The organism is Labrys okinawensis, from assembly GCF_047345005.1.
Classification (GTDB): Bacteria; Pseudomonadota; Alphaproteobacteria; order Rhizobiales; family Labraceae; genus Labrys; species Labrys okinawensis.
The window spans coordinates 112614-169256 of the sequence record NZ_CP178864.1; the positions used below are offsets into that span (position 1 = coordinate 112614).

At 60.4% G+C, this 56643-nt stretch carries 45 protein-coding genes and 10 pseudogenes; 31 read left to right on the plus strand and 24 right to left on the minus strand.

From position 1 onward, the window contains the following. Nucleotides 1-22 precede the first annotated feature (22 nt). Both ACMDCR_RS00560 and ACMDCR_RS00565 read right to left on the minus strand, forming a co-directional pair. Nucleotides 23-291: pseudogene (locus ACMDCR_RS00560) on the minus strand (plasmid pRiA4b ORF-3 family protein); the annotation flags it as partial. Nucleotides 292-293: 2 nt separating this feature from the next. Continuing rightward, nucleotides 294-527: pseudogene (locus ACMDCR_RS00565) on the minus strand (transposase domain-containing protein); the annotation flags it as partial. A 309-nt stretch (nucleotides 528-836) separates the two neighbouring features. Here ACMDCR_RS00565 and ACMDCR_RS00570 point away from each other — a divergent pair. The 4 genes and pseudogenes from ACMDCR_RS00570 to ACMDCR_RS00585 all read left to right on the plus strand — a co-directional run bounded on the left by ACMDCR_RS00570 (nucleotide 837) and on the right by ACMDCR_RS00585 (nucleotide 4664). Next, nucleotides 837-1016: a hypothetical protein gene (locus ACMDCR_RS00570; RefSeq protein ID WP_057220201.1), complete on the plus strand. Its 180-nt coding sequence runs from the start codon at nucleotides 837-839 to the stop codon at nucleotides 1014-1016. After that, on the plus strand, nucleotides 1003-3072 hold the full coding sequence (locus ACMDCR_RS00575; RefSeq protein WP_413990681.1) for a recombinase family protein: 2070 nt from the start codon (nucleotides 1003-1005) through the stop codon (nucleotides 3070-3072). Before ACMDCR_RS00570 ends, ACMDCR_RS00575 begins: the two co-directional genes overlap by 14 nt. A 28-nt stretch (nucleotides 3073-3100) precedes the next feature. Further along, a pseudogene (locus ACMDCR_RS00580) lies at nucleotides 3101-3312 on the plus strand (transposase domain-containing protein); the annotation flags it as partial. A gap of 104 nt (nucleotides 3313-3416) precedes the next feature. Beyond that, nucleotides 3417-4664: a reverse transcriptase domain-containing protein gene (locus tag ACMDCR_RS00585; RefSeq protein ID WP_413990682.1), complete on the plus strand. Its 1248-nt coding sequence runs from the start codon at nucleotides 3417-3419 to the stop codon at nucleotides 4662-4664. Here the strand turns inward: ACMDCR_RS00585 and ACMDCR_RS00590 are convergent. Further along, a protein-coding gene (locus tag ACMDCR_RS00590; protein WP_413990683.1) for an IS630 family transposase occupies nucleotides 4659-5719 on the minus strand; the annotation gives its coding sequence in 2 pieces (ribosomal slippage) (nucleotides 4659-5227 and nucleotides 5227-5719; 1062 coding nt in all). The genes ACMDCR_RS00585 and ACMDCR_RS00590 overlap by 6 nt on opposite strands. A 170-nt stretch (nucleotides 5720-5889) precedes the next feature. Between ACMDCR_RS00590 and ACMDCR_RS00595 the strand changes: the two are divergent. Then, nucleotides 5890-6354: pseudogene (locus ACMDCR_RS00595) on the plus strand (recombinase family protein); the annotation flags it as partial. Nucleotides 6355-6593: 239 nt separating this feature from the next. Continuing rightward, nucleotides 6594-7657, plus strand: a pseudogene (locus tag ACMDCR_RS00600) (IS630 family transposase). 248 nt (nucleotides 7658-7905) lie between these two features. Here ACMDCR_RS00600 and ACMDCR_RS00605 read toward each other — a convergent pair. Both ACMDCR_RS00605 and ACMDCR_RS00610 read right to left on the minus strand, forming a co-directional pair. Further along, a pseudogene (locus ACMDCR_RS00605) lies at nucleotides 7906-8151 on the minus strand (IS630 family transposase); the annotation flags it as partial. A gap of 90 nt (nucleotides 8152-8241) precedes the next feature. Further along, entirely contained in the window at nucleotides 8242-8721 is a 480-nt protein-coding gene (locus ACMDCR_RS00610; protein ID WP_413990684.1) for an Lrp/AsnC family transcriptional regulator, read from the minus strand. Nucleotides 8722-8934: 213 nt separating this feature from the next. Here ACMDCR_RS00610 and ACMDCR_RS00615 point away from each other — a divergent pair, with 213 nt between their 5' ends. From ACMDCR_RS00615 to sucD, 6 genes are all read left to right on the plus strand, one after another. Beyond that, entirely contained in the window at nucleotides 8935-10338 is a 1404-nt protein-coding gene (locus ACMDCR_RS00615; protein ID WP_413993789.1) for an aspartate aminotransferase family protein, read from the plus strand. Between the two features lie 154 nt (nucleotides 10339-10492). Next, complete coding sequence (locus ACMDCR_RS00620; protein ID WP_413990685.1) at nucleotides 10493-11902, plus strand: aldehyde dehydrogenase family protein; 1410 nt, start codon at nucleotides 10493-10495, stop codon at nucleotides 11900-11902. A gap of 112 nt (nucleotides 11903-12014) precedes the next feature. Continuing rightward, nucleotides 12015-13316, plus strand: a complete 1302-nt coding sequence (locus ACMDCR_RS00625; protein ID WP_413990686.1) for an aspartate ammonia-lyase — start codon at nucleotides 12015-12017, stop codon at nucleotides 13314-13316. Nucleotides 13317-13511: 195 nt separating this feature from the next. Next, nucleotides 13512-14453, plus strand: a complete 942-nt coding sequence (locus ACMDCR_RS00630) for an HpcH/HpaI aldolase/citrate lyase family protein (protein ID WP_413990687.1) — start codon at nucleotides 13512-13514, stop codon at nucleotides 14451-14453. Between the two features lie 12 nt (nucleotides 14454-14465). Further along, nucleotides 14466-15650, plus strand: coding sequence for a malate--CoA ligase subunit beta (locus tag ACMDCR_RS00635; protein WP_413990688.1), 1185 nt, complete (start codon nucleotides 14466-14468; stop codon nucleotides 15648-15650). 12 nt (nucleotides 15651-15662) lie between these two features. Further along, nucleotides 15663-16541, plus strand: a complete 879-nt coding sequence (gene sucD / locus ACMDCR_RS00640; RefSeq protein ID WP_413990689.1) for a succinate--CoA ligase subunit alpha — start codon at nucleotides 15663-15665, stop codon at nucleotides 16539-16541. 67 nt (nucleotides 16542-16608) lie between these two features. On the opposite strand, the gene ACMDCR_RS00645 is transcribed toward sucD, so the two are convergent. Continuing rightward, nucleotides 16609-16770, minus strand: coding sequence for a hypothetical protein (locus ACMDCR_RS00645; RefSeq protein ID WP_413990690.1), 162 nt, complete (start codon nucleotides 16768-16770; stop codon nucleotides 16609-16611). Between the two features lie 99 nt (nucleotides 16771-16869). Between ACMDCR_RS00645 and panB the strand changes: the two are divergent. From panB to ACMDCR_RS00690, 9 genes and pseudogenes are all read left to right on the plus strand, one after another. Further along, a pseudogene (panB, locus tag ACMDCR_RS00650) lies at nucleotides 16870-17714 on the plus strand (3-methyl-2-oxobutanoate hydroxymethyltransferase). A gap of 347 nt (nucleotides 17715-18061) precedes the next feature. Further along, nucleotides 18062-19033: a helix-turn-helix transcriptional regulator gene (locus ACMDCR_RS00655; protein ID WP_413990691.1), complete on the plus strand. Its 972-nt coding sequence runs from the start codon at nucleotides 18062-18064 to the stop codon at nucleotides 19031-19033. A 1-nt stretch (nucleotide 19034) separates the two neighbouring features. After that, complete coding sequence (locus tag ACMDCR_RS00660) at nucleotides 19035-19601, plus strand: UPF0262 family protein (protein WP_413990692.1); 567 nt, start codon at nucleotides 19035-19037, stop codon at nucleotides 19599-19601. Between the two features lie 87 nt (nucleotides 19602-19688). Further along, nucleotides 19689-21329 carry an MFS transporter gene (locus tag ACMDCR_RS00665; RefSeq protein ID WP_413990693.1) on the plus strand — a complete coding sequence of 547 codons (1641 nt, stop codon included), beginning with the start codon at nucleotides 19689-19691 and terminating at the stop codon, nucleotides 21327-21329. A gap of 208 nt (nucleotides 21330-21537) precedes the next feature. Continuing rightward, nucleotides 21538-22275, plus strand: a complete 738-nt coding sequence (locus tag ACMDCR_RS00670) for a LuxR family transcriptional regulator (protein ID WP_413990694.1) — start codon at nucleotides 21538-21540, stop codon at nucleotides 22273-22275. Between the two features lie 75 nt (nucleotides 22276-22350). Continuing rightward, nucleotides 22351-23016: an acyl-homoserine-lactone synthase gene (locus ACMDCR_RS00675; RefSeq protein WP_413990695.1), complete on the plus strand. Its 666-nt coding sequence runs from the start codon at nucleotides 22351-22353 to the stop codon at nucleotides 23014-23016. Between the two features lie 78 nt (nucleotides 23017-23094). Beyond that, nucleotides 23095-23424 carry a hypothetical protein gene (locus tag ACMDCR_RS00680; RefSeq protein WP_413990696.1) on the plus strand — a complete coding sequence of 110 codons (330 nt, stop codon included), beginning with the start codon at nucleotides 23095-23097 and terminating at the stop codon, nucleotides 23422-23424. A gap of 711 nt (nucleotides 23425-24135) precedes the next feature. Next, complete coding sequence (locus ACMDCR_RS00685; protein ID WP_413990697.1) at nucleotides 24136-24420, plus strand: helix-turn-helix transcriptional regulator; 285 nt, start codon at nucleotides 24136-24138, stop codon at nucleotides 24418-24420. Next, a complete protein-coding gene (locus tag ACMDCR_RS00690) occupies nucleotides 24410-25738 on the plus strand; it encodes a type II toxin-antitoxin system HipA family toxin (RefSeq protein ID WP_413993790.1) in 1329 nt (442 codons plus the stop codon). Before ACMDCR_RS00685 ends, ACMDCR_RS00690 begins: the two co-directional genes overlap by 11 nt. 118 nt (nucleotides 25739-25856) lie before the next feature. Here ACMDCR_RS00690 and ACMDCR_RS00695 read toward each other — a convergent pair whose 3' ends face one another. Genes ACMDCR_RS00695 through traA form a run of 3 tightly spaced genes read right to left on the minus strand, consistent with a single transcriptional unit; the run spans nucleotide 25857 to nucleotide 33252 of the window. After that, nucleotides 25857-28325, minus strand: coding sequence for a zeta toxin family protein (locus ACMDCR_RS00695; RefSeq protein WP_413990698.1), 2469 nt, complete (start codon nucleotides 28323-28325; stop codon nucleotides 25857-25859). Between the two features lie 2 nt (nucleotides 28326-28327). Beyond that, on the minus strand, nucleotides 28328-28597 hold the full coding sequence (locus ACMDCR_RS00700; protein WP_413990699.1) for a hypothetical protein: 270 nt from the start codon (nucleotides 28595-28597) through the stop codon (nucleotides 28328-28330). Nucleotides 28598-28635: 38 nt separating this feature from the next. After that, a complete protein-coding gene (gene traA, locus ACMDCR_RS00705) occupies nucleotides 28636-33252 on the minus strand; it encodes a Ti-type conjugative transfer relaxase TraA (RefSeq protein WP_413990700.1) in 4617 nt (1538 codons plus the stop codon). Between the two features lie 222 nt (nucleotides 33253-33474). Here traA and ACMDCR_RS00710 point away from each other — a divergent pair, with 222 nt between their 5' ends. The 4 genes from ACMDCR_RS00710 to ACMDCR_RS00725 all read left to right on the plus strand — a co-directional run bounded on the left by ACMDCR_RS00710 (nucleotide 33475) and on the right by ACMDCR_RS00725 (nucleotide 36366). Then, on the plus strand, nucleotides 33475-33762 hold the full coding sequence (locus tag ACMDCR_RS00710; protein WP_413990701.1) for a TraC family protein: 288 nt from the start codon (nucleotides 33475-33477) through the stop codon (nucleotides 33760-33762). After that, nucleotides 33752-33991, plus strand: a complete 240-nt coding sequence (locus tag ACMDCR_RS00715; protein WP_413990702.1) for a conjugal transfer protein TraD — start codon at nucleotides 33752-33754, stop codon at nucleotides 33989-33991. Before ACMDCR_RS00710 ends, ACMDCR_RS00715 begins: the two co-directional genes overlap by 11 nt. Then, a complete protein-coding gene (gene traG, locus ACMDCR_RS00720; RefSeq protein ID WP_413990703.1) occupies nucleotides 33982-35895 on the plus strand; it encodes a Ti-type conjugative transfer system protein TraG in 1914 nt (637 codons plus the stop codon). The genes ACMDCR_RS00715 and traG overlap by 10 nt, the downstream gene beginning before the upstream one ends. Before the next feature lie 243 nt (nucleotides 35896-36138). Beyond that, nucleotides 36139-36366 (plus strand): hypothetical protein, encoded by a 228-nt coding sequence (locus tag ACMDCR_RS00725; protein WP_413990704.1) that lies wholly within the window; start codon nucleotides 36139-36141, stop codon nucleotides 36364-36366. Between the two features lie 17 nt (nucleotides 36367-36383). Here ACMDCR_RS00725 and ACMDCR_RS00730 read toward each other — a convergent pair whose 3' ends face one another. The 4 genes from ACMDCR_RS00730 to ACMDCR_RS00745 all read right to left on the minus strand — a co-directional run bounded on the left by ACMDCR_RS00730 (nucleotide 36384) and on the right by ACMDCR_RS00745 (nucleotide 38240). Further along, nucleotides 36384-36764, minus strand: coding sequence for a hypothetical protein (locus ACMDCR_RS00730; RefSeq protein ID WP_413990705.1), 381 nt, complete (start codon nucleotides 36762-36764; stop codon nucleotides 36384-36386). Nucleotides 36765-36973: 209 nt separating this feature from the next. Continuing rightward, the gene (locus ACMDCR_RS00735) at nucleotides 36974-37132 is read right to left on the minus strand and encodes a hypothetical protein (protein ID WP_413990706.1); all 159 of its coding nucleotides are present in this window, start codon (nucleotides 37130-37132) and stop codon (nucleotides 36974-36976) included. Nucleotides 37133-37509: 377 nt separating this feature from the next. Next, nucleotides 37510-37845, minus strand: a complete 336-nt coding sequence (locus ACMDCR_RS00740; protein ID WP_069460878.1) for a hypothetical protein — start codon at nucleotides 37843-37845, stop codon at nucleotides 37510-37512. A 71-nt stretch (nucleotides 37846-37916) separates the two neighbouring features. Beyond that, a complete protein-coding gene (locus ACMDCR_RS00745; protein ID WP_413990707.1) occupies nucleotides 37917-38240 on the minus strand; it encodes a DUF736 domain-containing protein in 324 nt (107 codons plus the stop codon). Nucleotides 38241-38883: 643 nt separating this feature from the next. Between ACMDCR_RS00745 and ACMDCR_RS00750 the strand changes: the two genes are divergently transcribed. The 4 genes from ACMDCR_RS00750 (at nucleotide 38884) to ACMDCR_RS00765 (ending at nucleotide 40641) form a co-directional block, all read left to right on the plus strand. Then, complete coding sequence (locus tag ACMDCR_RS00750; protein WP_278026051.1) at nucleotides 38884-39147, plus strand: WGR domain-containing protein; 264 nt, start codon at nucleotides 38884-38886, stop codon at nucleotides 39145-39147. Between the two features lie 80 nt (nucleotides 39148-39227). Next, a complete protein-coding gene (locus tag ACMDCR_RS00755) occupies nucleotides 39228-39506 on the plus strand; it encodes an HU family DNA-binding protein (protein WP_069460881.1) in 279 nt (92 codons plus the stop codon). Between the two features lie 146 nt (nucleotides 39507-39652). Then, nucleotides 39653-40138, plus strand: coding sequence for an antitoxin Xre/MbcA/ParS toxin-binding domain-containing protein (locus ACMDCR_RS00760; RefSeq protein ID WP_413990708.1), 486 nt, complete (start codon nucleotides 39653-39655; stop codon nucleotides 40136-40138). Beyond that, a complete protein-coding gene (locus ACMDCR_RS00765; protein ID WP_413990709.1) occupies nucleotides 40135-40641 on the plus strand; it encodes an RES family NAD+ phosphorylase in 507 nt (168 codons plus the stop codon). The genes ACMDCR_RS00760 and ACMDCR_RS00765 overlap by 4 nt, the downstream gene beginning before the upstream one ends. Before the next feature lie 189 nt (nucleotides 40642-40830). On the opposite strand, the gene ACMDCR_RS00770 is transcribed toward ACMDCR_RS00765, so the two are convergent. After that, the gene (locus ACMDCR_RS00770) at nucleotides 40831-41415 is read right to left on the minus strand and encodes a plasmid pRiA4b ORF-3 family protein (protein WP_413993791.1); all 585 of its coding nucleotides are present in this window, start codon (nucleotides 41413-41415) and stop codon (nucleotides 40831-40833) included. Here ACMDCR_RS00770 and ACMDCR_RS00775 point away from each other — a divergent pair. Next, entirely contained in the window at nucleotides 41353-41523 is a 171-nt protein-coding gene (locus ACMDCR_RS00775; protein WP_413993826.1) for a hypothetical protein, read from the plus strand. The genes ACMDCR_RS00770 and ACMDCR_RS00775 overlap by 63 nt on opposite strands. Before the next feature lie 44 nt (nucleotides 41524-41567). On the opposite strand, the gene ACMDCR_RS00780 is transcribed toward ACMDCR_RS00775, so the two are convergent. The 4 genes and pseudogenes from ACMDCR_RS00780 to ACMDCR_RS00795 all read right to left on the minus strand — a co-directional run bounded on the left by ACMDCR_RS00780 (nucleotide 41568) and on the right by ACMDCR_RS00795 (nucleotide 49886). Then, complete coding sequence (locus ACMDCR_RS00780; RefSeq protein ID WP_413990710.1) at nucleotides 41568-42509, minus strand: DUF2493 domain-containing protein; 942 nt, start codon at nucleotides 42507-42509, stop codon at nucleotides 41568-41570. Between the two features lie 381 nt (nucleotides 42510-42890). Then, on the minus strand, nucleotides 42891-43952 hold the full coding sequence (locus tag ACMDCR_RS00785) for a toprim domain-containing protein (RefSeq protein WP_413993792.1): 1062 nt from the start codon (nucleotides 43950-43952) through the stop codon (nucleotides 42891-42893). A 5-nt stretch (nucleotides 43953-43957) separates the two neighbouring features. Further along, nucleotides 43958-48370, minus strand: coding sequence for a strawberry notch-like NTP hydrolase domain-containing protein (locus tag ACMDCR_RS00790; RefSeq protein ID WP_413990711.1), 4413 nt, complete (start codon nucleotides 48368-48370; stop codon nucleotides 43958-43960). Nucleotides 48371-48675: 305 nt separating this feature from the next. Next, a pseudogene (locus tag ACMDCR_RS00795) lies at nucleotides 48676-49886 on the minus strand (IS256 family transposase). Between the two features lie 219 nt (nucleotides 49887-50105). Here ACMDCR_RS00795 and ACMDCR_RS00800 point away from each other — a divergent pair. Further along, nucleotides 50106-51296, plus strand: coding sequence for a DUF1173 domain-containing protein (locus ACMDCR_RS00800; protein ID WP_413990712.1), 1191 nt, complete (start codon nucleotides 50106-50108; stop codon nucleotides 51294-51296). A gap of 8 nt (nucleotides 51297-51304) precedes the next feature. Here the strand turns inward: ACMDCR_RS00800 and ACMDCR_RS00805 are convergent, their stop codons facing one another. From ACMDCR_RS00805 to ACMDCR_RS00830, 6 genes and pseudogenes are all read right to left on the minus strand, one after another. Then, nucleotides 51305-51709 (minus strand): type II toxin-antitoxin system VapC family toxin, encoded by a 405-nt coding sequence (locus ACMDCR_RS00805; RefSeq protein WP_413990713.1) that lies wholly within the window; start codon nucleotides 51707-51709, stop codon nucleotides 51305-51307. Next, nucleotides 51709-51954, minus strand: coding sequence for a type II toxin-antitoxin system VapB family antitoxin (locus ACMDCR_RS00810; RefSeq protein ID WP_278026059.1), 246 nt, complete (start codon nucleotides 51952-51954; stop codon nucleotides 51709-51711). Before ACMDCR_RS00810 ends, ACMDCR_RS00805 begins: the two co-directional genes overlap by 1 nt. A gap of 153 nt (nucleotides 51955-52107) precedes the next feature. Continuing rightward, nucleotides 52108-52551, minus strand: coding sequence for a DUF3846 domain-containing protein (locus tag ACMDCR_RS00815; protein ID WP_413990714.1), 444 nt, complete (start codon nucleotides 52549-52551; stop codon nucleotides 52108-52110). Nucleotides 52552-52723: 172 nt separating this feature from the next. Next, nucleotides 52724-53101: pseudogene (locus tag ACMDCR_RS00820) on the minus strand (DUF932 domain-containing protein); the annotation flags it as partial. A gap of 74 nt (nucleotides 53102-53175) precedes the next feature. Beyond that, a complete protein-coding gene (locus ACMDCR_RS00825; RefSeq protein ID WP_413990715.1) occupies nucleotides 53176-55035 on the minus strand; it encodes a reverse transcriptase domain-containing protein in 1860 nt (619 codons plus the stop codon). A 609-nt stretch (nucleotides 55036-55644) separates the two neighbouring features. Beyond that, nucleotides 55645-56457 (minus strand): annotated as a pseudogene (locus ACMDCR_RS00830) (DUF932 domain-containing protein); the annotation flags it as partial. Between the last annotated feature and the right edge of the window lie 186 nt (nucleotides 56458-56643).

Genomic DNA, 56643 nt, shown 5'->3' on the forward strand with positions numbered 1-56643 from the left:
CGCCGAAGTCGTAAAGGTACTTGAACGACTTCGCGCCGATATCTTCGATTGCCGCCAGCAGCGAGATCTTGCGCGCATCGAGCGGGCCATCTCCCAGTCCTGATCAGCCAGGCCAAAGCCGACGTCACGGGTTCGGAATTCGTAGAGGTGGCTGTTGGTCCAGCCCATCGCCGCCTGCAGCACCTCATGAAGGCGATGGAGCTTGATGCGGAACGGCACCACAACGCGCCGCATCACCGTCGGTTCGACGTGGCCGAGGGTGACCTTCAGGCGGACCAGAGAAGCCGGCATCTTTAGGCCGCCAGCTTGTGCGCCGCCGGCGACGCGTTCTTCCAATTCCAGGGCAAGAGCTCATAGATCCGATGCGCCGGATAACTTGCGATGCGGTGAAGCACGTCGGCGAGCCAGGCTTGCGGATCGACGTCATTCATCTTGGCCGAGACAATCAAGCTGTACATGGCGGCGGCGCGCTGGCCACCCCGGTCCGATCCGGCGAACAACCAGGATTTCCTGCCCAGCGCAATGCCCCATTCATTCTGCCCATGTCGGCGATGAAGTTGAGGTTCTTTATCGCTGGCATCCTTATTTTGGCCAGAGGGTTTCCATTCGCTGTGTTGAAGAACGAGCGACAGGCCGGTTTTTGAAGGTTCTGGGGCCGACAGGTGTCGTCATCGTGATCTCAGGGTGGATGATCGATCCCTTGGTCTGCCGCGGCATGACCATGGGAACGCCACGCGTCGATCTTGCGACGCTAATCGAATTGAACAGGCTGGTCTCTGGCGGCACCAAAGCGGCACCCTTCCGAAGTGGACGTAGAATCACTCAGGAGGACCATGATGAGATCCCGCAATACGCTGGTGCCGGCGTCGGGCCGGCAGCTCGACCTGATATTCAAAACCCGGATGCTCGACGGACTGAGCGACAAGGACCGCAAGAAGGCGATTTCAACGCTGGCTTGCCTGCTGATGCAGGCCGCAGGCCTCGTCGTCGAGGAGCTCAACGATGAGCAACACTGATTTGATTCCGACAGCGCTGCTCGCGCGCAAAGCCATCGTCTCCGTACGGCAGTCCTCGCAATCGCAGGTCATGACAAATCTGGAAAGCCAGCGACGGCAGTATGATCTTGTTGACGTTGCGCGACAACACGGCTTCAGCGACATCGAGACCATCGACGACGACCTCGGGCGCTCTGCCAGCGGAACTGTCGCGCGCCCTGGTTTCGACCGTCTTGTCGCCCTTTTATGCGCTGGCCAAGTTGGTGCCGTTTTATGCTTCGATGCTTCACGGCTTGCGCGCAACGGTCGGGACTGGCATCACCTGCTCGAACTATGCGGCCTGGTCGAAGCCCGCGTCATTGACCATGACGGCGTCTACAATCCGTGTCGACCCAACGATCGGCTGCTGCTGGGAATGAAGGGCAGTATCAGCGAGTTCGAACTAGGCGTGCTGAGAGCCCGGATGCTCGATGCCGCCAGATCGAAGGCGCGCCGTGGCGAACTGCGACTTTCCGTTCCGTTCGGGTACATTTGGCATCGAGAGGCGGGGCTCGGGCTTGATCCGGATTTGCGGCTGCAGGACGTGATCCGGTCCATCTTCGCACGCTTCCGTGAGCTTGGAAGCGCACGCCAGGTGCTATTGTCGATGACACGGGACAATATCCACTTCCCGCGGCCGTCGGACGAAGGTCGCATGACCAGCTTTGTCTGGACGCCAGTCCGTTACCGGAATGTCATCGGCATCCTGAAGAACCCTTTCTATGCCGGCGTCTACGTCTATGGAAAGAGCGAGAAGCGGACAGCCATCGTCGATGGGAGGGCGCGGCGCAGCTACGGGCACGGCAAGCCGGCCGGCACCTGGGAAGTGATGATCCGGGACCATCACGAAGGTTACATCAGTTGGGAAGAGTACGAGCGCAACCAACAGCAATTGGCACTCAACAATTATGGCCGTTCGGGCGGAACCAAATCGGGCCGCGGCGGCAAATCGTTGTTGTCGGGTCTCCTGACTTGCGGACGGTGTGGACGGCGACTGAGTGTTGCCTATACGGGAAATCCACAAAATCCTGTCTATCGCTGCTATAAACAGAACCTGATGATGGGCTTGCCCCGTTGCATGACGTTCGGCGGCTCGAAGGTCGATGCGGCGGTTGCGCGCGAGTTGTTGCGCGCGGTAGAACCACTAGCGATCGAGGCGACTTTTGAAGCAGAGCGGATGCACCGGGAGCGACAGGAAGAACAGCGCCACATTCACGATCTGGAACTGCGGCAGGCCCGCTACGAGGCAAGCCTCGCCGAGCGCCGCTATGCGGCATGCGATCCAGACAACCGCCTGATTGCTGCACAGCTTGAGAAGAATTGGGAAACGGCGCTACGCCGCGTCCGTGATCTGGAAGTGCGCAAGCCTGCAGATAGTCCTTCAACCATCGAAGTTGACACAGGCACTTTCGCAAACCTCGCCGACAATCTGCAGGCGGCCTGGGAGTCGCCGGATGTCACCATGCGCGTGCGCCAGCAACTGCTGCGTACATTGATCGCCGACATTGTTGTCGATGTTGAGGATGAAGTGCGCGACGTGGTGCTGACAATCCACTGGAAAGGCGGTCAGCACTCGGAACTGAGAGTGCGCAAGCCTCAGAGCGGTGAACACGGTTGCGCCACAACGGAAGATGCTTTGGCAGTGATGCGGAGCATGGCAGGACGCTGGCCCGATGAACATATCGCCGCGTCGCTCAATCGAATGGGTATGCCCACGGGTCAAGGAAAAACCTGGACCGCACACCGTGTCGCTTCCGTAAGGCGGGTCCGTGCCATTCACGCGTACAAATCAGCCGATAAAGAGGGCGAATGGCTTACCATGACAGAGGCGGCGGCGACTTTGGGCGTGACGAACCACAGAATACGCCACCTTATCAAGACGAACGTGTTGTCTGCCGAGCAGGTGGTTCCCGGCGCGCCGTATCAAATCCGCGCCAGCGACCTTACTTCTGCGACGGTTCAGGCCGCGATAGCCCGAAAGGGTCGCCCGTGTCGCACCACTGACACGGAGACGCTTCTAATGTTTACAGACACTTAGAGAGGGGTTGCACAATGACTCAGGTCCGGCGACCGGCAGAAAGAGTTGGCTGTTAGCGATACCACCGATGGAGCAAAGGCCAGCGCCATCATCTACAGCCTCATGCTGACCTGCCGCGCCTGCGGCGTCGAGCCGTTAACGTGGTTGCGCTACCTCCTTACCGAATTGCCCCAACGTGCGGGCGATGCTGATATCGACGACTTGTTGCCCTTCAACTTCGCAAAGACTGCCACCGCCTAACCAGATGCCGTTGCCAACGCCAAGACGATCCGTCGAAATCACCGGCGTCAATGTGCGGGGAAAATCGCGCTTAGTGCGGCTGCAAAGCCGATGAAAGATAGTTGATGAAAGTTCAATACGGAGAAGAAGTGGCGAATCACTCTGACCCCGAGTCATGCGGGGCACATCGCGAGGTGTGCGTCGAAGCGTTGACAGGGGAAACCGGCAGGCCGGCCATTGAGCCGCGAAATGATCAATTCGGGATGCCGACGCTGTTAAGCGAAGCGGAAGGCAACACGGTGCATGGCGTCAATCGCAAGCCATGCTCCGATCCCGCGCGGTCGAAGACCCTGTGCATGTCGGGAAGTCTTTCATACGGAAGCAGCGAGATCTCATCAGTGTCCAGTGCAAATGGACTGGACGGGACTGGGAAGGTCGTTGATCACAATCCAGTCGTCAACGCTGATGAGAAGTCGGATACGCCCATAGTACCGCAGAAGTTGCCGAACAAAGGAGATGATCCTGCGGAGGCAATGGAGGGAAGGGGTGTAATCGGAGGGAACGCCTTAGAGACTCCAGCGTGCCGGACACAGAGCCGGATAAAACACGCTTCGATGGGGATCGAAGGTGTACGGGAAGCCGCCAAGCGGAACCCGAAGATGCGTTTCACGGCGCTGATGCACCACATCACCCCGACGCTATTGGTGAAGAGCTTCCATGCGCTTCGCAAGCAGGCGGCGAGCGGTGTGGATGGCGTGACGTGGTACGACTATGAGAAGACCCTCGAGGGGCGTGTGCACGAACTACACCAGGAGATTCAATCCGGTGCATATCGTGCACAACCGTCCCGACGGGTCTACATTCCGAAGAATGACGGAAGACTCCGTCCCCTCGGTATTGCAGCGCTGGAAGAAAAAGTCGTGCAGATGGCCGTATCCACGGTTCTGAACGCGATTTATGAGCAAGACTTCCTCGGCTTCTCATACGGGTTCCGACAAGGAAGAGGACAGCATGACGCGCTGGACGCGTTGTGGGTTGGGATCGACAAACGGAAGATCAACTGGATACTGGACGCGGATATTCGCTCGTTTTACGATGAAATCGATCACGAGTGGATGGTTCGTTTCCTGTCGCATCGAGTTGGTGACCGTCGGCTGATACGTCTGATCCACAAATGGTTGAAAGCGGGCACGATTGAGGATGGCCGTCGCGTCGCATCAACGCGAGGAACTCCTCAGGGCTCTGTAATTAGCCCGGTGCTATCGAATATCTATCTGCATTACGCATTGGATTTATGGGTCCAGCAATGGCGTACTCGAGATGCCAAAGGCGACGTGATCATTGTACGTTATACCAACGTGCACGGATCATGACCGATGCGCCCAATCGCGCATTCCGATGGACATGATCTTCCACGGCTGATCGACGAGCCTGTTCCAAGCGCGGCAGCATTGATCGACGATGTCGTCGTAGTCCTTGAAGACGCGGTTCGACAACCAGTTGTCCCTCATGAACTGCCAGAGGTTCTCGACCGGGTTCAATTCCGGCGACCGCGGCGGCAGGAACATCAAGGTGATGTTGTCCGGCACCTTCAGGTTCGGCGTGACGTGCCATCCCGCCTGGTCGAGAATGAGCACGGCATGTGCTCCGGGATCGACGGCGTTGCTGATTTCGGCAAGATGTTCCTGCATCGCCTCGGTGTCGCAATAGGGAAGGACGAGGCCAGCCCCCTTGCCCTTTTTCGGGCAGATCGCGCCGAAGATATAAGCCCACATGGTGCGCTGGTCGTGCGGGGCCGACGGTCGGGTTCCCCGGCGTGCCCAGCGGCGCGTGATCTTGTTCTTTTGCCCTATTCTGGCTTCGTCGGCCCACCAGATTTCGATGTCCGTGTCGGGCGGGCATTTCGCCCTGATCTCTGCCAGCGCGGCGGGGAAATCTTTTTAAAAACCTCACGCTCCAATTCGTTCTGGGCGTAATGGCGCGGGCGAGCGGAAAGCTTGGCAAAGCCGAGCGTCTTGAGTTCTCGCCCGACCGTCGTCTCGTCGACTGAGACCCGAAACTCCTGGAACAGCCACTGCACGAGGTCCTTACGTCGCCAGCGGACCACGCCGTGAACGGCGGGGATCGGACCGCTTTCGACAATCTTCGCCAGCGCTTGGCGCTGCGCGTCGTTTAGCTTGGCCCGGCCGCCCGGTGCTTTTGTGTTGATCAACCCGGCGGGGCCGCGTTCGTTGAAGCGCAAGACCCAGTCGCGGACGATCTGCACCGTCACCCCGCCGATCTCCGATGCATACTGCCGGGAGCCGCCATCATAAATCGAAGCCAGCGCCAACAGCCGCCGGACCTGGGCGGCATCCTTTGCCTTCTTCGCCAGCCTCCTGAGGGCTGTTCCGTCGTAATCTACCCGCAACGATATCGCCTTCGTCATGCCAAACCTCCGTTTGGCACAATGAGTCAGAATTCCTCTGATTTGGGAATCCCATCACGAGTCGGCGTCATTGCTCGTTGGTATAAGCGACAAGGATCGCAAGAAGGCGATATCAACACTGGCTTGCCTGCTGATGCAGGCCGCAGGCCTCGTCGTCGAGGAGCTCAACGATGAGCAACACTGATTTAATGCCGGCAGCGTTACTCGCGCGCAAGGCCATCGTTTACGTGCGGCAATCCACGCAGTCGCAGGTCATGACCAATCTGGAAAGCCAGCGACGGCAGTATGATCTTGTTGACGTCGCGCGACAGCGCGGGTTCAGCGACATTGAGGTCATTGATGACGACCTCGGACGCTCCGCCAGCGGAACTGTCGCCCGCCCCGGCTTCGATCGTCTCGTCGCCCTGTTGTGCGCCGGCAAGGTTGGTGCCGTTCTATGCTTCGATGCATCACGGCTCGCACGCAACGGACGTGATTGGCATCATCTGCTCGAACTTTGCGGCCTTGTTGAAGCCCGCGTCATAGACCACGACGGTGTCTATAATCCATGCCGGCCCAATGACCGTCTGCTGCTCGGGATGAAGGGTAGTATCAGCGAGTTCGAACTAGGCGTGCTGAGAGCTCGCATGCTCGACACCATGGGGCTATCAGGAGTTCCGCGAAGCGTCCCCGATCCGATCCACAAGCGGCACGCCGAGCTCAACAAAGCCGTCGATGATCTGGCCGCAAAGTGGCTGCAAATCACGCCGAAAAATCTGAAAGTCCTTCAGGCTGCTGTCTTTGCCGCATGCTTATTTTAAAGCTAGTGGACTGATCGAGACAAAAGATTCCGGCTTGAGATTCCCAACATCGGTGGAATGTGCGACGGTTCCCTATGCGCACAGGGATCATTTTTGACGTCACCGCCGCCGACCGTGTCCGGCTTGAAACCATCGTTACCGCCGGCGGCTCTCCGCAGAAACATGTCTGGCGGGCGAAGATCATCCTGATGAGCGGCGATGGCCTGGGAACGGTTGCAATCATGGAGGCGACCGGCAAATCCAAACCTTGCGTCTGGCGCTGGCAAGAGCGCTTCATGTCCGAGGGTGTCGATGGTCTCCTGCGCGACAAGAGCCGACCACCCGGCATAGCGCCTCTTGATGACGAACTGGTGGAACGTGTCATCGCCTCACGCTCGAGCCGCCTCGACAGGAGGCGACGCACTGGACCGTGCACGCCATGGCGAAAGCCATTGGGATTGCGGCCTCTTCCGTCGTCAAGATCTGGCATGAACATGGGGTGGCACCGCATCGATGGCGCAGCTTCAAACTCTCTAACGACAAGGCTTTCGCCGAAAAGCTCCATGATGTGGTGGGGCTTTACGTCTCGCCGCCTGCCCATGCCATTGTCTTGTCCGTCGATGAAAAGAGCCAGATCCAGGCGCTCGACCGGACACAGCCGGGTCTGCCCCTGAAGAAAGGGCGCGGCGGCACGATGACCCATGATTACAAGCGCCACGGCACGACGACATTGTTTGCCGCTCTCAACATTCTCGACGGATCGGTCATCGGTCGCAACATGCAGCGCTCCGGCATCAGGAGTTCATCCGCTTCCTCAACGCAATAGAGGCAGACCTGCCGAAGGATAAGGCCGTTCACGTCGTTCTCGACAACTACGCTACCCACAAGCAGCCAAAGGTTCGCGCCTGGCTGGCAAGACATCCGAGATGGACATTCCACTTCATTCCAACATCCTGCTCATGGCTGAACGCCGTCGAGGGCTTCTTCGCCAAACTGAGACGCCGACGTTCGAAACACGGCATCTTTCATTCCGTCGTCGATTGCAGGCAGCCATCAACCGCTTCGTCAAGGAGCACATCAGGAACCAAAGCCATTCATCTGGAAAGCCGATCCGGACCAGATCATCGCTGCCGTAAGGAGAGGGCACCAAACGTTGTAATCAATTCACTAGTTCTCCAGCCCTGCTCAGCCGCTTTAGATTACCCGACCCCAATGACAACAGGGGAACGCCGAAGGTTGCCGAATTTACTTTACAATAAATATTATAGGTCAAGCGCGACAACTGACTCTCAAACAGCGTCTTCAAATCCTACGATGACATTGTCGACCACCGCTGCGATGCATGGCGCAAGCTGCAACGACGGCCGTGGCGCAACGGCTTTCTCCTCCCGAAGGAGAGACCCCCGCATGGAGCGTGATATCCTTTTCCGCCTCGATCATGCCGGTGGTGAAAGCCTCGTGGACATCCAGGCGGGAGCCGCCAAGTCGTCCCTGTCTGGGCGGCCGTCAACCGGCCTTGCCGCGCGCTGGCGATACAGGCAATCGCCGTCGAAACCCGATCCCGAACCGCGCCGCCGCCGACCGCGCCGATATTCCATCCCGCGACGTCGCCAAAACGCGGTTGCGCAGATCATCGCTCAATGCATGTGACATTTAGCCTCTAGGCAGATCACCATCGGAGACAATGGGATCAGCAAAAGTCGTAGAAGGGAATCCTCAGATTCCTCGTTAAACGGACGCGCTCTAGCTGTCCCCCTTCAGTCCAATTGGGAGGGCAAAGCTGGCCTTAACACGATCCATTACAACCATAGTCTTGAATCCCTTAATGTCATGATTCTCGTAAAAAAATCGTCGCGTAAACTGCTCATAGCCTTCCATGTCATCCGCGGTCACGACAAGCATGAAGTCAGCATCACCTGTCACATAGTAGCCGATCATAACCTCTCGGGTCTGCCTGATTGCTGCCTTGAAGCGATCGACGATATCGGCACGTTCACGCTCAAGCGACACCAATACAATCATCGTTATCTGCCGTCCCACGGCTTTGGGCGAAACTATCGAAACGTCTGATTCAATCACGCCCTCCTCTCGAAGTCGCTTTAGACGTCGTTGACAAGCTGTCGGCGACAAATGCGCCACGGCAGCCAGTTCCTCGGAAGTTAGCCTGTTATTTCGCTGGACGGCGTCAAGTATTGCTACATCTGCTCGATCCAGCTCAAACATCGCGTAATCCTCCAATCCTGAACTCAATATGCAGCAATTCTGCATATTCACTGCCATATGCGCTGTCAATCGACTCGAGCAAAAATCTATTCTGCATTTGCAGGCAGTTTGAATGTGCAGCAATCCTCACGATGTTCAGAGCCAGCAACAATTATTTCCACGGATTCCCAATACGGGTACGAGCGTAGCGGCGGAAGTAGAAAAGGGATGAAAATGACGATCGATATTCAAACAATCAGCGAGAAGGACAGAAGCACTGTCCTGCATCCGTTCACGCAGATGAAGGATTTTGCGACCGGCAAGCTTGGTGAGCCCACGATCGTCGAGACGGGGAAGGGGATCCGAATCCAGGATGCCTATGGCAATCAGCTGATCGACGGATTTGCGGGTCTCTATTGCGTCAATGTCGGCTATGGCCGCACTGAGGTCGCGGAGGCGATTTCGCGCCAAGCCTATCGTCTCGCCTATTACCATACGTATGCGGCGCACACGACCGATGAACTCGCGATCCTTTCTGATCGCCTTGTCAAGATGGCGCCGGGCAAGATGAGCAAGGTGTTCTACGGCATGTCCGGTTCGGACGCCAACGAGACCCAGGCCAAGCTCGTCTGGTACTACAACAATCTGCGCGGCAAGCCGAACAAGAAGAAGATCATATCGCGTGAGCGCGGCTATCATGGCTGCAGTGTCGTTTCCGGTTCGATGACCGGCATGAGCTTCTACCATGACCATATGGACCTGCCGCTGCCTCAGGTCGTTCATACCGGAGTTCCGCATCATTACTGGGGCGCCAATCCGGGCGAGACCGAACGGGAATTCTCCGCCCGTCGCGCTGTTGAGTTGGATCAGATGATCGAGCGTCTCGGCCCCGACAATGTGGGTGCCTTCATTGCCGAGCCGGTTCTTGGTACCGGTGGTATCACGCCGCCGCCGGAAGGCTACTGGGAAGCCATCCAGGCCGTGCTTAAGAAGCATGACGTACTGCTGATCGCTGACGAAGTCATCACTGGGTTCGGCCGCACCGGCTCCCTGTTCGGTTCGCAGCATTATGGCATCGAGCCCGACCTTATCACGGTCGCCAAAGGGCTGACGTCGGCCTATTTCCCGCTGTCAGCTTCAATCGTTGGCGAGAAAGTCTACAAGGTGCTGGAAGACGGGGCCGATAAGGTCGGTGCTTTCTCGCACGGCTACACCTATTCCGGCCATCCGATCGGCGCCGCCGCGGCAAACGCTGTTCTCGACATCGTCGAGAAAGAGGATCTCCCTGGTAATGCAAAGGAAGTCGGCGCCCATTTTCAGGCGCAGTTGAAGGAGAAGTTTGCACAGCTACCGATCGTCGGCGAAGTCCGCGGTGTTGGTCTGATGGGTGCGATCGAGTTCGTCGGCGATCGCGAAAACAAGACGCGGTTCGATCCGTCGCTGAAGGTCGGCGCGCGCATCTCCAAGGCCGCCCGCGACCGTGGACTAATCGCTCGCGCCATGCCGCATGGCGATATTCTTGGCTTCGCTCCGCCGCTGGTTACGACAAAGGCTGAAGTCGATGAGATCGTCTCCATCGCCGAAAGCGCGGTGCGCTCCGTGATGGACGAACTCGTCCGTGACGGACAGAAGATCTAAACGAGTGACGCAGAACGACGCGATGCCCATCGTGGATGGTCATTCGAAATCTAACTTTAGTGATTGGTTCTGGGCGCGGGTCTTTGGCGGGCTCTGACCAGTGAACTCAACTGCTGCGCAGGATAGCGCATTATAAACGAAAGGAAGCTGGCCAATGACCGTTGCCAAACTTCACGTCACGACTAGCTTGGCGCCGATCTCTGTCTACAGCCCTTATGACGGATCTCTCGTCGGATCGGTTGACGCGACGGATGCAAGCTGGATCAATGAACTTCTAGTGCGTGCCCGGCGTGGCGCAGAGCATTCCCGCAATCTCCCAAGGCACTCCCGCTCAAGCATTCTCGAACGGGCGGCCAAGTTCGTGGAAAGCCGACATGATGCTTTTGCCAGGACCATCGTGTTCGAAGCCGGCAAGACGATCGTTCAGGCGCGAAAGGAAGTTCTTCGCTGCGTCAATACTCTGAAGCTCTCGGCTGAGGAAGCAAAGCGCAATGCGGGCGAGATCGTGCCCTTCGATGCCTATGAGGGTTCGGAGCGGCGTCAAGGGTGGTTCACGCGCGAACCCCTTGGGATTATCACCGCGATCACGCCGTACAATGATCCGCTCAACCTCGTCGCCCACAAGCTCGGGCCGGCAATCGCGGGCGGTAATGCCGTGCTGCTGAAGCCATCGGAGTCGACACCGCTTTCGGCAATCAATCTCGTCCGTGTGCTTGTCGAGGCTGGGTTGCCGGAAGAGATTATCACCGTGGCAATCGGCGGGGCCGACCTCGGAAGGGCGCTCGTCTCCGCGCGCGAAGTCCGGATGGTGTCATTCACCGGTGGGTTTGCTACCGGTGAAGCGATCAGCCGTTCGGCGGGGCTCAAGAAACTGGCGATGGAACTCGGCGGCAACGCACCAGTCATCGTCATGAGTGACTGCGAAGTCGACAAAGCCGTTGAGAGCTGTGTTTCTGGCGGCTTCTGGGCCGCAGGTCAGAACTGCATCGGAGCGCAACGAATTCTCGTGCAACGCGATCTCTATGACCGTTTCCGTGATGGCTTCGTGGAGGCCACATCGAAGCTCAAGGCTGGCGATCCGTCTCGCGAGGAGACGGATGTCGGGCCGATGATCTCGAGCCAGGCGGCGGAGCGGACCGAAGCGGCGGTCGATGACGCCATCGCGGCAGGCGCGAGATTGCTATGCGGCCATCGGCGCGAAGGATCCCTCTATTTTCCGACGGTGCTGGAGGGCACGCCGCCGACCTGCAAGCTCTGGCACGACGAAGTCTTTGCTCCCGTGGTCATGCTCGCTCCGTTCGACACGCTCGACGAGGCAATCGCAATGGCCAATGAGCCTGAGTACAGCCTTCACGCGGGGATATTCACTAACGATCTCAATGCCGCGCTTGAGGCAGCAAGCAGGATCGAGGCTAGTGGAGTGATGATCAACGACTCCTCCGACTATCGCTTTGACGCGATGCCCTTCGGGGGCTTCAAATACGGCAGCATGGGGAGAGAAGGTGTTCGCTTCGCTTACGAGGACATGACCCAGCCAAAGGTGGTTTGCCTCAATCGGCGGTGATTTGTCAGGAACGGCTCTGGAAAGGCAATGCTATCCAGAGCGCTCCACTGAGGAACCATTATCGAACGGCTCGGTATCGTTCAGCTTCGTTCTCGCTAATTCAGAGGAAATTATGTCTACCGACAAACGCATTGAACTTGATCCCCTGGGGCCGGTAAGCGTACCTGCGGATAGTTACTATGGTGCGCAAACCGCTAGGGCATTAGAGAACTTCCCAATCTCCGGCATCCCAATTAAAAGCATGCCATTTCTCATTCGAGCACTGGCCCAGGTGAAGATGGCTGCAGCGCACGCCAACTTTGAAGAAGGTTTGCTTGCGGACGCAAAGCGTGAAGCAATCGTAGCGGCTTGTCGGGAGGTACTGGCGGGCAAGCACGACAATGAGTTTCTTGTAGACGTGTTTCAGGGTGGCGCCGGTACTTCCACTAATATGAACATGAACGAGGTCCTTGCTTACCGCGCGACTGAGCTCCTTGGAGGTGCGCGAGGCGAAGAGCGTCTTGTCCACCCAAACGACGATGTAAACCGATCTCAGTCGACCAATGATGCTTACGCGACTGCGGTCAGGTTGTCTGTGATACCTGCAAGCCGGGAATTGTCCACCGCGCTGGCTTCTCTGGCCGCCGCCCTTAATAGAAAGGCAGACGAATTCGGTGGCATTCGCAAGCTCGGACGCACGCAATTGCAAGATGCGGTTCCAATGACGCTCGGCCAGGAGTTTGCCGCGTTCGCGACGACGATCCTCGAAGACTGCGACAGACTTAACGAGACTGAGCGCCTATTCCTTGAGGTGAATCTGGGAGGGACAGCGATAGGGACGGGCGTCACGGCTACGCCCACCTATCGGGCTCGTGCCCTTAAACATCTCGCAGACAGCTCAGGTCTTCCCATAGTTGGCTCAAAAGACCTAATTGAGGCGAGTTGGGATATGGGCGCCTTCATGCTTCACATGGGATTACTTAAGCGAATTGCAGCCAAACTTTCGAAAATTGCGAATGATTTCAGACTTTTATCGAGTGGTCCGCGCGGCGGACTCGGTGAGATCATCCTTCCGGCACTTCAGCCGGGCTCCTCACTTATGCCCGGAAAGATTAATCCGGTGGCAGCCGAAGCATTGAACCAGGTTTGCTTCTATGTCTACGGCATAGATACAACGGTTGGGATGGCTGCCGAAGCCGGACAGCTTCAGCTTAACGCCATGGAGCCCGTCATTATCTATGGCATTCACGACGCAATGCAACTTTTACGTAACGCCGTACTTACGTTTACGAAGACTTGCGTCGAGGGCGTGTTGGCTAACGTGGCCAAATGCGAAGCCAACCTGAACAGCAGTACTGCGTTTGCAACCGAACTGGTGACTACTATGGGCTATGAAGCGGCCGCCAGAATGGTGAAGGAGACGCTCGCGAGCTGACCGATTTCCCGCTCCGCTGTTGCTAAAGTGGGCGGCATAATGGGACGGTCGGGAAGCGCAATCCGGGAAACTAGGTGGATTTCACGCGCCCAAAACTGGCGTTCGTCAATCTCAGCAGTCTTGGTACGGGCGACGTTTACGGATGGCTCTGGGTCGTGGCAGCGACACGGTAAATGCGAGACGAGGAGGGACACAATGAGCCACACAATAAACCATCTCCGCCGGCTGCGACTGCAGCGCAGCGAGCTCGCCGTGCCCGGCTCGAACCCCGAGATGATCGAGAAGGCGGCGAGTTCCAACGCCGATTACATCTTTCTCGACATCGAGGATGCCGTGGCACCGCCAGACAAGGAACGCGCGCGAGCCAATATCGTCGCGGCGCTGAACCAGATCGACTGGCGCGCCCGTGGCAAGACCATCTCCGTGCGCATCAACGGCCTCGATACCCACTACATGTACCGCGACGTCGTCGACCTCATGGAACAAGCCGGCGACCGGATCGACACACTGCTCGTGCCGAAAGTCGGTGTGCCGGCAGATCTCTACATGGTGGAAGCCATGGTCAACCAGATCGAAATTGCCAAGGGCCACAAGACCCGTGTCGGCCTCGAGGCCCTGATCGAGACGGCGCTCGGGATGGCCAATGTCGAGGCGATCGCGTCCTTCGGCGGGCGGCTGGAGGCACTGCATTTCGGCGTTGCCGACTATGCAGCCAGCCTCAAGGCCCGCACAATCAACATCGGCGGCCTCAACCCTGACTATCCGGGCGACCAATGGCACTTCGGTCTGTCGCGCATGACGGTTGCCTGCCGTGCCTACGGCCTGCGCGCAATCGACGGTCCTTTCGGTGATTTTTCCGATCCCGAGGGCTACAGGGCCGCGGCCCGCCGTGCCGCCGCTCTCGGCATCGAGGGCAAGTGGGCGATCCATCCGAGCCAGATCGCGCTTGCCAATGACATATTCTCCCCGCCCGAGAAGGAGGTCGAGCGCGCCCGCCGCATCCTCGACGCCCTGAAGGTAGCCGAGAGCCAGGGCAAGGGTGCAGCCTCCCTCGACGGAAAGATGATCGACGCCGCTTCCGAGCGCATGGCACGCAACGTACTCGCCACCCACGAAGCCATTGCCGCTGGCCGTTGAGAGGAGGACCACATGGACATCCACGAATACCAGGCGAAAGAGCTTCTCTCTCGCTACCAGATCCACGTTCCGCGTGGCGGCCTTGCCTATAGTCCGGAGCAGGCGGCTTATCGTGCCACGGAAATTGGAGGCGACCGATGGGTCGTCAAGGCGCAGATCCATTCCGGTGCACGCGGCAAGGCGGGTGGCGTCAAGCTCTGCGCCTCCGACCACGAGATCGTCGAGGCTGCCGATTCCATGCTCGGCCGCACGCTTGTGACACACCAGACAGGCCCGCAGGGAAAACTGGTCAGCCGCCTCTATGTGGAAGAGGCGATGGATATCGAGCGCGAAATCTATCTCGGTTTCGTCCTCGACCGCAAATCCGAGCGCATCATGATTGTTGCTTCGTCTTCGGGCGGTATGGAGATTGAGGAGATTGCAGAGACTGAGCCGGACTCGATTATCCGGGCGACTGTCGATCCTGGTGTCGGCATGCAAGATTTCCAGGCCCGAGAGATCGCCTTTGGGCTGGGCATCGATAATGCCTTGATCGCCCGCGCGACCCAGACGCTGCTCGGCTGTTATCGCGCTTTCGTCGACTACGATGCCTCGATGTTGGAGATCAATCCGCTGGTGGTTACCACGCGAGGTGATCTGGTGGCGCTCGACGCAAAGATGAGCTTTGACGAGAACGCGCTCTTCCGCCGGCCCCACATCGCCGAAATGCGCGACAAGAGCCAGGAAGATCCGCGTGAAACCTTCGCGTCCGACTGCGGCCTCTCCTATGTCGGCCTTGACGGCAACATAGGCTGCATTATCAACGGTGCGGGTCTTGCCATGGCGACCATGGACATGATCGAGATCGCTGGTGGCGAACCTGCGAATTTCCTCGACATTGGCGGCGGGGCTTCGCCAGAACGTGTGGCGAAATCTTTCCGCGCCGTATTGCGCGACAAGAATGTCGAGACGATTCTGGTGAACATCTTCGCGGGCATCAATCGCTGTGACTGGGTGGCCGAGGGCGTGATCAAAGCTCTGCGGGAAGTCGGCGTGCCGGTCCCGCTCGTCGTGCGCCTCTCCGGAACCAACATGGAAGAGGGCCGGCGCATTCTCGCCGAATCTGGCAAAAAAATTATCATTGCGGAGACGCTCGCAGAAGCTGCCGACAAGGCTGTCAGCGCCTGGCGTTCGTTCACTGGCATCAAGGCTGCTTGAGGGGGCCGAGACATGTCCATTCTACTCGACAAGAAGACCCGTGTCATTGTCCAAGGCTTCACCGGCAAGATTGGCAGCTTCCACGCTGAGGATATGAAGCGCTACGGCACCAACGTGGTTGGCGGCGTCACTCCAGGCAAGGGTGGCCAGACCCATGCTGGATTGCCGGTCTTCAACACGGTAAAGGACGCCGTGCAGGAAACCGGCGCCGAAGCCTCGATCGTGTTTGTACCTCCGCCCTTCGCGGCGGACTCGATCATGGAAGCGGCCGACGCCGGCATCCGGCTCTGTGTCTGCATTACCGACGGCATCCCCTCCCAGGACATGATCAGGGTCAAGCGATACATGCGGCGCTACCGGTTCGAGGATCGCATGACCCTGATCGGACCGAACTGCGCCGGCATGATCACGCCCGGCGAGGCGCTGATGGGCATCATGCCGGGCTCGATCTACTTGCCCGGACGCGTCGGCATCGTCGCCCGCTCGGGCACGCTCGGATATGAGGCTGCGAGCCAGATGAAGGCGCTCGGCATCGGTGTTTCGACTTCGGTCGGTATCGGTGGTGACCCGGTCAACGGTTCGTCGTTCAAGGACATGCTGGAGCTCTTCGAGAAGGATCCGGGTACCGACGCCGTGCTCATGATCGGCGAGATTGGCGGTCCACAGGAAGCCGACGCCGCACTCTGGGCGCGCGACAACATGAGGAAGCCGCTGATCGCTTACATCGCCGGACTTTCGGCGCCGAAGGGTCGTCGCATGGGCCATGCCGGTGCGATCATCTCGGCCTTCGGGGAATCGGCCCAGGAGAAGGTCGAGATCCTGAAGAGCGCCGGCGTCACCATCGTGCCAACGCCGTCCTCCTTCGGCGAGACGGTGTCGGCAATTCTGTGAGGAGAGTACCGGGGCGGACGATTTTCGTGCGATATCGTTCAAGATGATTGAATACCAGGCAACTTAGTCAATAGGTGGCAAATTGAAATAAAATAGCGAAAGAATTGCTCACCTGCGGAGCGCAAATAGGAACTGGATTGCGGGGAGTGAGAGCTCGACGCGTTGCAAGTTCCAAAGCGGTCATTTCACGAGAAAAAGCAACAGGCGCAAAATGACCGTTGAGTTCCATAAGCTATCTTATGCGATATGTTATAACGTAACACTACTCTGCCATAGCCACTGCAACCAACAGAGGACCTAAGCGCCCCGCGAGCTTGACGACACGACCATGAGTGCAACGACAACAACAAAAGCAATCAGCGTCCCCGACATCGCCGCAAGGAAGGGTCCGACGCCGCTCGTCTGCCTGACGGCCTATACCACGCCCATGGCAAAACTCGTCGATCAGCACTGCGACATCGTGCTAGTCGGCGACAGCGTCGGCATGGTCCTTCACGGATTGCCGTCGACGGTCGGCGTCACACTGGAGATGATGATCCTGCACGGCCAGGCCGTGCGGCGCGGTCTCGAACGTGCGGTGATGGTAGTCGACATGCCGTTCAGTTCCTATGAAACCTCGCCAGAGCAGGCATTTCAAAATGCCGCGCGGCTGATGTCAGAAACGGGATGTGCCGCTGTCAAACTCGAGGGCGGCGTCCATATGGCCGAGACGATCGCTTTTCTGACCGCGCGCGGCATTCCGGTCATGAGGCATGTCGGCCTGACACCACAGGCAGTGCACACGTTCGGCGGCTATTCTGTCCAGGGCCGCGGTGAGGCTGGCGACCGGGTCATGGAAGATGCCCGTGCCGTTGCCGCCTCTGGGGCTTTTTCCGTCGTCCTGGAAAAGATCCCCGAACCGCTCGCGCGCGAGATCACGGCTGGGCTTTCCATTCCGACGATCGGAATCGGTGCCTCGCCTGCTTGCGACGGCCAGATCCTCGTCGTCGTCGACATGCTGGGGCTGTTTTCCACCTTCCGCCTAAATTCGTCAAGCGCTACGCCGAACTCGCCGCAGCCGCGGGAGTGGCGATCGGAACCTATGCGCAGGAGGTCGGCTCGCGCCAGTTCCCCGCCACCGAGCACGTGTTTGGTGACGCCCCCAAAGCTGCACAACAGGAAGAGCAGCGATGACGATGATGATCGTGCGAACCGTGGAGGACTTGCGCAGAACAATCTGGCAAGGGTGTCGCGAAACGCCAGCAGCACGTCCCCGTCAACCAAGGTTTGCGATGCTTTCTTGTCGATCTTCATTCCGCCTGGTCTCCCAAGCCGCGGTGGCTGTCGTCGAACTCGTTTCGGCGGCAGCCAATTTCCACGTGACGGCGAGCGGCATCGGTGGAGCGAAAAAAGTGGCTGGCGCACGAGGATGGAGGACGACAGCAGCCTCTCGCTCTCTAGCGATCTCGATGGATGCGCGTCCATCGTCGCCACCCTGATCCCGAGCTTAGGCGCGCGCAAGCGGGCGGCAATGGGGGGCAATGATGACCTCTGAAAAATTCGATTTCCGCAGAGTGCATTTCTATTCGCCTGATCAGTCGGTTCATCAATGGATAGATTGGTATTGCGACGAACATCGCCGGAAACTCTATGACCTTGCTATTACGCCGCGCGCCGATGCGCCATTTCGGCTTGAGAGCACTATTCGAGCCTTGCCGGACGTTGCCATCGCGCACAGCACCTGCTCGGCGATGCGCACCATGCATGCTGCGAGGGACGGCGATCTTTGCATGCTGATGCCGCTTGATGGCGCTCTCACTATCCAAGTTACCGGCATTGATTATGAGGTTGCCGCCGGTATGGGCGCTATCGGTGATTACGGCGCCAGAGCAACGATTGATGCCCCGGGAGGCATGCGGCTGTTGAGCCTGCGCCTGCGCCGTCAATTGCTGCTGCCCCTCATTCAACGACGTTCGGATCTGCAGGACATCGCCATCGTGCGCGACAGGCAAGCCATGTGCCTGTTGCGCGGCTATATTGCTGCGCTCGATATCGAGGAAGCGATCATGACGCCGGAGGCACGCCAAGTGCTTGCCGTGCATATTCATGATCTCGTCGCGCTCGCCTGCGGCGAATCACGCGACGCACACGATCTTATCGAGGGACGCGGGAAACGCGCGGCACGGTTCGCCGCGGTCAAGGCCGACATTGTCACTCATCTCACCGATCGCAATCTGACCATCGATAGCGTGGCAGCCCGCCACGCCATTACGTCCCGCTATATTGGCGCGTTGTTCGCAAGCGCCGGCACGACCTTTACTAGCTTTATCCTCGATCAGCGCCTCGCCCATGCACACCGGCTGATAACGGACCGGCGGTTACTTCACCGAACCATCAGCAGCATCGCCTTCGAATCCGGCTTTGGCGACTTATCCTATTTCAATCACGCCTTTCGTCGGCGCTATGGCGCCACGCCGTCCGACGTGCGTGCCAGCTGCGTGAAAGTTGACTGACATGTCTGTCCAGGGCCGGACGCAAGGGTCTGAAAACGCAAAGATTACGACGACGACTAAGACGGCATCCAATCTCCGGCTTTGCGCCGTATCGCTCGATGGCTCCTTGCGTGTTCAGGACGATCCGTACCTCAAGCGGGAACAGGCTGTCGCGATCTTCGATCTCTTGAACGAAAACCGTTTCGCCCCCGTTGGCCATGAGGCTGGCCCCTATCGTCTTGAGCTTGCACTGGTCGATCGCCGGCTGGTGATGACCATTTCGCTGGACCGAGGCAAACACGTTGTCAGCCATCATCTGTCGCTGACCCCGTTTCGCCGGCTGCTCAAGGACTACACCTTCGTATGCGAGAGCCTCCACGATGCTGTCGGCCGCGCAAGCCCTGAGAAGATCGAGGCGATCGACATGGGGCGCCGCGGCATCCACAACGAAGCCGCCGAACTGTTGCAGGCCCGTCTTTCCTCGAAGGTCACCATCGACATCGACACCGCGCGCCGGCTGTTCACCTTGATCCATGTGCTGCTCATGCGCAGTCAGGAGCATGGCGGGCAAATGCGGAGGCTGGCATGACGATTGGCAAGAACCACCAACCGCGGCCCTGCTCCACGGCGGCGGTCTCATGATCTCAACGAATACTAACTAAAGCGACTAAGGCAAATGGCTGCGGCAACTGAAGAAGATACGTCAGGACTACTGGCACCACTCAAGAATCCGACATTCCGATCGGTCTTCCTCGCCTCGCAGCTCTCAAGCCTCGGATGGTTGATGCAGACGGTGGCGCTCAGCTGGCTGATGGTGACGATCGCCACCTCGGACGTCATGGTGGCGCTCGTTCAGGCCGCCTCGACCCTGCCGACCTTCTTCCTGGCGATATTCGTCGGGGCGATCGCCGATAACTACAATCGCCGCATCGTCATGATCGTCGGTCGAAGCCTGATGATGGCGGCGTCTGCCATGCTGGTGATCCTCATGGCGCTCGGCATCACCAATGCGTGGATCATTCTCGCCTTCAGCTTTCTCGATGGCTGCGGCATCGCGCTGGCGGACCCCGCCTGGCGCGCCTCCCTTGGTGACATGCTGGAACGCCGCCATATCCCGTCGGCGGTGACACTGCTGAACGTCGGCTTCAACACGGTCCGCAGTGTCGGCCCGGCGCTCGGCGGTTTCATTGTCGCTGCCTTCGGGCCTATGGTTACTTTTGCGCTGACGACCCTGGGCTTTGTCGCCCCGCTGACCGCGCTGTTGCGCAATAAATGGAAGGTGCCGTCTTCATCCCTTCCCCGCGAAGCACTTGTGACCGCCATCTATGACGGCCTGCGCTTCACCGCCATATCCTCGGAAATCAAGACCACGATTGCCCGCGGGACCCTGTTCGGGGTCGCAGGCACGGCCCTCCTGGCGCTGCTGCCGCTGGTTGCCCGTGACCAGCTAAAGGCTGGTCCGATCGCCTACGGCATCCTGATGGCCGGCTTTGGCGCCGGCGCGCTTCTCGCGGGCCTCGCAAATCCACGTCTCCGGCGGAGGTTCGTGCAGGAAGGCATGTTCGTCGTCGCCTGCATCGCCTGCGCGGCCTGTGCGCTCGCCCTGGCGCTCACCTCGAACCTCGCCGTCGCGACCGTGTCGCTGGCGCTTGGCGGCGCCGGCTGGGTTACCGGATGGTCGGGACTGGGTGTGAATGTGCAATTGGCGAGCCCGCGCTGGGTGGTGGGACGCACGATCTCGATTTACAGCGCCTTCACCTATGGCGGAATTGCGGCCGGCAGCTGGCTCTGGGGAACGATAGCCGAGAACCACTCTCTCTCCTGGGCATTAGGTGCTTCTGCAGGCGCATCACTGGTCGTGGCCGCCCTGGGGTTCAAACTGCCGATCAGCAATCGTTTTGAATCCGAACTGGAGCCGTCCGGTTCGTTCGATGCTCCGTCCGTCGCCCTCGATCTCAAGCCACGAAGCGGTCCAATCCTGGTCACCACCGAGTATTTGATAACGGACGATAACGTCGATCTGTTTCTCGAGGTCATGCGCAAACGGCGGCACGTGCAAAGCCGGGTCGGCGCTCGGCAATGGACGCTCACACGCGATGTACGAGAGCCCTCGCGTTGGCTCGAAACCTACCGCACACCAACCTGGATGGATTTTCACCGGATCCATCACCGCCTGACCGCGGCCGACAAGCAGTTGGATCAGGAACTGCTGGGACTTACCCCCGAGGCGCATCCGCCAAAAACGACCATTCTGGTCGAACGCCCGACTGGAGCGGCCCGCAAGCCGTCTCCCGTGCCATACGTTTCGCAGAAGTGAGTCGCGCAATGGATTCCGGCCGCTTCCCTCCTAGCGACACCACCGCGCGCAGCACCGCATAGGAATTCTCAGATGCAATATTTGCCGAAATCACACTGTCGGTTGACCGCCCATTTCGTCTGACCTCCCTCCCGGTCAGGCGCAACCGCATGCGGCAACCTCCCAAGAAGAGCGTCCTGGAAGGACGTTAAGTTAAGGAGATTTTCTTATGCAGACAAATGAGTCCGCGCTTTTTCGCATCACCTCCGCCGGAGTTGAAGCCGCAGCCACCGTTGACGAGGCGATCAAAGTCGTCCAGGCGAATTACGGGATCGACTTTGTTACCTATCATCTCGCCCAGACCGTTGCGGGCGCTGTGGACACACCCTTTGTCAAGACCACCTATCCCGATCCGTGGGTGGCACGCTATCTCCTGAAGGATTTCGTCAAAGTCGATCCCATCCTGCACGAGGGTCTCGTTCGACAGTTGCCCTTCGATTGGCGCGACGTCGAAATCCCGGAAGCTGCTCTCGAATTTTACGTCGACGCCACAACATACGGTCTCGGCGAGAACGGGTTCTCCATTCCGGTCGTCACCAAGTCGCGCCGCGCACTCTTTTCACTGAACTCCAGAAAGCCGGATAGCGAATGGACCGCCATCATCGCTGAACGGCGCGACGAATGGGTCGATCTGGCCTTTCAAATCCACGACAAAGCGGTCCGTGAACTTTATGGCGAAGATGATCCTGTTCCGCCGCTCGGCGGCCGCGAGGTCGAGTGCCTGCACTGGGCCGCGCTCGGGAAAGACGCCCCTCAAACCGCCGCCGTTCTCGGACTGTCGGAACATACTGTCCGCTCGTACCTCAAATCCGCCCAGCTCAAACTCGGATGCTCGACCAGGTCGGCCGCAACAGCACGCGCAGCACAACTGCGCCTGATCAATCCCTATGGCAATACCCACACTTGAGGGTGTCAAGCTGCGGGCATTTCCTGCCCGCCCATCTGAACGCATGATCTCGCCGACATCCAAATGGAGGCGACCATGTATGCACTCGTCCAGGCCCATCAGTACGGCCGATATGATCACCTGTTGGATCAGTATTTCCGGTTGAGGAAGACAGTCTTTGCCGATCGGCTGGGCTGGAAGGTCAAGACATCGGGTGCCTATGAGCGTGACCGTTACGACGGCCTCAACCCGGCCTATCTCATCTGGTGTGACGACGAGCGAAACCAGCTCTATGGGGCGGTGCGGCTCATGCCGACCACCGGCCCTACCCTGCTTTACGACGTCTTCCGGTCCACCTTCCCCCATGCCGCCGATCTCATCGCACCCGGTATCTGGGAGGGCACGCGCATGTGTGTTGACGAGGAGGCGCTTGCCCGCGATTTTCCTGACACGCGGTGCGAGCGGGCACTTTGCCTCCTTCTGCTGGCGCTCTGCGAGGTGGCGCTCGACAACGGAATCCACATGATGATTTCGAACTACGAACCGCATATGCGGCGCATCTATGAGAAAGCCGGCGCCGCATTCGACGAGCTCGGGCGGTCCGATGGCTTCGGCAAGCACCCCGTCTGCTGTGGTGCCTTCGAGGTTTCAACCCGCGTGCTTTCGAACATGCGGAAAAGGATGCACATCGCAGCGCCGCTTTACGAACACTGGATATCTCGTCGGGCTCTCAGCCCGATTTGCGCGGCGCATCCCGGCTGAAGCACGACGGGCCGCCTTACTAATCGAATTCACCAACTGGTGGGCCTTTCCGGAGATAGCCAATTGTATCGACATGCCATGGAAGCGTTCGTCGAAACCGACGATGCACTAAAGATCAGGTCAGAAATTGTCACATGTATGATCGAGCAATTTCAGTTGGTCGCCCCGCGTCTGAGCGGCGGGCATCTCGAGTTCGACACTGGCCGGGCGATGATGGAAGCAATGAGCGACCGCTTGATGTTTTGGGTCGGAGCGAGTGATTTCTCGGCGTGCTGCGGCATCCGCGCTTTGCTCGAGATGAGTACACGGATGGTCGCACCTACATTGAATCTCGACACTTGGTATTTCGCGGAAGGCAAGCCTTTCGAAACGGTGCGGCGCGCTCTTCCGGGACCGCCTGCGGGATGATGCGTTACAGAGCCCGGATCACATCGAGACGGGTCCAAATGCGCTCCTACTTGTCTAATTGCGTGACTACGGGGCATAACCCGGCTGCGCAAGATCTGTCGAATGCACGTGGTCGGTTGAATTGTTGATCTCGCCATATGCGGCGATGATCGCCGCATATTTGAGTTTTGCAAACAAGGCGATTGAACTCTTTATCGCTCTATTTCGCGGTTGAATTGCAGTGATGGTTGCCGGAAAATATCCTTCCTTGAAAACTATGCCTCCTAAACGAAGGCTGCTTCGCCCAGACCTGCTCCCCGAGGGATGCCGGTTGACAAGTCATGCTCATGCGCCAGGATCTGACGGCTCTTCCGCAAACCTGGAGGGAAAGCGTCAGTGAACGGGTAAAGCCGGTCGACATGTTGGACGTTCCCGGTGAGCTTGCCGCGGCTGCTGAGCAAGAGCGCCAAGAGAAAGTCAGTTGACCGCTACATCTGCGCCCCGGAGTGTGGCATACCAATTGCCCAGGCCCGTCTACGTTCACAATTATGGTCACGAGGCTGCTTTATGACCACTCTGGTGAACGAAGCTTGACTTGACTCCAGAAACCATGGCACAACGTATTAAATATTGGACGCAGACATCCTTTACGTACAATCAAATGAACAAAGCAGGTAGTAGGCAATGCCGCGCCTTCGAAGCTATTCACGAGTCACACGACAAGCGCTCGCCATGCTTGGCAAGCTGATCCGCGTCGCCCGGGCGGAACGCGGCCTGACCGCGCAGGAACTGGCCGACCGCGCCGGCATCAGCCGCACAACATTGTCCAGCATCGAAAAGGGTGCGCCGGGGCCCGAGATCGGCATCGTCTTTGAGGTCGCGTCGATCGTCGGATTACGACTGTTTGACTATGACGAGCGCAGCCTGCAGATGCAAAACGCCCGTCTCGATGAAAAACTGACGCTGCTGCCGAAAAGCGTCCGCCACGCCATGAAGGAGGTCGATGATGACTTCTAGGGTGGACGCTACGCAAGCCTTTGTCTGGTTGTGGCTGCCAGGAGCAACCGAGCCGGTGGTGGCCGGCCGCCTCGACCAGGAGGGCGAGCGCCTCAACTTCACCTACGGCGCCAGCTACCGACGACGTAAAAATGCTATTTCAATCTATGAGCCGGAACTGCCGCTTCAAGAAGGCACAATTGTGCCAATCAACGGCCTGTCGATGGCAAGCTGCATCCGCGACGGTTCGCCCGATGCCTGGGGCCGCCGCGTCATCATCAACAGGCTGACGGGCAGGAAGCCCGACGCCGCCGGGTTGCCGGAGATCAGCGAGCTCACCTATCTGCTCCAATCGGGGTCGGACCGGATCGGCGCCCTCGATTTTCAGGCATCGGCCACCGACTATGTCCCCCGTCTCGCCGCGCAGGCCTCACTTGACGAGCTCTTGGAAGCGGCAGCGCTCATTGAAAAAGGGGTCCCGCTGACGCCGGCGCTCGACCAGGCCCTCAATCACGGTACTTCGATCGGTGGCGCGCGCCCGAAGGCGCTTATTGATGATGGCACGAGAAAATTCATCGCAAAATTCTCGGCAAACAACGACACATACAGCGTCGTGAAGGCCGAGTTCATCGCGATGAAGCTGGCAAGCGCCTGCGGACTGAACACGGCAACCGTGGCGATGACCCGAGCCGCCCACAAAGACGTTCTGCTCATCGAGCGTTTCGACCGCACGCTTACAGACGCGGGCTGGACGCGGCGGGCAATGGTTTCGGCACTCACCATGCTCGGTCTTGATGAGATGATGGCCCGCTATGCCTCCTACGAGGACCTGGCCGAGCTAATCCGTCACCGCTTCACTGAGCCGAAGAACACACTCAAGGAGCTCTACGGGCGGATTTGCTTCAATGTGCTGTGCGGCAACACCGACGACCATGCCCGTAACCATGCCGCCTTCTGGGACGGCAAGATGCTCACACTCACCCCCGCCTACGACATCTGCCCGCAAGCCCGTACTGGCAACGAAGCCACACAGGCCATGCTCATCAAGAGCGACGGCCGCGCCAGCACGCTCGCCACGTGCCTCGCCGCCGCGCCTGACTACCATCTGAAAGAAACCGAAGCGACCGCACTGATGGAAGGCCAGATCAAGACCATCGCCGAACTCTGGCAAAAGGTCTGCTACGAAGCAGACTTGACCCCCGTCGACCGCAAGCTGTTCGCAGGACGTCAGTTCCTCAATAGCTACGCCATTGAGGGGCTCGATGGTCAAAAAGCGCTGCAAGACGTTTTCCATGCCGCGCGGGAGTCGCTAATCGCAACCGAAGACGCCAAAATATAACAGCGACCAAGCAGCCAAAAAGACTTCCGTGGCCAGAAGTAAATAGCAGACTATGGGCAGCGCGCCTACATCACGATTAACTCCTAATATAAGTCTGAGAGACAAAAGGCGCAGCCTATCAGCGTCTTACTAGAGTGACGGTCTCTGTCCGCGATCGTTCCCGTGCATGCGCCGCCATATTCTGCTGCAAGCTACGCACTTGGGATACAGTCGTTTTCACCTTCATTGCCTGCCGCTCGTCAATCCCGTGGGATTTGGCGACCTTTGAGAGATCGCCGGTCTTCAACTGGGCAAGATCAGAGGACGACAGTCGCTTCTTCATCGCCAGGGACAGACGTTCAAATTCGCGTCTGAGACCCTCATCACTCTGTAAGGTTCGAAACCGCTCCTCACCTGCCGATGCCAGCACACCGGCAAGTTTGCTGGACGGCGACGGAATTTCCACGCGCTGACGGGCCTGCTCCTCGCGGTGCTGTGTGGCGACCTGATGCCGCTCGAAGTCGATCGCCAATCCATAGTCGGCCAACGCCACTGCGAGCTTCTGCGCATGTGCTTCGGCCGTCCGGCGCTCGGGGCTCGGGCCGCGCAACCAGGTCCGCCCCTCGCCGGCCATCTCGCCCCGCCGGCCCGCGCGCACGTCGTCGCCGGCGGCAGCGCCGGTTCGCGCATCCGTAATCGCCTCCACCGAAGCCGCCTGATTATTGCCGAAGACCAGCCGCGACAGGTGTTCGATCTCACTCCGCTTGCCGGCAAGCCGCGTGGATTGCTGCAGACGCGCGCTGATTTCGCTTTCGCCGAAGTCCGGAAGATCCCGCGCCGGAACAAGCGGCATCGGTGAGACCGTTGCATGCTCGACGTGGCGCTCCGTCTCAATCCGCAACATTCGCTCGTTCCCGGCGATGCCCTGCGCGAAGACGTCCGCGGCGCGCCGCTTAGCGGGCTCCAGACTGTCATGTCGTGCAGTCTCGGAAAGCACGGCCTCCATGATGGCCTTGGCGCGGGCGCGGTTTTCGAGCTCGGCCGAACGGAGGCGAAGGACGTCCGGCATCGCGCGCAAGGGCTCGCCGTTCACATCAACGATCGAGGTTGCAATCGCTGTCCGTTCGGCGAGCATCAGATTGCGCTCGAGCCGGCGCCGGGCTTGAGCAATGGCAACCGCATATCCTGGCTCGATCATCCGCGACATCGCCTCATCGGCAGATGCACCACGCACCACGACGTTTGCTGCCTGGGCGAGGACTTTTCTCATGCCGGCGGCCTCTGCCCAGGAATCGGCCACATTGGCGAGACGCGACATGCGGTCCGTCGGACTGAACACCTCACGGTCAATCGCCACCCGATTGAGTTCCAGACCGAACGTGTCGGTCAGCCGTCGTCGTGTCCCGTCCGGCATTTCCACGGCGAGGTCCGCCGGCAGGCGATGCGCCGCGGGGAATTCGAGCGACGCGCGCTTGTCCTGTGCAAAGGCCCGCGTTGCGACGATCTTGCTCTCGTCCGCCAGCAGGCCAAGATCGCGCGCCACCTCGACAAGCTTCAAAGCCATGTAGCTCTGCGTGAGGCGTCCGACGGCATGGGCCTCGACATTGCCGATCGGACGGCGCTCGGCGTCGCGGATCGCATTGTCGTAGAGCTCGACGAACAGGCGGTGACCGTCGGCGGGTTCCTGCAGGATTGTCCGGCCACGTCTTTTGCTTTGGGCGCCCTCCGCTTCCCGGCGTTGCGCCAACAGATGAGCAACGTCTTCCTGTGCACGGAACTCCACTGCTGCGATCCGATCCCTCGAAGCGCTGCGCTCTTCCATCCGGGCCAGCACATGGTGCCAGTCGTCCGCGAAGCGTTGCAACTCTCCAGGTGTCATTGGCCGTGACTGCTCGCGCTCCAATTCCAGCCGACCACTGGGGCGATGCATCCATTGATCGTCACGGAGCTCATTGTCGTAGATGACGGAGCCGCCACGTGTGCGCAATTGCACGCGGTCGACCAAATGCTCGCTTTCGATCTTGTCGAGACTGATGCGAAGACCGTCGATGGCGGCATCATGAACGTGCTGTGGCGGGATCCGTGCCGCCAGCCCGGCATGCAGCATTTCCTCGAAGCGGTAATGATTTGCCTGCCAACTGACGCGAGGATTGACGGCGACAGCACGCACCTCGACCGCGTAGCCGGCTCGCCGCGCCACTTCAATCACCCGGGCGACATCTTCCGGCGTGCGCATCGTGGTCTCGAAGACGATGTTGACCTGCCGTTCAGTCGCAACCGACAGCAGCTTCTCGGTCCAGCGTCCGGCATCTCCTTGTGTGAATTGGGACGCGGTCTCCGGATCCTGACGCTGGAAGGCAAGGAATTGCGGATGATAGGATCTGAGGTCGTCGCCAACGATGCGAATGGTTGGTCCTGATTGCGCAAGTTCGTGATGGCTCGCGGTCAGAACCGCCGTCTTGCCGGCGCCCGGTTGGCCGCCGATCAGGATCAGGCGCGGTTGCTCCGATCGTCCCATCCCCTCCGGCAGATAATCGCGCAAAATGTCTTTCTGAAAAATGCTCTCGTTTCTCTCGGGCGAGAGCAACCCGACCACGTCCTCCGCCATGATCAGAACTCCGCCCAGAAGCGGGTCTCGTCCTGGACGCGCGGCCCCCAGAGGGCGATGACATGTTCCACCGCGTCAGGATTATCCGGCCCGAGGCTTTCCTGGAGGTCGAGGAGGGCGCGGCGGCGGTCGCGCAACCGGTCGGCGGCGGCCGGGTCCTGTTCATCGAGCGCATAGGCGCGTGCCGTGACGATGGCGCGCGCCTGATTGAGAATCCTGATGGCGATTTCAGTGCGGATGGTTGCTTCGTAAGGCATGTCCTGACCTGCCATGTGCTTTTCCTTTCACGTCCCTGATGTCACTGAAGGGCTTATCGACTGAGGCCGCGCACACGATCGATGGCGCGTCGCCGGCGTTCGGACAGAACCTGTTCGCTGCCCTGGTGTCGAACCGTCTGTTGCAGAACCTTCATCTTCTCCCGCATTGCCTCAAAGGCGCGCCGCTGGGCCGGCGCCACACGATTGATGACGTCCTTTTCGCCGCGCAGAATGGCTTTGGGGCCAAAACGCTCGTCGAGTGCCCGGCTGACTGTGGCGAACTCGCGGGCGATGGCCGGATCGAGCGAACCGGCGGCGACGTCGAGCTTGCTGCCCTTCTTGCCCATCTCGGCCGTCAGCCGGTCGAGGGCATTTTCGGCGGCCTTCGACAATCCGGGAATGGCGACAGCCATGCGCCGGCGCTCTTCGATAATGCCTCGTGTTTCGGCATCAAGCGCACTGGCGTAGGACGCACCGAGCGAACTGATGCGGCTTGCTGCTTCCGGCACGGCGAGAAGGGCTTCCTTTCGCTCGCGGCCGGAGGCGAGCAGTTTGTCCACCAGCCGGCCGGACCCTCTGAGCGCTCCATAGGCGGAGGGATCATTGTTGACGGCCGCCGCAATGCGATCGCCAGCAAAGCCCTTGACGAGAAGCGCCTCAATCTTTTCGACGCCGCCGGCGGGATCGCGCCAGACGCGCTTTGCGGTCTCGGCGAGAGCCGCGCGATGATGACGGTAGTGCGCGGCGGCTATCGCGCGGATTTGCGCCTCCTCTTCCACCGGCGTTTTGAACTCGGTCACGGCGGCGAGCATCGGCAAGACAGTCACCGCCTCTGGAACAGCCGCGACGCTTGCGCCGGCAACGATCTTCGATCGATCCTGCCGCTCGGCCAAATGCTGTTCCTCGGCAAAGCGCCTGACGACGGCGAAGAGGCGGGTGAGCTTGTCGCGGCGTTCAGGGGAAAGATCGTCGGACATGCGCTCCGCGATGTTTCGCTCGACGACTGCGTCTGCCTTGGTAGTAAAGGCGCTCCAGCCGAACCGTGCCGTCAATGCGTCGTTGACGGCCTTGACCTCCTGGACAAGCGCTCGGTCCTCACCGGCATAGGCGAAGGCGGTCTTGTGGGCGCCCTCGCCGCCCCGTTCGCGGATCGCCTCGATTTCAACGAGGCGCGCCATCGCCGGTTTCGAAAGCCCCGGGATCGACAGAGACATGTATTCCCGACGCGTCCGCTCGCGCTCGATGAACCGGCCTGCGGTCCGGCGGAACTCGGTCGCATGCGCCCGAGCCAGCGGCAGCAAGTCCTTGATCGCCGCCGTCGCGGCGGCACGCTCATCGCGTGCTGCCCGGCCGTCAACCATGAGGTTCGACCCGCGCAGGCGGCCGAGCCGCTCTGGTTTGACGCCAAGGTCGTCGACAAGCTTGCGGGGTTCGATCATTGCATCCGACGCCAATGTGTTCAGGCGGACAAGTGCTGCGTCCGGATCGCGATAGATCTTTTCGAGCACCGGCCGCAGGATGGCCTCCCGCTCTTTCCACCGCGGCGAGGCGAGTTGCGCCCGGCGTGCATCCTCATTGACGCTGCGGGCGAATATGGTGCTGGGCGGAATCAGATATTTCCCGGTCGCAGGGAAGTCCGCTGCGAGAAACTCACGGCGTTCCTCGTTATAAGCCGCGCGCCGCTCGTGCGCGATCGCAAAGCCGAGCGCCACGCTTGCACGCTCCCAGAGCTTTGCGACTTGCTCCCGCTTTTCCGCAATCCACGCCAGTTGCCGGGAAACACTCTCCTCCATTCCGGCCGCGATCCCGGCGAGCCCGTCGATGCCGCGCCGCCGTGCGAAGTCTCGGGCGTGCGCGCGATAACCTTCCTCGCTTTCGAAATCGAGCGTCGTTGTTTTGGCGCCCGACCTTCCAAGGCGCTCGACAAGCTCACCGAACAGTTCCGGCCGATGACTTTCCCGCTCGATTCGCTCCACGCGAGCCTCGGCGGACTCAACCAGCTTGGCTGCCCAGACGTTGCGATCGACCTCGCGTTCCTCGAATTGCTTCTCGCCCGTGTTTTCATCGATGACCGGGCTCGTCACCTTGACTTTCTCGACACCGTCCTTCCGCAGCGTGACGGTATCGCCCTCCAAGACACCCGCCTCTTCGAGCGCCTTTGGCAGGCTCACGCCCCAGAGACGATGGACGCTTCCGTCATTTGTCCTGACATCGGCAAAGGGATTTTCTGAATCCTCGTCTTCGGGCCGAAATCTCGCGAAGCCGGTTGCGACGAGTTCACCCGTGACGCCGGCGGCATGATCGACACGCGGCCTATGTCCCCATTCCGGCTTCGCCTCAAAATCCTCACGCGCCGCATAGAGGTCGGCGCGGTCGCGATGGCGGGTCATCGCCACATAGGTCAGATGCTGGTCCATCATGCCGGTGGCAAGGATGAAGGTCCGGTCGACGGTCGCGCCTTGAGATTTGTGGATCGTTGCGGCATAGCCATGGTCGATATTCCGATAGCTGTCTTCGCTCAGAACAACGTCGCGGCCATTGTCGAGGCGAACCGTCAGCAGCGTGTCGCCTCGTTTGTCACCGGTCGAAACGACCGTGCCGAGCATACCGTTCTTGACATATTGCGGCCCGTGGCGGCGCGCTCGCGGTTCGAGGAAACGGGCATTTTCCAGGAAGATGATCCGGTCTCCGGCCGCGAACTCGCGAAGCCCCCGCGCCGTCTGGTATTCGCGCGCGTCGGTCAGTGCGCTCTCCTCCATCATCACCTTGCGCAGGGATTGGTTGAGACGCTTCACATCCTCATTGGTGTGCGCCAGCACAAGCAGTTCGTCGCCGCGAAGCCGAGGCGCAGTCCCCCCGTCGATGATTTTCTGGAGCAGGTCACGACGGGCATCCGTCCAATCGGCAACGATGCGACCGATGATTTCGTCGCGCGTTTCTCGATCGGTAATGTGGCCGCGCTGCGCATAAGCATCGAGGCCTTCTTCGACCTTGCCGCGGGCGAAAAGACGGGATGCGTTGCGCGCCCACTCATCGCGCTGACGGCGCACGCCGGCGAGTTCGGCAAAACCGATACGCTCGGAAATCGCCCGGAAGGCAGCACCCGCCTGAATCGGTTGCAGTTGCATCGCATCGCCGACCAGTACGGCTTTTGCGCCCGCATCTTCGACCGTCTTGAGCACCCGCGCCATCTGCCCAGACGAGACCATACCGGCCTCGTCGATGACAAGCACGTCGCCGCGATGGAGCAATTCCCGGCCGCCGGCCCAGGCGAGCTCCCAGGAAGCGAGCGTGCGCGACCTGATGCCGGAACTGTCTTCAAGCCCTTCCGCGGCCTTACCGGCAAGGGCTGCGCCGATCACCCCGCGGTTTTCGCTTTCCCATGCGACGCGGGCGGCTGCCAGCAGCGTCGACTTGCCGGCACCGGCGAGACCGACGACGGCGGCAATGCCGTTGTCACCGGTGACGTGGCGGACAGCGTCCACCTGTTCGACATCAAGCTTGAAGGCTCTTTCCGGATTGGCCGTCTCGATGCTGGCGACGGCGGCCGCGACGTGCCTCGGCGAAACACCAAAGCCTTTCCGCGTGGCGAGATGCTCTGCCGACTGCGCCATGTCATATTCGATGCGCAGGATGTCTCTTGTTGTGAAGATCGCCGGTTTGGAGACCCTGACGGACTGTCCGTCCACCTGCTGCGGCCGCAAGAGCACGAGATCGTCCGAGGCCATGAGGCGCGCGCGGATATTGGCGAAGTCCGCGGGATCGTCGACATAGCGATGGAGCGCCTTGGCGATGTCACGCTCGTCGAAAGTGGAGCGTTCGTTCGCGAGCTGTTTCAAGAGCAGCTCAGGTTCGGCAAGCAGCCGGTCCGCCATTTCCTGCCGCCGCGCAAGATCCGCCGGCGCGAAATACATCTCGACGCCCTTTCGCGCGAGCGCCGCCTTTTCCGGGCCGAGGTGCTTTTGCGCGATGCCGTCCAGACCCTGTTCGGCATAGGAGCGGCCGTCGAGGCGGACCTCATGACCGGCCAGTGCCAGATTCCGGTGAGCGGTTTCCGCCCAGGCGATCTTCCACGATTTCATCGTTTCCTTGTCACCGGCCCAGAGCCTGTAAACGATCTTGCCGTTCGGCCGGTCCGGTGTGACGACGCGCAACGGCGTGCCGTCCTCTGCCGTGACCGCGACCTTCTTCGGCCCGAACCCGTCCTCGGTCAGGGGTCGAAGCGTCGTCATCAGGTGGATGTGCGGATTGCCGTCCTTGTCGTGGTACACCCAATCGGCAACCATTCCCTTGGATGTCAGATTGTCCCGGACGAATTCGCGAACCAAGGCAATATTTTCCGCCCGGGTCAGTTCTTCCGGCAGGGCAATGATCAGTTCCCGTGCCAGCTGTGCGTCGGCTCTTTTCTCAAACGCGTCGACCGCATTCCAGAGCGCCTCGCTCGCCTTGGCAGCTGATTGGCCGTCGAGCGCCGCCTTCAGCCAGGCCGGAATGTCCTCCGGCAATGCGAGCTCTTCATGCATCAATTCGGCGGCTCCGCCGCGATAGCTGAAGGACGTGCCCGCCTGTTCGTCCATCATCCGGGCGCGATGGCGGTAGGCGGCGGCCGAGACGATGCTGCGTCCAGCCCCTCTGCTGATCACCTGCGCTCTGATGAACATGATCGCCAATGCCGTCTCCTCACCTTCCAAGCACGTCGCGCTAGCGACGTATATTGCGCCCTCAAACCAATCGGACCGAAGGGCCGATGCCGCTTTTCCGGATGGCGGCCATGGCCGGATTCCCGGCAGCGACGTTTTCGGAGTAAATGCAAAATAACCTATTTTACTCGCGCATTCTAGCCGGTATAATCGTTATCGTTTAGATTGTCTCGACACGGGAAGGAAACTGGAATGGCTGCCAAAACTTCGATCACTGATCTCGATGCTCAGATCGAAAAACTGCGCGAACGCAGGAAGCTGCTCGTCGTCAGATCGGCGGAGCGTTTTGCTCGCGCCGCCACGAAGTCCGGTTTGGCGGAAATGGAGATCCCCGACGATGAACTTGACCGCATCTTCGAAGAGGTCGCCGCGCGATTTCGCCAAAGCGAAAAAAAGGCGACTGCTGCCGCATCTCCTCAAGCGCGTCGACCTGCAAATAGTGGGGCTGGAGCGGCGACGGAGGTTTCTCATGACAGCTGATCGCAAGCGCGCGGCGCGGGAGAAATTCCTGCTAGGCGGCATCGTCGTCAGGGCGGGCCTTTCTACGTCCGACCGGGCCTTTTTACTCGGCGGACTCATGGAAATGGCGAGAGTCGAAGCAGGCTCGTCGGAATACCGGCGGCTGCGCGACATCGGCGAGAAGGCATTCAGAACCTCCCCTCAATCGGAAGAGATCACGCCCGTCGAGGAGATGCTGGAATGGCGTTGAAGTCGAAACTCCATCCGAGCCTGCTGCTCATTTTTGTGCCGGCCGCCGTCACTGCGTTTGCCGTCTATGTCACCGGCTGGCGGTGGCAGGGGCTTACCGCCGGACTGTCCGGAAAAGCCGAATACTGGTTTTTGCGGGCCGCACCTTTACCGGCATTGCTGTTCGGGCCGCTCTCAGGGCTGTTGACCGTATGGGCCCTGCCCATTCATCGCCGGAGGCCGATCGCCATCGCCAGCCTCGCGTGCTTTCTGACGGTCGCCGGCTTCTATGCGCTACGCGAGTTCGGCCGGTTGGCGCCGTTCGTCGAGAGCGGCACGGTCACCTGGGAGCGAGCTCTTTCCTTTCTCGACATGGTCGCCGTCCTCGGCGCGGTCACAGCCTTCATGGCAGTTGCCGTCGCCGCGCGTATCTCGACGGTCGTCCCCGTGCCGGTGAAGCGTGCCTGGCACGGTACCTTCGGAGACGCGGACTGGCTGCCGATGTCGGCGGCGGCAAGAGTGTTTCCGCCGGACGGCGAAATCGTCGTCGGTGAGCGTTATCGCGTCGACAGGGAAATCGTCCACGAGCTGCCCTTCGATCCCAACGATCCGGCAACTTGGGGTCAAGGCGGCAAGGCGCCGCTGCTTACCTACAAACAGGATTTCGACTCGACCCATATGCTCTTTTTCGCCGGCTCGGGCGGATACAAGACAACCAGCAATGTGGTGCCGACGGCGCTCAGATATACCGGGCCGCTGATCTGCCTCGACCCGTCAACCGAAGTCACGCCGATGGTGGTCGAGCACCGGACGAGCGGCCTTGGCCGAGAGGTCATGGTGCTCGACCCGACCAATCCGGTCATGGGCTTCAACGTCCTCGATGGGATCGAGAGGTCAAAGCAAAAGGAGGAGGATATCGTCGGCATCGCGCACATGCTGCTGTCGGAGAGCCTGCGCTTTGAAAGTTCGACCGGGTCTTATTTCCAGAACCAGGCGCACAATCTCCTGACCGGCCTGCTGGCGCACGTGATGCTCTCTCCGGACTACGAGGGACGGCGAACCTTGCGCAGTCTCAGACAGATCGTTTCCGAGCCGGAGCCCTCGGTGCTCGCAATGTTGCGCGACATTCAGGAGCATTCCGCGTCCGCCTTTATCCGTGAGACGCTTGGCGTCTTCACCAACATGACCGAGCAGACATTCTCCGGCGTCTATTCGACCGCATCGAAGGATACGCAGTGGCTATCGCTCGACAGTTACGCCGCCCTCGTTTGCGGCAATGCTTTCCGGTCGAGCGACATTGTTTCGGGCAAGAAGGACGTGTTCCTCAATATCCCCGCCTCGATCCTGCGCTCTTATCCAGGAATCGGGCGAGTTATCATTGGCTCACTGATCAATGCCATGGTGCAGGCCGATGGCGCGTTCCAGCGCCGGGCGCTGTTCATGCTCGATGAGGTCGATCTCCTCGGCTACATGCGCGTGCTTGAGGAGGCGCGGGATCGCGGTCGCAAGTACGGCATCTCGATGATGCTGATGTACCAGTCGGTCGGCCAGCTCGAGCGGCATTTCGGCAAGGACGGCGCGACGTCGTGGATCGACGGATGCGCCTTCGCGAGCTATGCCGCGATCAAGGCGCTCGATACGGCGCGCAATGTCTCGGCGCAATGTGGCGAGATGACCGTCGAGGTGAAAGGGACCTCACGCAACATCGGCTGGGACACGAAGAACAGCGCATCGCGCAAATCGGAGAACGTCAATTTCCAGCGACGACCATTGATCATGCCGCACGAAATTACCCAATCGATGCGCAAGGACGAGCAGATCATCATAGTCCAGGGCCAGGCGCCGCTGCGTTGTGGGCGGGCGATCTACTTTAGGCGCAAGGATATGCACGCGGCGGCCAAGCGCAACCGCTTCGTGAAGAACTGACGATAACACCAAGTGAGGACCATACGGTCAAGACAATGGACGGTGAACTGGTCGATGTGGAACAGGGGCAAAGCCGCGTTGCTGAAGCGCCCAACAGGATCGGTTCGTTCGGCATGGGGCCATGTATCGCCGCAGCCGTTCTCAATCACACGCAGAGCAGAGCCTGGCTTTGCCACGGTCCCGGCTAGTCGGTGAATTCCGAGCTACTGGACGGTATGCTGGCTGACGATCGGCGAGCGTCGGATGGCCATGACGATATCACGCTCTGGCTCGTCGGCGCCTGCAAGACATTTGCGTGGCGCCCGAGATTGTCGATATGACTCGCTCGCCGAAGAGCGGGCCTCGAATGCGTTTGCCGCTTCGATGGTCCGCACCCGATTTTCCGACGACCCAGCTGTCATGGCGATCGACGTCGAATTTGCCTATGACGGCGAGCGATGGATTGAAGAAATCTCGCAGCATTCGTGGTAGCGCCAGTCGGCGGGTTTCTACCGTTGACGCCGATATCGTTCGAACGGATCTTCAGCACCAGGCGGCGTGAACCAATCGACGAACATTGTATAGCCAAGGGCAAAGGCGACAAACCCGATCGCTATAAGGCCGATCAGCCAAAACGGCATGCCCGCCGCCGCCTGCGGATGGGCAAGGACGACGATCGACATCGGCAGCATGACGATTGCCGCCAGAACCAGCATCCCGGTGAATGGCCGAAACGCGCACAGGAGATAGAAGGCGACATACCAGATGCAATAGAGGACGATGCGGCCGACGGCTTTGAGAAATTCAAAAGGCAAAGCAAGCAAGCGCCAATAGGGAGCTTTCCGAATTGGATCGGAATGATCGGTCGTGGCGTGAGGATCAATTGACATGAAAGGACATCCGGTTGCGGCGTGCGACGAGGGCGCTCTCACTTGCATCTGCTGGCAACGGCGGGAAATCCGGCTGTTGCCATATACTGGCGTTTCTGCACGAGTCTAATCGCGATCAAGCCATAGCGCAACTGTTGGAACACGGTGCCAGCGCGAGGGGCCGGTCGATCCGGCCTCTCGCGCTCCAGAGCCGAGCGAAAGAAGCTGCCTCACGGCAGCTGCTCCCGGGCATATTCCTCGAGCTCGGACTTCAGCGCCTCCAGTTCAGCCTCGATCATGCGGCGCTCTTCCAGGGACGCCGCCTCTTTGGCCTCGGCCCGCAGTTCCTCGATGGTGCATTCAAGGGTGAAATAGTAGCTGTTCGTCATCGTCGTCATCCTTGTTGACGTGAAAGATGCCGACGGCCGTCATGAGGCAAGGAAGGGGTCAAGGCTCGCGGAACGCGACCGGCGGAGCCGGACGAGCGGAGGAACCGATTTTTCTGGAGCGGAGTGCAACGCAGCGGAGGAAAAATTGCGAGGGGCCGCTCGGGCCTTGAGGCCTTCCTTGCCTCATGACAGACTTGGACAGTCTGAGCAGAAAACCAACCTCTCGTGTGGCACCAAAAAGCGAGCGGCAGCAAAGCTGCCGCCTCTGAGAGCAGCCCCGGAAGGCACGCTCGGCGAAATGGCGCCGACGAAATTCTGGATCAGATATCGCCCGCGGCCGTCATCGGATAACTGCGGGCTCAGACGTTACCGCGAGATCAGGTCGGGGTGGTCTTGCCGCTCAACAGCGCTTCAAGGAGAGGGTCGGCATGAGAGCGCCATCCTTCGCGGGCGAGATCGTCGGCGAGAGACCTGACCGTATCGGCGGCCATCGGGAGGAAGTCGTAGCCCTGAGCCAGTGCCGCAGTGCGCAGAGCGGAAAGCGTTTCGTAGGCTCGGAAATCGGTTCCGAGCCAGAGGGCGAGATCCTCGCCTTCCGAGTCGGGGAATGCCTGCAGGAAGAAGGTCTGCAGTGGACGATCGTAGCCGATAATGGCATCCGGATCGGTTGCTTGGCTGGCAAGCTGGGCGACGGTGATGGTGTAGCGGCTCATGGGAAGGTCCTTTTCGGAGCGGTGTCGTGTCCGGGATGGGACCGGCCCCTTGAGGGGCCGGTCGCCGGCCTTCAGGCCGGGTTGTTCCAGAGGATGACCTTGCGGTTCGGTTCGCCGCCGGGCGCGGGGGCGAGGTTTCCGAAGATGACGCCGATCTCAGGGGCCTCCAGCTTGACCGAGAGGTATTCCTCGCCGGTCTGGCGGGCGATGCGGTTCCACCCGGCGCCGATCTCGAAACCGGTCTTGCGGTGGATGATGCGGTAGTCGGGAGCTTCCTCGCTTGCCTTGTGGGCGTTCGGGACGATGGCGATCGGGGCGTTGACCCGGATGGTTGCGAAGATGCCTTCGAGGCTGCCATCGGTCTTCTGGGTGAGGGTTGCGATCGTGGTGGCCATGGTAGTTACTCCTTCGGTTGCTCGGGACCATTCCCGATGGCGCCCGAAGAAGGGGCCGCGCCGCAGGCGTCACCGGAGCGGAGCGCAGGGGAACCCCCTTGCGGGGTTGACGCTGGTTGCGGCCGGTCCCTTAGAAAGGCGACATAGAGAACGGGAATGGCCCCGGAGCGCGAACGAAGGTTGATGCAGCCATGGCCATCCGATTGCGCCGGACCAGGTCTGACGGCGTGAACGAATACCGCAGCATCAGGATCACCCCGCCCCCTCGCCCCTACCACAGCTGACAAGCGAACCGAGCGCTGACTTCAAAGCCTCCTCAAGAAAAGTCGAGATCGCCGTCGCGCCACACCCGGCAGCAATTGGCAGAGGCTTTGACCGGTCAACACAGTAGGCACGGTGGTGCAACGTGTCTGCATAATCCTAGCGCGCCGGTGGCGCAAATTGCTGCGGTCATCTCTGACAGCAACAAGTCAATCGGCACCGCCGCCGACAACCGGGGCACGATCTGGCATCTTGCGGCAATCGGCCCTTCACACCCCAGCCGCTCGATCCGATCCTTCTATCAACGCCGTGAATCGGTTCGGGTTGATCGATTCAAAACAGTCGTTGGACAGGACGGGCGTATGCCACGATTCTTCGAGACATGGCTCTCTACCCGTTCAAACTCTACTGTCAGCGCATCGACGCCACACGCAACATGGCGCGCTATTATATGCTGGCGATCGAGACGACGTTGTTCGGCGAGACGGCTGTCGTGCGGTCCTGGGGGCGGATCGGCAAACGCGGCGGCATCAAATGCGAGGTCTTTCCGACGGAGCGGGACGCGGCACGCCATTTCCTGGAATTGGCGCGGCGGAAACGCCAGAAGGGCTACATTCCCGTCGGAAACTGTGGAAATGCCACTTGAGCCGGAAAGGGCGACCGGCCGGGAAGGTGACATCGACCGTCCTTCGGTGAAATGGTCATGCTTTTAGAGAGGGACTGATCATGACCACAACCAATGAAATCGCCGACAAGATTGCCGCCGACCATCAGTTGACCAAAGCGCAGAGCAAGGCGATCGTCGAAGCCGTATTCCGGGAGATCACAACGGCCGCGACCACAGGCGCTGAAACGTCGATCCCGGGCTTCGGCAAGTTTAAGCCAAAAGACACGCCTGAGCGCGAAGCACGCAATCCCGCGACCGGCGCCACAATCAAGGTTGCCGCGGCAAGAAAGCTCGCGTTCACGCCCGCCAAGGCGCTGAAGGATGCATTGAATAAATAGCAACACCGGCACGCCTTCGCATTCAGGAAGTGATCCATTGGCGGCGATAGGCTGGCCATAAGCCTCCAACCGTCGCTCCCTCCGCCTTGAAATTCTTCGCGTCAGCTGTCATAATGAAAGCGACAAGTGACGCAAAGGAGCCAGCTATGACAGCTACCGTGAACAAGGTTATGGAAGAAGCAACCAGCGGCGGTCTACAGAAAGTGGAGGCCCTGCTTGGCGGATCACGGATTTTGGCGCGTCGGCTGACCAGCACGCTTGATGCCCACGAACTGATCCTGAGCGGATTGCCAGCCTCCGCGCTCAATCATCTGGTCGGTCAACTGGTGTTTATCGACAAGACGGAATCGCTTGAAAAAGCGATCGGCATTAGTCTTAGAACCTGGCAAAGGCGCAAAGATGCGCTGGCCAAGCCATTGAGCCAAGAGCAGAGCGGACGAACATGGAAATTCGCGGAGATTCTGGCCAAGGCAACCGACGTGCTGGGCACGCAAGAGGAAGCCGAGCAATGGCTGGAGCGTCCGGCGATTGGATTGGACAATCGGCGTCCGATTGATCTTCTGGGAACGCCTGCAGGTGTCGAACTGGTCGAAGATCATCTTGAGCGGCTTGAATATGGCGTCTATGCATGACGCCCCTGCCGATTGCGCTCGGAGGAACCGAGCTAATAGCATGGCGTCTCGACCAGGCCGTCCATGCCTCCACCTGGGACCGCGGCGAAGGTGCCTATCGGGTCGGCGGCCGCTGGAACAGCAAAGGTGTCAGAGCAGTCTATTGTTCACTGGACCCCGCTACCGCAATTCTCGAAGTTGCCGTTCACAAAGGCTTTAGCGCCCTTGACACGGTTCCTCATAAATTAACCGCGGCGGTCATCCACGACATTGCCGCCATACATATCGTTGACCCGTCGACCGTTCCCAATCCGAACTGGCTGCACCCTGGCATACCAGGGGCGGGCCAGCAGGCCTTCGGCGACGACCTGCTGAAGAGACATCGTTTCGTCGCCATACCGAGCGCGGTGTCGCGATACAGTTGGAACCTGATCTTCGTGGCGAGCGTCGCATCCGGTGAATATGCTCTTAAGCTCCAAGAACCGTTCGCGCTCGATACGAGATTGCATCCGCCGGCGAACTGAAGTCGGTTTTCGGAGCGAGTCGAGCCAAGAATGGAATGACAAGGACGCCGCATTCCAATCGGCGGAGCAACGTCCGCGCGGCGGCGTTCGTCATGGCGGTGGAGCGTCCTTCGCCTCCGCGCAACCAATCGCCACGGCAGTCCGACCGGTGTGGCCATGCCCCTTCGACAAGACGATAAAGACGACATGTCACGATTCCGATCCGTCGCGACGCGACGATGGCTTCGGTTGATAAAGTCGCCGCTTGACACCTTCTCGAAGCGCATTGCGGACGTCCTTGTCAACGAGCTTCAGATCGAACCATTCCGGATCGAAATGTCCACCGCACCAGCGTGTGGTTTCCGCATGTTCGGGATCGGACAGGTCGACCATGATTTCGAGGAAGCGTTCGTATCCGCTCACGCCACCGACATCTTCTGGCGGCCGCGCCCGCGCGCCTTCGATGCAAGCGCCATGTTTCGGGGGCTTGCCCAGTGCAAGAAACGCTTCCACATCGACCTGGTGGCGCCAGTTGTCGCCGAAATCGTAGATATAGGCGAAGCTGGCGCCTTCTTCGAAATCGCAAAGGCGCACCTCCCGAAAATCAAAGACGCGCGGATCGTCGTCAAGCGCATCTTCCGTCAGGAGCGCGACGTCACCATAGCGCAGTCCGCCGATACGGAACTCGTGGAGATGATAATTCCACCAGTTGAATGCCGCCTGGATGGCAAGGTGCAATTGCTCGAGGTTCCATTGGCTCGGCAGGACGAGACGACGCCAGACATCCGGCTCGATCTCGTCGAGGCAAACGCGAATCTGGACGGCATTGAAGGTCGTGACCATGGCCTGAATGAACAAGAGAGAGCGGGAGCGGTCAAGGCAGGGCTTGAGGCTCAATCATGAATAATGCCATGCGGTCATCCCGCATGGCAGTTCTCCAAGGTCGCTCAAACGCTCTCGCCGTTCGCCTGCCAGACGGGGATACCGAGGCGGCGGGCCTTGTCGGCGAGATTGCCGGTAATCCCGGAGCCCGGGAAGATGATGACGCCCGCAGGCATCACCGACAACATCTCGTCGTTTCGACGAAAAGGAGCTGCCTTGGCGTGCTTTGCCCAGTTCGGCTTGAAGGCGATCTGCGTCACTTTGCGGCTTTCGGCCCAGCAGGCGGCGATGCGCTCCGCGCCTTTCGGAGAGCCGCCGTGCAGGAGAACCATGTCGGGATGCTTGGCATGGGCAAGGTCGAGTTTACCCCAGATCCGCTCATGATCGTTGTAGTCCATGCCGCCGGAAAAGGCGATCTTGGTACCGGCCGGCATCAGCACCTCGGTCTCGGCGCGACGGCGGGCCGACAGGAAGTCTTTCGAGTCGATCATAGCCGCGGTCATGTTGGCGTGGCTGACCTTGGAGCCGGTGCGCGGCCGCCAGGCCGAGCCCGTCTCGGCTTCGAACAGGTCAGCCGCATAGTCGCGCATAAATTCGAAAGCGTTGCGGCGCTCAAGAAGGGTGATGCCCTCGGCGATGTGGCGCTCCAGCTCGACGCTTTTCACCTCCGAGCCGTCCTGTTCGCTCTGCCCGGTTCGTTGTGCATCTTCGTTGCGCTGCAGTTCGCGCTGGATGCGTTCGCCGGCACGGTGGAAGAGATTGACCGTCGACCAGTAGAGGTCTTCGAGATCGGGCTCGAGCCGCGTGTCGCCGAGCATTTCGGTGAGGGCGTCGAAGATCGCGGTCAGCGCGGAGTGGACGACCGGTTCCTCCGGTAGGGGCCGTGGATCCGGCTCGTCCTGGAAGGGGCGATAGCCATGGATCTGCATCTCGTAGATGAAGCGGTCGGTCGGGGAGGATGCGTGGTGAGGCTCGAAGGCGTCGTCAATGGGAAGCGTGCGGTTCATGATGGTCTCCGTCGGTTTCGGCCGCGCCTCTCGCGGCCTGACGGCGATCCCTGTTCATGCGGCAGACGGGCCGGAACCGCGAGCAAAGCGAGCGGCCCAGCGAAGCGCCGGGCGGCGGAGGGAAGGTTTCTTGGCCCGCGAGGAGCGCCGGCCCGGCATCGGCCCGGAAGCGGTCCCGCTTTCCGGATCAGCCGATGCGCGAAAAATGCGCCGGCGCGGGGAAGAAACCTGACCGACCCGCTGAAGGCCTGGACGCCGCATGATAAGGGTCGCCTCTCGCCAGGCCCGCAGGCGCGCAAACCCGGATGGCGGCCTTTCCGGACCGGCACTGTTCATCACGCCGCAGTGCCGCGCTCGCCATGTGTCTCCCCGGCTGCCGCGTCATACGGACAGAAGCGTATGCGCATCCTCCGGTGCCAGCTGGTCGCGGAGATTTGCCAAGAGCCGGTCGGGCCCAAGACGTCGCAGGTCCTCGTTGAAGTCGCCGAGTTCGGGGTTAAGCACCAGCGGCAGGATGCCGAGCGCCTGTGCCCGGCGGCTCAACCCTTCGATGCCGTGCCGGCCGGCGGCATCGGCGTCAGCGGCGAGGTAGAGGCGCAGACACCCTGCCGGCGGCCGGAAGGCGGCGAGGTGATTGGCCGTCAGCGCCGAAACCATCGGCATGGCGGGCATCACATGAGACAGCGACAATATGCTTTCGAGCCCCTCACCCGCGATCATGACCGGCACAAGGTCCTTGGCGGAAAAGCCGAACCGCACTGCATTGCCGAGCAGCGTACCCAGCGCACGGCGGGGTGTGTCGACCGGCGCCTTGCCAACGCCGCCCGGCTCCGATCCGGAGCACGCAAGGTATGTTCGATGCACGCCCGTGATAGCACCGGATTGATCGGTCACAGCAGCGATCAGGGCCGGATAGCGGCTGGTCCTGCCGCTTGCGAGATCGCGGTAGTAGCAGGATGGGTGAAACCCCAGCGCCGGATGCAAGGCCCCTCGCAGGATGCCGCGCTGACGCAGGTAGCCGTCGGCGAGCGTGCCGGCAAGCGGCTCGGTCATCCGAAACAGCCGTCGCGCCCGTTCGCCAGCCGGTCGGTCGATCGACGCGGTTGGAGCGTCACTGGTTTGCGACAATCCCGGTTCAGCGCGGGCTGAATCACGAGGCTCGTTCAGAAAGCGCCGCGCCTCATCAGCGACGTCACGGAAGTCGACAAGCCCTGAGGCCTCCCGTACGAGATCGAGCAAATCGCCGTATTGGCCGGAGGCGGCATCGGTCCAGCGACCCGCACGACCACCCGTTAGCCGAACATAAAGCGAGCGCCCCTTGTTGTTGGCGACATCGCCGACGATCCAGTAATTGCCGGCCCGGTGGCCGGCGGAGAGATAATAGCGGCAGACAGCCTCCGCGTCGCGCGCGAGACGATCCGCCAGTTGCGAGGCGGATAACATCACGGTCACCCCCTGCCGTCGACGTCGACAACGTGATGCCGTTCGATCAGGCGCGAGAGGATCGCAGGTCCTTCCTCCGACGTTGGAATGAAGTACCGCAATTTCCAGGCGATCATTTCCGAGAACAGGCCGATCGCGCGGAGCCTGTCGCGCACGCCGTCGGTGAAGCCGGTGAGCTCGATGCGGTAGTTGTTCATCGCCCGGACACGCCGCAGCGTCATGCCGCCGGCAAGGCCGACAACCGAGGATCCGGCGAGCAGCGATTGCCAGATCTGATCGGCGCTGACGACTTCGGTCTGGTCGAGCCCGAAATTCCGGCACAGCCGAGAGAGCCCTTCGGACGTTATCAGACGGCCAACGATGCGCTCACCCTCGTCGGTCTGAAGGCGATAGACCCGGCAATAATCCTGCGGCAGCAGTTTCCAGATCGGTAAAAGCAGGCCGGAGACAACGTGCATGGTCGAAAGCGAAAATTCGGGGAGATTGGCGACCTCGGCCTCCCAGGCGGCCGAGAAGGTTTGCTTGTCCGTTTCCTCCCAATTCGTCTCTTCGAGCTGGCGCAGCTCGAAACGGATCTCGTCCATCGGCCGGATGAGCGCCACCCGCGGCTCAATTGATCCGTCATCGAGCATGACCGAGCGAGCCGGAACCTGGACGGCCGGGCGGCCGGACTTGCCGTTGATCACAAGCTTCGCTTGGCGATCATGCGCGGCGAGTTCCAATGCGTCGGAAAGCACCATCGGCCTGTTGCGATCCATGCGTTCGATGGTCAAGAGATGCGACTGCGCGCCGGTGACCGGATGAGTATAGACCAGCCGCCGATCCTTCACCGTCATGCGGTCCGCAACAAGCGTCTCCAGCCCCTTGTCGTAAACGCCGGACGCAATCGCGCCCTCGACACGGGCGGCGAGCAATTGCTCGAAGGCATCGAACAGCAAGTTCTGCATGCGAACCGTCAGCGCCAGCATCCGATTGAGGAAGGTGTGAATCGGCGGCAGCTCGTCCTTGAGACCACCTTCCTCTGCCGTCAATGAAAGGCCGGTGATCGTCTCGAACGTTTCGAGCGAGCAGCCTTCGATGCCGCCGCCATGGATGAGCCTATAGAACTGCCTGAGTGCATCGCGGGCATATTGGGATTCGAGATTATCCTCAGAGCGGAACATCCCCTGCCCGCCCGTCTGCCGCTGTCCGCGCGTGATCGCTCCGAGCGTATCGAGACGCCGGGCGATGGTCGACAGAAATCGCCGTTCGGCCTTGACGTTGGTGGCGATCATGCGGAAGCGCGGCGGCTGCGCCTGGTTGGTGCGATGGCTGCGTCCCAGCCCCTGGATCGCCACGTCCGCCCGCCATCCGGCCTCAAGGAGATTGTGGAGACGCAGCCGCTGGTTCCTCGCGCCGAGGTCGGCATGGTAGGACCGTCCCGTGCCTCCGGCTTCGGAGAAGATCAGGATCGGCTTCTCGTCATCCATGAAAGCGCGTGTCTCGTCGAAATTGGCGCTGCCCGGCCGGTTCTCGACGGCAAAGCGGGCAATCGCGCCGCTGCCGTCACGGCGCACGATCCGACGCCTGCGGCCGGTGATCTCGGCAACGCGGGTCGTGCCGAAGTGCTGGACGATCTGGTCGAGCGCCGTTGGAATGGCAGGCAGACTGCCGAGCCGTTCGAGGAGAGCGTCCCGGCGGGCGACGGCTTCGCGGCAAAGGACTGGATTGCCGTCGGCATCATGGACCGGCCGCGACAGCAGATTGCCCTGGTCGTCGGAATATTCCTCGAAAAGCTGGATCGGGAAGGAATGGTTGAGATATTCCGCGACGATCTCGCGCGGTGTGACGTCGACCTGGATATCGCCCCACTCCTCGGTCGGGATTTCTGCCAGCCGGCGTTCGGTGAGCGACTGGCCGGTGGAGATGATCTGAACGATCGCCGCATGGCCTTGGTCCAGATCGTTGTTGATCGCACTAATCAGTGCCGGCGTCTTCATCGAGGTCAGAAGATGATTGAAGAAACGCTGCTTCGAGCTTTCGAAGGCCGAACGCGCCGCGGCCTTGGCGTTTTTGTTAAGTGTGCCCGTGCTGCTACAAATGCCGGAGGCCTCGAGCGCCGCGTCGAGATGATTATGAATGACCTGGAAGGCCTCGGCGTAGGAATCGTAGATACGTACCTGTTCGTCGGTGAGCGCATGTTCGAGGATATCGTATTCGACGCCTTCGAAGGAGAGCGACCGCGAGGAGTAGAGGCCCATGGCCTTGAGATCGCGGGCAAGCACTTCCATGGTCGCCACCCCGCCGTCCTCGATCGCCGCAATGAACTCGGATCGCGTCGAGAACGGAAAGTCGGCGCCTCCCCAGAGGCCCAGCCGTTCGGCATAGGCAAGCGACTCGACTTCGGATGCACCGGTCGCGGAGACATAGACGACGCGGGCATCGGGAAGGGCACGCTGCAGACGCAGACCGGCGCGGCCCTGTTGCGAAGCAGCCTTTTCCCCGCGCTCGGACCTGCCGCCCGCAGCGTTTGCCATCGCATGACCTTCGTCGAAGATCACAACTCCGTCAAAATCGCCTCCCAACCAGTCAACGATCTGCTGGACGCGCGACCGCTTTCCCTCGCGTTCGTCACTTCGCAGTGTGGCGAAAGTGACGAAGAGGATGCCTTCGTGGAGCTTGATCGGCGCGCCCTGGCGGAACCGTGAAAGCGGCGTGACCTGCAGCTTCTCCTGGCCGAGCGCGCTCCAGTCGCGCTGTGCATCCTCGATCAGCGTCTCGGATTTCGAGATCCACAGATGGCGGCGGCGTCCTTTAAGCCAGTTGTCCAAAATAATCCCGGCCGCTTGACGGCCCTTGCCGGCGCCTGTGCCGTCTCCCAGGAACCAGCCGCGCCGATAGCGGACCGCGCCCTCGGCGTTTGGAGTCACGGCCCTGAGATTGTCAAAGCTCGCATCAACGGACCAGTGGCCGGCGAGATAGCCGGAATGGGCTTCGCCGGCATAGATCACGCTTTCGAGCTGGGCGTCGGAAAGATCGCCTTTGGTGACGGCACGCTTTGGCAGATGCGGGCGGTAGGTCGGTTTGGGTGGCGCGACCGACGCCATTGCGACGGACTCCACAAGCCTGTCCGGATGGGGTTTTGCATCGGGGATATGGATCGCCTGCAGCTGATAGGGCTCGTAAATGCCGTCGGCGACATCAACCCGGATTTTGGGCGAAGCATCGCGCAGCTCGTAGGAGAGCTCGACGACCTGATCGTCGGCAGGGCGCACAGGCGAGAACCCGGGACGTGGGGCACGGACAGCAGGCGAAGAGCGCACCGCAGACGCGTTGGCCGCCACAGGGGGTAGCGTGTCGGCACGTTGGCGTGCGGCCATTGTTGTGCAGTCGGACAGGATGCCGATGGGTAGGAGGGGCGGGGAACGCGGCGGAAGGTCGGAGATCCAGGCGAGCAATGTTTCCGGATCGGGAGCGACACCGTGCGAGGCAACGAAGCTCGTTGGATCGGCGGGGGCTATCTTGTCGATCACCGTCAGGCGCGTCTCCATTGTCGTGCCGTGCCGCGCATAGACGCCGCCGTCGATGGCGGCGCTGAACAGGACCGAGCCACGCTCCTGCAAGCGAACGAAGGCGTCTCGCCAGTTCGGGTTGTCGGAAGAAAGGCTGGCACCGGTGATCGCCACGAGCCGCCCACCCGGGGCAAGCCGCGCGAAGGCCGAGGTCAGATGACGCCATGCGGCGTCGGCCACGCGGCCCTCGACGTGAACGCCGGCTGAAAACGGCGGGTTCATCAGCACGACGGTCGGGCTCACTGAACGGTCGAGGTAGTCGTCGATGTGGGCTGCGTCATGCTGCGTGACCGGCGCGGCGGCAAAGAGTTGCTCGAGAAGCGCATGCCGGACGGGCGCATATTCGTTGAGTGCCAGGCGTGCATGGGCAAGCTTGGCGAAGATTGCCATCAGTCCCGTCCCGGCAGACGGTTCGAGCACAATGTCGTTCGCCACGAGGCCGGCAGCGCGGGCCGCAACATAGCCCAGCGGAATCGGCGTTGAGAATTGCTGAAACTGCAGGCTTTCCTCAGAGCGGCGCGTATGGCTCGGGATCAGGTCCGCGATCTTCGTCAACATCGCAAGTGCTGCGTGCGGCGCGTTTGATCGTGCGGCGATCGCCGCACCGAACTTGCGCAGGAAAAGCACCTGCGCGACCTCGCTTGCCTCGTAGGCGTCTTTCCATGCCCAGAGGCCCTCGGCATCCGAGCCGCCGAAAGCATCGGTCAGGTTGGTGCGGAGATCGGCGGCGTCGATTGCCTGTCCACGTTCAAGAAGCGGCAGAAGCGCCTCGCCGGCTTTGCGGATTTTACTGGCGCGGAAGCGTTCGTTGGAGGCGCCAATCCGTATGGCGGCGGCATCGGCTGTCGGGGAAGAGATCAGGTTCATGGGATACCCTGTTCGAGAGCGAGAAAGGACCGGCCCGCACGGACGCTCTCCAAGTCCCGACAGGCCAACCCATTTCGGCCCCTCTCTCCCTCTCCCAACGCTCAGCACCGGCACAACACGGGCTGCGACCGGTGCGAGCTCAGGCCCATACCGCCGTTCCCGTCCAATTCCGCTGCGTTGCCTCCCTGCCGGGCCGAAGCAATGACCCATAGTGGTCTTTCTGCGCTAGTATAGTCGACCGGCTTCGTGTTAGATAGCGTCCGTCAAGATGGTGTAATTTCGAGTGTGGAACCGGGCCGTCATGATCAGGCGGCTTTCGGTGTAATCTGAAGCGGTTTGTCCTCCTCGATTGGCTGCGGGTTGAGATCGGCCATGGCCTCGACCTGCATGTATCGGTGCTGAAGCTGCCATTCGTCGTTGGCTTCGAGCAGCACGGCTCCGATCAGGCGGACGATGCTGTCTTCGTTCGGAAAGATGCCGACGACATCGGCACGGCGCTTCACTTCCTTGTTCAGACGTTCAAGCGGATTCGTCGAATGCAATTTCGTCCGATGCTGGGAAGGAAAGGCCATGTAGGCGAGCACATCGGCTTCGGCGTCATCCATGAAGGTTCCCAGCTTCGGCCATCGGACGCGGAGCTGGTCGGCGACATGCCGCCAGGTTTGGACGGCATTGTCGTGGTCGGGCTGGATGAAGGCCTGGCGGATCGCGGCGGCGACCATGGTGTGCTGTCCCTTGGGAACGTAGGCGAGCGCATTGCGCATTGCATGAACGCGGCATCTCTGCCACGTCGCGCCGAGGACGCGGGTGATGGCGGCCTTCAATCCTTCATGAGCATCGGAGATGACGAGCTTGACGCCGGTAAGGCCCCGGCGCACCAGATCGCGCAGGAAGCCCGTCCAGAAGGGTTCGGCCTCTGAGGGACCAATGTGCAGGCCGACGATCTCTCTCTTTCCGTCCGTGTCGACCGCAACCGCAATTATCGCCGCCACGGAGACGATGCGCCCGCCCTCGCCATCTTCAGATAGGTGGCGTCGAGCCACAGATAGGGCCAGTCCCCGGACAAAGGACGCTTGAGGAAGGCGTTCACCCGCTCGTCGATGTCCTTGCACAGCTTCGACACCGACGACTTCGATATGCCGGTCATACCCATGGCCTGCACAAGCTCATCGACCTTGCGTGTCGACACACCGTTGATCCAGGCTTCCTGAATGACCGCGACGAGCGCCTTCTCCACCGTCTTTCTCGGCTCCAGGAAGCCCGGAAAGTAGGCTCCCGTGCGCATCTTCGGTATCTTCAGGTTCAGCGTTCCAAGCCGGGTGTCCAGCGTGCGATCACGGTAGCCGTTGCGCCAGGTCTGGCGACTTTCGCCACGCTCGTAGCGGCCAGCGCCGATCAGGCCGTCGACGTCGGCCTCCATGATCAGTTGCAGCACGCTTTCGGCAATGGCGCGAAGAAAATCCGGATCGCCGCTCTTCGCGGCAAGCTCGGCAAGAGGTAATCTGTCGTCGGTCATCGGGTGCTCCGTTTCGGTCAGGTTGAAGTCTCGCAACTCCACCTTCTCTGACGGGCCCGGTGCCCACCTGACGTCTCGCGAAAACCGCAGCGTATTCTCCACCGCAATCCCCACTCAAAACGCCTCCGAAATTACACCACATGCGCGGACGCTATCTTCGTGTTACATCGCAGTCGGCGCGATCACGTGCGACTGAAATGACCGATCAGGAGGGACAATGTGCGGCGGTTTCTAATCGGCGGCAGGTCATTCGAAGAGGGTTCTCCGGAATTGCAGGGTGTCCTCCCGCAAGCGTATGAACAGAAGCTCCGGCCGCAGTGCCAGTGCAAGGACCCGCCGGTCCCAATGTATATTGCCCAGGTTGATGGCCAATACCTCGTCAAGCGGATGCCGCTGACCGGGCGGGATCACGAAGCCGGCTGCTCATCCTTTGAGCCGCCCTACGAGCTCTCCGGTCTCGGCCCACTGATCGGGAACGCGATCCAGATCGACGCGGCATCCGGATCGTCGCTCCTCAAGCTCGATTTTTCCCTGTCCAAACGCAGCAGTCGCGCAAGCGCCGCTCAGCCATCGCGACCGGCCGAGAGTGTGCGCAATGACGCGAAGAAACTGTCGCTGCGCGCCCTGCTGCACTATCTTTGGGATACGGGCGAACTGACAGAGTGGACCGCGCTCTGGAGCGGAAAGCGCGGCTGGGGGCGTGTTCGCGCAAGCCTTGTCAATGCGGCTACCCAAATGAACGTTCGCGGTGCGCCGCTCAGCGACATCCTATTTGTCCCTGAGGCGTACCACCCGGAGGACAAGGACGGGATCGCTGCTCGCCGTGCGGCGGCACTTGCCGGCGCGAAAGCGTCCGGTTCGGGTCCGCGTAAACTCATGCTGGCGGTGGCGGAGGTGAAGGACTTCGACGCTGCGAGAGACGGCCAGAAAATCCTGGTGCGCCACCTACCCTTCCCCTTCATGATCGAAGCCGGCACCTGGAGACGCCTGAACGCCAGGTTTGAAACAGAGCTCGAGCTCTGGCGCTCGAGCAAAGAGTTCCATCTCATCATGATCGCGACCTTCGGAATTTCGGGGGCGGGGATAGCCACGGTGGAGGAAATCGCGCTGATGGTGGTCAATGAGAACTGGATTCCGTTCGAGAGCGTCGAGGAACAACGCCTTTTGGAAAAGTTGTCCGGATGGCGGCGCAAGAGCGTGAAGGGCTTGCGCTTCAATCTAGCCGCAGATCAACCGATCGCATCTGTCACGCTGCCCCAAGAACGGTCGGGGCCGGTCGCGATGTATATCGTGCCGGCTGGGGCGAGCAACGATTATGAGGCAGCGCTTGCGGATCTGAAGGAATCGCGGCCGGAAATGATCCCGTGGGTCTGGCGTGTCGCCGAGGGCGATATGCCGAGACTGCCGTAGCAGCGGAATCAGGGAATGGTTTCCAGGTCTGTCGACCGGAATTCGTCCGCCGTGGCAAGGATCGCGACGCCGTGGAACCTAGCGCACGCGTAGTGCAAGCAGTCGCCCAGGTTAAGGCCATGGCGTCCGCTGCGATAACGATGGGCGGCAACAAGGGCAAGCCGCGTTGTCTCAGCCGCCGGCGGAAGGTCGCGGACCTCGATTCCCCGCTCGTCCAGGAACTCCTGCACAATGTTTTCCACGGCCGGGATTGGAAGATTGAACTTGTCGGGTCGCGCCAGACCGAGAACAGTTTCAAGGATGGCGACGGGCGACGTGAAAGAAACTTTGGCTGACGCGATGACATCGGACACGCGGGCCGCTTCCGGTTCGTCCGACAAAAGCGCGATGATCGCGCAGGCATCGACGAACATCAGCCTTCGCTCCACATGGCGTCAAAGACATCACGAGAGAGCGGCTTTCGTGTCTCGTCGTTCATCGACACGCCATGCTTCTGCCGTAGCCGCGCCGCGGTTTCGAGCGGAGTTTCGGCATGGCGCCGCCGCTCAATCGCTTCGCGCATCGCGATGACGATTGCATCCGTAATGCCGACGCCGGCCATCTGCGCGAACCTGCGTGTAAGAGCATCCGCTTCCGGATTGTTGACGTTGATGGGCATGACCATCTCCATGTAGATAAATCTCAAATGTAATGTAGATGAGCGTTGCACTTTTTCCAAGGGCGCCGAGACAAATGTGTTTGCGATCCTGCCATTCGCGAAGCGCCTGACATCGGTTCGCATTGTCGAAGGCAGATCGTCGGCCCGCGGCGATCAGTGGACATTCTCCTCGACGATGGCGGGCGGGCGCTGGTCGACATGCACTTCCATGGCGCTCAGCCGCGTGCCGAAGATGCGCGGGCCGTTTAGCGACTCGAATACCGGATGCAACATCGGCCTGACGATCGTAAGCCGGCTGGCGACGTCTTCGATTTCGGTCGTGACATCGACGGTCTCGCCATACTCATCCGTACCGATGATCAGGAGATTGCCGGCGAGCGGCGACGGATAGCCGTGAAGCTGCGTCACGCAAGGCAGGGCCTCCTGTAGACCGTTGTCGTCGACGACAATGGCAAGAGTCTCATTGATCTGTACCATGTCGATGAGATCGCAGCCGATCAGGTTTCGGATGACGGCGAGCCGGTTTTCCTGCGGGACCGCCACGATACGGATCGTCCCGATCAGCGGCTCTACGAGATAGGCTTTGGTGGTCTTCATGAGATTTCTCCTGAGTTTGGCGCGAAAGGGAAAGGCTTCTTGGGAGCAGGCGCGCCGGCTCCGGACGGATCACTGGGAGGATCCGTCGGTCTCAAGCACTTGCCTGCGGGAACGGGAACGCCCGGCGCGCGGGCCGGGCCAGGAAGTGCGATTGGCAGGCTTCGCCGCCCGCTCAGGACACCTGTTCGAGCAGTTTCTTCGCCTTACCTTCCAGCTCGAGGCGGGTGTCCTGATTGGCTTTTCCTCGTGCCAGCGCCGTGATGCCCTGCACGAAGTCGAAAATTGACGAGGGCGGATGACCTTCTTCGCAAAGTACCGTCTCGATGATCTTGCCGGATTCAACCTTTGAGAAGCCGCGCTTGCGCAGGAAGTCCGTGCGATCCTCGTCGTTTCGCGCAACGATCCGCTCGCGCGCAGCGCGGATGCCGGCCACGAAGGGCGCTGGCGAGGAATTGGCGAAGTTTTCGAGCGCCGGGGCTGCCTCATGGGCAAATCGTTCGGCGGCAAACTTTGAGTGCCGGATCGTCAGTTCCTGAAAGTTCTCAGAACCGTCGGGTAGGGGCGAGGGTTCCCTGTGGGATGATCCTCTACCCCTCCCACGGAACCGGACGTGATAGTTTCCCATCATCCGGCTCCTACGTTTGCATTCATACGATCCAGTCTTGCCTGTAATCGTCCGGCATGGTGGGCGACATGGCAGTCGCGGCAGAGCACGACACGCTTTCGCGTGCGCGCAGCCTTGACGTGGGTCCACAGTGTGGTGCCCTGCATATCGCTCATTTTGCGGACGTGATGTATCTCCACTGGCACATCTTTCGCACCGCACGCTTGGCACACCCTTGCCCGGAGCCGATCAACAAGATCGGTTCGACCATTGAAGTGGATATGCATCTGCGTTTGGTGATCGACGTACCGAGATGCCGAAGCCGGTTCGACACTTTTGAGGCGGAACATCTGCATGAAGAGCCGTTTGTGACGACCTTCATACCACAAGCCGAGGCGATCCCCATTTCGGAGCCTCTCTGCTGTCGTCTTGACCGAACATTTGTGCTTCCGCGACAGGGTCTTCATGAAGCTCCACCACCAAAGGTGATAGAGCCGTCCGACCTGCTGTTTCCAGAGCGTGCCGAGCTTGTAATATTCGGCCAGCCCTCGCATCATCGCATTGTATCCGGTCAGGATCGCAACATCCGAGTTATTGATCACTTCGCATCGCGCTTCACCCCGGTCGGTATAGAGATTTCCGAGGCGATTGCGTTCTGCAAAGCGGGCGAGCTTTTCCATCGGAACATGGAGCTGCATGCGATCATCCGCAATTCGCACGGTGACGGCACGTCCGCCAATCACAGTGCGCCTTGTACGGCCATCGCCATACGTCTTCAGTTGATATCCGAGGAACATGGCCCCCTCGTCCGCCTTCCTGATCCCGCTTTTCTCCGCAGATACTTCCAGCTTCAGCGTCTGGGCCAAAAAGGTTTTGACCTCATCCATGAGGCTGCGGGCATCTTCCTTGCTGCCGATCACACCGATCACGAAGTCATCGGCATAGCGGCAGTAACGGAGGCGGCGGTAGTTCGGATCGAACGGATCGAGGGACGGCATTTCCAGCCGTCGCCGCTCCCATTCCCTGATTTCATCGAGCAGCCGGGGAATTTCTTCCTCGTTGCCATTGGCACGCCGTCGATTAATCTTCCTGCGGGCGATCTGTATCCCTTTCGAGGCTTCGAGATAGGCAGCACTGCGCCGCCGCTTCTGGCCCTTATCGAACCGCTCCTTCATCTTTGCCATGAACAGATCGAGTTCATGGAGGTAGACGTTGGCGAGGATCGGCGAGATCACACCACCTTGCGGGGCGCCGCTGAAAGTCTTGTGGAACTTCCAGTCTTCGAGATAGCCGGCCTTGAGCATCCGCTGGATCAACTGCAACAATCGATCATCATCGATACGCTTGCGCAGCAAGCCAAGCAGAATGTCGTGATCAATGTTGTCGTAGTATCCGACGATATCGACTTCGACCAACCATTTCATGCCATGCCAGGTGCGCCTGATTTCAGTCAGGGCTGTGTGGCATGACCGCCCCCGGCGGAAGCCGTGCGATTGTTCCGAGAAGATCGGCTCGTAGACATGCTCGAGCAAAATCTTCACGGCCGCCTGCACCAGCTTATCGTCCGCAGTGGGAATGCCCAACGGGCGTTTCTTCCCGTTGGCCTTGGGGATGTATTGCCTGCGCGCCGGAGAGAAACGGTACGATCCGTCCATGATCCGTGCGATAATCCCTTCCATCCTTTCAAGCGAGAAGCCATCAAGAGTGTTTTCGGGATCGGCGCCCGGGGTCAGCGCCCCCTTGTTGGGGGCGATCTGCTCATAGGCCCTTTCCCAGAGGGTTGGGGCCGAGAGCAGCCTGAACAGGCCGTTGATACGTTTTCCCTGACGAGACAGGTCGATGATTGAGCCCAGTCTCTTCTCTACGGTGTGCGGTTGCATCAGCATACCTCCGTTATGAAGTTGAAAGACCCAGCAAACGCGCCGCCCTTCACCCACGCAGAGGGGATTCCCCATCCGGTTGCCCGGTCGGTTTCACCCATGCCCGTCCATCTGTTGATGGCTGTCCCGGGCATTACCCCGGGCATTTGGCTAATATGGCGGCTCCGTCGCCCTATGGGACATCGAGCGATGCCCGCTTAGGCGATCCCGTGTTTACACGATCAATGAGAAGCGACGTGGTTAGGTGACCCGTTCGATCATTGGCCCTTCGACGAAGGGTGGGCCGTGTGACCAAGCTTAGGTGGGCCATATGGGGTGCCCCACCCTTCACACGGCATGACGCGTCAACCATTGCTGCGTCATGACCCGAAAAATGTCCCTGATCTGGGCTTCACGCAATTCAGCATTCACCATACACGTCTTGCCCTGACGTCCCGATAGCCTACAATGGTTTCGACCCGGATGACGCCTTTTCCCGACATGCTATTGTCCCCTGCCGGTTTCCCGGTCGCAGCCATCTCTGGCCAAGGTAAGTCGGGTGGGCATCAGGCTGTTCTTGGTTTCCTGAGAAGTCTCCTTCACTCAATTGATCGCGCCGACACGGCGCACCCAAATGTTGCGGTTGGCACAAACAGCGCGCAGGTAAAAGCTTGCGATTCCAAGGGTTTTCGAGCCAACTTCGCTGTTCCAGGCATAAAAGCCGCGGAAATACAAATCGGGCTCACCGTTCGGCAATCGCCCCGCCTCGATCGGGTGGGTGTCATCGACCAGAAACACGAAGACATCGCGGTCGGAGGCATAGAGCGTCGTCGTGTCTTTGGTGATATCGACGAAGGGGTTATGGGTCATACTGCCCCAATCCAATCGGCCAGGCACCTTCCAGAGCGTATCTCCGGTTCCGTTCCCGGCGATCTTCATGATCGCCGAGACGAGCGTGTGATCCCAGATCCTGCCATACTCGGGTCCCGTCACCGCCCTCAATTCGACACGACCGTCCTCCATCTCCAGCGTCTTCACCAGCTCAGAGCGGTTGCTGAGGAGACCGTGCTGGAGATTGATCGCGGCGAGCGGCGCGGGAAGCTGGCGCATATAGCTCGCGGGCGCCCCGACCAGGCTGCAGAGCTGCCCGTAGCTCCAATGGGTCGGCGCGATCGGCTGGCGTCCCCCCGGAACGACCAGTTCCAGTCGCTCGGCATTGCTGCGGGTCGCTTCGACGCGGATTGCCGAGGTTTCCACAGTCCGGACACGTGCTCGCTCGGCCCTGGACTTGACGGCATGATGGAGTTCGGAAAGCGACAGGTATCGCTCGTCGTCGGGGCGCGAGAACCATTCGGACGAAACGCGTCCGATGCGCTCACCGCGCGAGATATCGACCTTGAAGCCGGTGGAAACGGGGCGTGAATTCTGGGCAAGATTGTTCATGGCACTTTCTCCTGAAACGAGAGCCCGGCGGATCCGCATGGCGCGGAGCCCGGGCCGGTGGGTTGACAGTCGGAATTGCCGCTGCGGTGGAATGTGCTCTCTCTATCGCCATTGCGGCCGCTGACCTCCCGGCCACTCTCTCCTCTCCCGCCACTGCCGTGCCCCCGCGCGCCGCCAGGAATGCCG

Excerpts from the sequence above, each read along its gene's own strand:
- ACMDCR_RS00570 (WP_057220201.1), top strand. The coding sequence starts at position 837 with ATGAGATCCCGCAATACGCTGGTGCCGGCGTCGGGCCGGCAGCTCGAC.
- ACMDCR_RS00575 (WP_413990681.1), top strand. The coding sequence starts at position 1,003 with ATGAGCAACACTGATTTGATTCCGACAGCGCTGCTCGCGCGCAAAGCC.
- ACMDCR_RS00585 (WP_413990682.1), top strand. The coding sequence starts at position 3,417 with ATGAAAGTTCAATACGGAGAAGAAGTGGCGAATCACTCTGACCCCGAG.
- ACMDCR_RS00610 (WP_413990684.1), bottom strand. The coding sequence starts at position 8,721 with ATGTTTGAGCTGGATCGAGCAGATGTAGCAATACTTGACGCCGTCCAG.
- ACMDCR_RS00615 (WP_413993789.1), top strand. The coding sequence starts at position 8,935 with ATGACGATCGATATTCAAACAATCAGCGAGAAGGACAGAAGCACTGTC.
- ACMDCR_RS00620 (WP_413990685.1), top strand. The coding sequence starts at position 10,493 with ATGACCGTTGCCAAACTTCACGTCACGACTAGCTTGGCGCCGATCTCT.
- ACMDCR_RS00625 (WP_413990686.1), top strand. The coding sequence starts at position 12,015 with ATGTCTACCGACAAACGCATTGAACTTGATCCCCTGGGGCCGGTAAGC.
- ACMDCR_RS00630 (WP_413990687.1), top strand. The coding sequence starts at position 13,512 with ATGAGCCACACAATAAACCATCTCCGCCGGCTGCGACTGCAGCGCAGC.
- ACMDCR_RS00635 (WP_413990688.1), top strand. The coding sequence starts at position 14,466 with ATGGACATCCACGAATACCAGGCGAAAGAGCTTCTCTCTCGCTACCAG.
- sucD (WP_413990689.1), top strand. The coding sequence starts at position 15,663 with ATGTCCATTCTACTCGACAAGAAGACCCGTGTCATTGTCCAAGGCTTC.
- ACMDCR_RS00645 (WP_413990690.1), bottom strand. The coding sequence starts at position 16,770 with ATGGAACTCAACGGTCATTTTGCGCCTGTTGCTTTTTCTCGTGAAATG.
- ACMDCR_RS00655 (WP_413990691.1), top strand. The coding sequence starts at position 18,062 with ATGATGACCTCTGAAAAATTCGATTTCCGCAGAGTGCATTTCTATTCG.
- ACMDCR_RS00660 (WP_413990692.1), top strand. The coding sequence starts at position 19,035 with ATGTCTGTCCAGGGCCGGACGCAAGGGTCTGAAAACGCAAAGATTACG.
- ACMDCR_RS00665 (WP_413990693.1), top strand. The coding sequence starts at position 19,689 with ATGGCTGCGGCAACTGAAGAAGATACGTCAGGACTACTGGCACCACTC.
- ACMDCR_RS00670 (WP_413990694.1), top strand. The coding sequence starts at position 21,538 with ATGCAGACAAATGAGTCCGCGCTTTTTCGCATCACCTCCGCCGGAGTT.
- ACMDCR_RS00675 (WP_413990695.1), top strand. The coding sequence starts at position 22,351 with ATGTATGCACTCGTCCAGGCCCATCAGTACGGCCGATATGATCACCTG.
- ACMDCR_RS00680 (WP_413990696.1), top strand. The coding sequence starts at position 23,095 with ATGGAAGCGTTCGTCGAAACCGACGATGCACTAAAGATCAGGTCAGAA.
- ACMDCR_RS00685 (WP_413990697.1), top strand. The coding sequence starts at position 24,136 with ATGCTTGGCAAGCTGATCCGCGTCGCCCGGGCGGAACGCGGCCTGACC.
- ACMDCR_RS00690 (WP_413993790.1), top strand. The coding sequence starts at position 24,410 with ATGACTTCTAGGGTGGACGCTACGCAAGCCTTTGTCTGGTTGTGGCTG.
- ACMDCR_RS00695 (WP_413990698.1), bottom strand. The coding sequence starts at position 28,325 with ATGGCGGAGGACGTGGTCGGGTTGCTCTCGCCCGAGAGAAACGAGAGC.
- ACMDCR_RS00700 (WP_413990699.1), bottom strand. The coding sequence starts at position 28,597 with ATGGCAGGTCAGGACATGCCTTACGAAGCAACCATCCGCACTGAAATC.
- ACMDCR_RS00710 (WP_413990701.1), top strand. The coding sequence starts at position 33,475 with ATGGCTGCCAAAACTTCGATCACTGATCTCGATGCTCAGATCGAAAAA.
- ACMDCR_RS00715 (WP_413990702.1), top strand. The coding sequence starts at position 33,752 with ATGACAGCTGATCGCAAGCGCGCGGCGCGGGAGAAATTCCTGCTAGGC.
- traG (WP_413990703.1), top strand. The coding sequence starts at position 33,982 with ATGGCGTTGAAGTCGAAACTCCATCCGAGCCTGCTGCTCATTTTTGTG.
- ACMDCR_RS00725 (WP_413990704.1), top strand. The coding sequence starts at position 36,139 with ATGGCCATGACGATATCACGCTCTGGCTCGTCGGCGCCTGCAAGACAT.
- ACMDCR_RS00730 (WP_413990705.1), bottom strand. The coding sequence starts at position 36,764 with ATGTCAATTGATCCTCACGCCACGACCGATCATTCCGATCCAATTCGG.
- ACMDCR_RS00735 (WP_413990706.1), bottom strand. The coding sequence starts at position 37,132 with ATGACGAACAGCTACTATTTCACCCTTGAATGCACCATCGAGGAACTG.
- ACMDCR_RS00740 (WP_069460878.1), bottom strand. The coding sequence starts at position 37,845 with ATGAGCCGCTACACCATCACCGTCGCCCAGCTTGCCAGCCAAGCAACC.
- ACMDCR_RS00745 (WP_413990707.1), bottom strand. The coding sequence starts at position 38,240 with ATGGCCACCACGATCGCAACCCTCACCCAGAAGACCGATGGCAGCCTC.
- ACMDCR_RS00750 (WP_278026051.1), top strand. The coding sequence starts at position 38,884 with ATGGCTCTCTACCCGTTCAAACTCTACTGTCAGCGCATCGACGCCACA.
- ACMDCR_RS00755 (WP_069460881.1), top strand. The coding sequence starts at position 39,228 with ATGACCACAACCAATGAAATCGCCGACAAGATTGCCGCCGACCATCAG.
- ACMDCR_RS00760 (WP_413990708.1), top strand. The coding sequence starts at position 39,653 with ATGACAGCTACCGTGAACAAGGTTATGGAAGAAGCAACCAGCGGCGGT.
- ACMDCR_RS00765 (WP_413990709.1), top strand. The coding sequence starts at position 40,135 with ATGACGCCCCTGCCGATTGCGCTCGGAGGAACCGAGCTAATAGCATGG.
- ACMDCR_RS00780 (WP_413990710.1), bottom strand. The coding sequence starts at position 42,509 with ATGAACCGCACGCTTCCCATTGACGACGCCTTCGAGCCTCACCACGCA.
- ACMDCR_RS00785 (WP_413993792.1), bottom strand. The coding sequence starts at position 43,952 with ATGTTATCCGCCTCGCAACTGGCGGATCGTCTCGCGCGCGACGCGGAG.
- ACMDCR_RS00790 (WP_413990711.1), bottom strand. The coding sequence starts at position 48,370 with ATGAACCTGATCTCTTCCCCGACAGCCGATGCCGCCGCCATACGGATT.
- ACMDCR_RS00805 (WP_413990713.1), bottom strand. The coding sequence starts at position 51,709 with ATGTTCGTCGATGCCTGCGCGATCATCGCGCTTTTGTCGGACGAACCG.
- ACMDCR_RS00810 (WP_278026059.1), bottom strand. The coding sequence starts at position 51,954 with ATGCCCATCAACGTCAACAATCCGGAAGCGGATGCTCTTACACGCAGG.
- ACMDCR_RS00815 (WP_413990714.1), bottom strand. The coding sequence starts at position 52,551 with ATGAAGACCACCAAAGCCTATCTCGTAGAGCCGCTGATCGGGACGATC.
- ACMDCR_RS00825 (WP_413990715.1), bottom strand. The coding sequence starts at position 55,035 with ATGCAACCGCACACCGTAGAGAAGAGACTGGGCTCAATCATCGACCTG.